A 54933-nucleotide genomic window follows, 5' to 3' on the forward strand; every position below is an offset into this window, starting at 1 on the left:
AAGGAGGCCGCGGCGAACATCCATCTCGGCATCGACTGGCTGGCCTCGGTCTCCTTCGGGCATGTCAGCTCGGTCGGCAGGCGCGTCATCGTGCTCGGCGGCGGCAACACGGCGATGGATTGCTGCCGTTCCGCCCGCCGCCTCGGCGGGGAGGAGGTCAAGGTCGTCGTCCGTTCCGGCTTCGAGGAAATGAAGGCGTCCCCCTGGGAGAAGGAGGACGCGATGAACGAAGGCATCCCGATCCTCAACTTCCTCGTGCCGAAGCAGGTGCTGCACGACAATGGCCGCCTCACCGGCATGGTGTTCGAGAAGGTCGCCGCGCAATACGACGACAAGGGCCGCCGCTCGCTGCTGCCGACCGGCGAGCCGGATGTCACCATCGACTGCGACACCGTGCTGGTCGCCATCGGGCAGGAGAACGCCTTCCCCTGGATCGAGCGCGACGCCGGCGTCGAATTCGACCGCTGGGGCCTGCCGAAGCTCGACGAAGCGAGCCTGCAATCCACCCATCCGCAGGTCTTCTTCGGCGGCGATGCCGCCTTCGGCCCGAAGAACATCATCTGGGCCGTGGCGCATGGGCACCAGGCGGCGGTCTCGATCGACCTGCTCTGCAAGGGCGAGGACGTCACGCGGCGTCCGCCGCCCGAGACGCACCTCGCCAGCCAGAAGATGGGCATCCACGAATGGGCCTATGACAACGAGGTCTCGCTCGACCTGCGCTTCAAGGTGCCGCATCTGCCGGCGGACAAGGCGCTGCGCGACATCGCCGCGGAGGTCGAGCTCGGCTTCGACCGGGAGATGGCCTATCACGAGACGCAGCGCTGCCTGAACTGCGACGTGCAGACGGTGTTCACGGCCAAGCTCTGCATCGAGTGCGACGCCTGCGTGGACATCTGCCCGACCGACTGCATCACCTTCACCGAGAACGGCGAGGAGGAGGAGCTGCGCACGCGGCTCAAGGCGCCGGCGGTGAACACCTACCAGGATCTCTACGTCCAGGATGGCCTCAAGACGGGCCGTGTCATGGTCAAGGACGAGGACGTCTGCCTGCACTGCGGCATGTGCGCCGAGCGCTGCCCGACCGGTGCCTGGGACATGCAGAAGTTCCTGCTCGAGACCGCGAAGCCGAAGGCGCACGCATGCCACAGCCGATAACCGCGACGAACGACTTCGTCGTCAAGTTCGCCAACGTCAACGGGTCCGGTTCCGCTTCCGCCAACGGGCTCTTCGCGAAATCGATCATGCGCATGGGCGTGCCCATCGCATCGCGCAACATCTTCCCGTCCAACATCCAGGGCCTGCCGACCTGGTTCGAGGTCCGCGTCAGCGAAGCCGGCCACATGGGCCGGCGCGGCGGCGTGGACATGATGGTCGCGATGAACCCGCAGACCTGGGACCGCGACGTCGCGGAGATCGAACCCGGCGGCTACCTCTTCTATGACTCGACGCGGCCGATGCCGAAGTCGAGGTTCCGCGACGACATCACCGTCATCGGCGTGCCGCTGACGGAGATCACCAACGCCGCCTATTCCGATCCGCGGCAGCGGCAGCTCTTCAAGAACATCGTCTATCTCGGCGCCCTCTCCGCCCTGCTCGACATGGAGGTGGAGGCGGTGCAGCAATCCATCGCCGCGCAGTTCAAGGGCAAGGAGAAGCTGATCCCGGCGAACTTCGCCGCGCTGGAGATGGGCCGCGACTGGGCGCAGCAGAACCTCGCCTGCCCGATCGGGCTGAGGCTGAAGCGCGCCGATGCCGTCGGCGACCGCATCTTCGTGGACGGCAACCAGGCCGCCGCGCTCGGCGCCGTCTATGGCGGTGCGACGGTCTGCGCCTGGTATCCGATCACTCCCTCGACCTCGCTCGCCGAGGCCTTCGAGAAGCATTGCGGCCGCCTGCGCAAGGACCCCGAGACGGGTGCGAAGCGCTACGCCATCGTGCAGGCGGAGGACGAGCTCGCCTCCATCGGCATGGTGGTCGGCGCGGCGTGGAACGGCGCGCGCGCCTTCACCGCGACCTCGGGCCCCGGCGTTTCGCTGATGCAGGAATTCCTCGGCCTCGCCTATTTCGCCGAGATCCCCGCGGTGCTCTTCGACGTGCAGCGCGCCGGACCCTCCACCGGCATGCCGACGCGCACGCAGCAGTCGGACGTACTCTCCGCCGCCTATGCGAGCCACGGCGACACCAAGCATGTGCTCCTCTTTCCCGAGGATCCGAACGAGTGCTTCGCCTTCGGCGCCGATGCCTTCGACCTCGCGGACCGGCTGCAGACACCGATCTTCGTCATGCTCGATCTCGACATCGGCATGAATGACTGGCTCTGCGCGCCCTTCGCCTGGGATCCCGATCGCAGGATGGATCGCGGCAAGGTGCTGACCGCGGCCGACCTCGAGATGGTGGCGGGCTTCGGACGATACCGCGACGTGGACGGGGACGGCATTCCCTACCGCACCTGGCCGGGCACGCACCCGGAGAAGGGCGCCTTCTTCACGCGCGGCACATCGCGCGACCGGGAAGCGCGGTACACCGAGGACGGCGGCCCCTATGTGGACAACATGCAGCGCCTGCTGAAGAAGCTGCGCACGGCGCGATCCCTGGTACCGCGGCCGATCGCGACACCGGCGAAGGAAAAGGCGCGCGACGGCGTGATCTTCTACGGCTCCACCTCCGCCGCGATGCGGGAGGCGCTGGCGGCGCTCGATGCGCAGGGCATCCATCTCGATGCCATGCGCATCCGGGCGTTCCCCTTCCATGACGACGTCGCCGAGTTCATCGCCGCGCATGACCGCGTCTTCGTGGTGGAGCAGAATCGCGACGCCCAGTTGCGCACCCTCCTCATCAACGAGGAGGAGATCGACCCCGCGCGGCTGGTGCCGGTGCTGCACTACGACGGCACGCCGATCACGGCGCGCTTCATCCGGGCCGCCATCGCCGACCGCGCATCGACGGCCAATGTCCTGCCCTTCCGCAAGGCCACGCCATGAGCTACCTGCCGAAGCCGAAGCTCCACCACCCGAAGCTGCCGACCAACGCGATCGGCCTGACGCGGCGCGACTACGAAGGCGCGATCAGCACGCTTTGCGCCGGCTGCGGGCATGATTCGATCAGCGCGGCGATCATCCAGGCCTGCTTCAACCTGTCGCTGCCGCCGCACCGCATCGCCAAGCTCTCCGGCATCGGCTGTTCGTCCAAGACGCCGACCTACTTCCTCGGCGCGGCGCACGGCTTCAACTCGGTGCATGGACGCATGCCCTCGGTGCTGACCGGCGCCTATCTCGCCAACCGGGAGCTCATCTATCTCGGCGTCTCCGGCGACGGCGACAGCGCCTCGATCGGCTTCGGCCAGTTCGCGCACAGCATCCGCCGCGGCGTGAACATGACCTACATCGTCGAGAACAACGGCGTGTACGGGCTGACCAAGGGGCAGTTCTCCGCCACCTCCGACCTCGGCTCGGTGGCGAAGAAGGGGGCGGTGAACACCGACCAGCCGATCGACCTCGCCGCCATCGCGGTGCAGCTCGGCGCCACCTTCGTCGCGCGTTCCTTCTCCGGCGACAAGGAACAGCTCGTGCCGCTGATCGAGGCCGCGCTGCTGCACGAGGGCGCCGCCTTCCTCGACGTCATCAGCCCCTGCGTCGCCTTCAACAACCACCCGGGCAGCACGAAGTCCTACGACTACGTGCGCGAGCACAATGACGCGCTGAACCGGCTCGACGTCATGCTGCCGCGGCAGGAGATCACCGCCTCCTACGCGCCGGGCGAGGTGACCGAGGTGACGCAGCACGACGGTTCCGTGCTCCGCCTGCGCAAGCTGCACGCGGACCACGACCCGACGGACCGCGCCTCCGCCATGCACCAGATCATGGAGCGCAAGGCGGCCGGCGAGATCCTGACCGGCCTGATCTATGTCGATCCGAACCCCACCGCACTGCATGAGCACCTCGGCACCATCCCCGCGCCGCTGAACGCGCTGGGCGATGCGGAGCTCTGCCCGGGCGTCGAGGCGTTGGACCGCATCAACGCCTCGCTGCGCTGAGCGGCGCGTCATGGCCTGGCGGTCCACGCTGTTCCGGGACCGGCAGGAGGCCGGCGAACGGCTGGTGCCCCTGCTGCGGGACCTCGGGCTGGACCGGCCCATCGTCTATGGCCTGCTGCGCGGCGGTGCGGCGGTCGCCGCCCCCATCGCCGCGGCGCTCGGTGCGCCCTTGCAGCCCTTCCTGGTGCGCAAGCTGGGCGTGCCCTGGCAGCCCGAGCTCGCCTTCGGCGCCCTCGCCGAAGGCGCGGCGGAACCGGTGCTGAACCAGGATGTCGTCACCCTCTGCGGCCTGACGCCCGCCCAGATGTCCCGCATCCAGGCGGAGCAGGCGCAGGAGCTCGCGCGCCGCCAGGCGGTCTATCTGCATGGCCGCGAACGGCTCGATCCGCGCGGCCGCGCCGCCATCCTGGTGGATGACGGGCTCGCCACCGGCGCCTCCGCCCGCGCCGCCCTGCGCGCGCTGCGCGGGCGGGGCGCGGCGCCGCTCATCCTCGCCATCCCGGTCGCGCCGCGCGAGAGCATCGATTCGCTCTCCGCCGAAGCCGACCGCATCGTCTGCGCCGAGGTCTCCTCCATCCCCTTCGGCATCGGTGGCTGCTACGGCGACTTCCACCAGCTCGAGGACGAGGAGGTGCTCGCCCTGCTCGCCGCCGCGGAAGGACCGCCCCAGCCATGACGACCATTCCGGCGCGCGGCTTGCCGCGCCAGGCGATCCTCGCCGAACTCGAGGAGCGCAAGCGCGGCGACCGCTCCTGGCGGCAAGGGAAGCTCGCCGTCTACTTCTACTGGCTCGACGAGGAGCTGGAGCGCGTCCAGCAGGAAGCCTATCTCGCCTTCTGGACGGAGAACAACCTCGGCCAGCGCGCCTTTCCCAGCCTGAAGTCGCTGGAGGAGGAGGTGATCGCCATGGCGCTCTCGCTGTTGGGCGGCGGCGCGGCATCGGGCGGCACCTTCACCTCGGGCGGGTCGGAGAGCATCTTCCTCGCCCTGATGGCGGCACGGAACCGGGCGCGATCGCGGCGTCGCGTCACCCGGCCGAACATCGTCCTGCCTGACAGCGCGCACCTCACCTTCGACCGCGCGGCCGAGGCGCTCGGCATCGAGGCACGCCGCGTGCCCGTCGGCCCCGCCCTGCGCGCCGGCGTTGCCGCGATGGCCGCGCGCATGGATGCCGACACCGTGGCGCTGGTCGGCTCGGCGCCGAACTACCCCTTCGGCACCTTCGACCCGATACCGGAGCTCGCGGCGCTCGCCGCCGCGCGCGGCGTGTGGATGCATGTCGATGCCTGCGTCGGCGGATTCCTCGCACCCTATGTCCGGCGTCTCGGGCACGACATCCCGCCGTTCGAACTCTCCGTGCCGGGCGTGACCTCGCTCTCGGCCGACATCCACAAGCACGGCATGGCGCCGAAGGGTGCTTCCCTGCTGCTGGTTGCGGATGCCGCCGACCGCGAATGGCACAAGTTCGAAAGCCGTGCCTGGCAGCGCGGACCCTACGCCGCCTACACGACGCAGGGCACCCGGCCCGGCGGCGCGGTGGCCGCCGCCTGGGCGGCGATGAGCCACCTCGGGGAGGAAGGCTATCTCCGCTGCGCCCGCCTCATCATGGAGGCGAAGACGATCATGACCGCCGGCATCTCAGCGATCCCGGGGCTCGAGATCCTGGCGCCGAGCGATCTCGGCATCTTCGTCTGGCGCTCGGTCGATCCGGCGCTCGACATCGGCAAGGTCGCCGCGGCGATGGATGCCGAAGGCTGGCTGGTCGGCCGCCAGCAGGAGCCCGATGGCATCCACCTGCACCTCAACCCGATCCATCGCCGCTTCGCCGAGGACTACGTCGCCGCCGTCTCCCGCGCCGTCGGCGCCGCACGGGCGGGGGAGGGCGCGCGCATGGGCGCGAACGAGCGGACCTACTGATGCCAACGGCGGCTATTCGCGACCGCTGATATCCGCCTTTTCGTGCCCTCGGAAGCCGGGCGCAAACCTCCGGTTTGCTCGGCTTCGCCGGACCACCGGCGGGCCGCATTCCGGATGCCCAGTCACGTTGCAAGGCAACGTGACTGGGTGCCCGTCGCGGCCTCGGCACGAGTGAAGAACTCGTGCCGCTCGTATGATACCGGCCAGCCATTCGGCTGACCCGGCATCAGCGACTTGGCCTCGCGCTCGGCCGCCCACCAGCCCCGCGCGCCATGCCGCTACAGGAACTTGTGGACGATATCGGTCGAGGATCTCTCGCCGATCGCGTCGAAATGCGCGGCGAGGAACTGCTCCGCCCGCTGCACGCCCAATTCACGCAGATGATGCAGGAAGCCGCGGCTGGCATTCATCTTGGACGATGCGTTCAGCGACGCCAGCTCCTCCTCCGCGTCGATCGTGTGGATGAAGCAGCGCAGATGACGGTCCTTCGGCAGCTCGCCCTTGTCGATCAGGTCGGTCACGAAGCGGATCATGCGCATCTCGCGCATCAGGGAGGAGTTGAAGGCGAGCGTGTTCATCCGGTCGACGATGTCGCGGATGTCGCGCGGCACCTCGGGGATGTTGATCGGGTTGAGCTGCACGATGAGGATATCCGGCGCCCCGCCCATGTAGATCACCGGAAAGATCGGCGGATTGCCGCAATAGCCGCCGTCCCAGTAGTGCTGGCCCTCCACCTCGACCGCCTGGAACAGCAGCGGCACGCAGGCCGAGGCCATCACCGCGTTGGCGCTCATCTCGCTGCGCTCGAACACCCGCAGCCGCCCGGTCAGCACGTTGGTCGCGCAGACGAAGAGGGCCGGGCCCGGCGCGCTGCGCAGCCGGGCGAAATCCACCACCTTCTCGATCAGCTCGTGCAGCCCGTTGCGGTTCCCGGGGTTCAGCTCATAGGGCGAGAACTGCCGCATCAGCACGTCGGCCATCCGCCAGGCCGGCGAGAAATCCATGTTGCCGGGACTGAACATCAGGTCGATCGGCGTCGGCTGCACCGGCGACAGGGTGAACATGTCGGCGACACCCTCCCAGAAGGCGTCGAGCATGCGGCGCGCTTCCGCCGGGCCGCCGGCGATCAGCCCGTCGGCGACGATCGCCGCGTTCATCGCACCGGCGCTGGTGCCGACCAGCGCCTCGACCTCCAGCCGGTCGTCCGCGAGCAGCCGGTCGAGCACGCCCCAGGTGAAGGCACCGTGCGACCCGCCGCCCTGCAGCGCGAGCTTGATCCTCTTGCGGTTCCCCTGCGTCATGCGGGTCCTACTTGCTGTCGAGCCGCGTCACCGGCGACCAGTCGTCCGGCCGGCCGCCGGGATAGCGGGCGAGCCGCGCGGCATAGGCCGCGACCAGCGGATCCTTCGCCGGGTCGCCGGCCTCGCGCAGAGCCGCGGCGGCGGCGTCGAACTGCCCGGCCCGCCAGCGGCGGATCGCCTCGCCCCAGGCCGGCAGCCGCGCCACCAGCGCGGGGTCGGCGAGCAGCGGCGCATCCTTCGGATCGGCGGCGACCGACAGACCGACCAGCTCATGCACCTCGACCGGGTCCTGCGTGCCCTTGGCCAGCACCAGGTCCACCGGGCGGAAGACGAAGCCGCTGCCGGCGCCGAGCCGCGTCTGCTCCGAGACGAGGATCTGCGTGCCGTACATCTTGTTCATGCCCTCGAGCCGCGAGGCGAGGTTCACCATCGACCCGATCGCCGTATAGGCCATGCGGTCGGAGGAGCCGACATTGCCCACCACCGCCTCCCCGGTGTGCAGCCCGAAGCGGGTGTGCAGCCGCGGCCAGCCGCGGGCCGCGAATTCCTCCTCCAGCCGCTGCGTCAGCAGCCGGGCGCGCAGCGCGGCCCGGCAGCCGTGCAGGGCATGCGCGAGGTCGCGCTTCGGCGCGTTCCAGATCGCCATCACCGCGTCGCCGATATACTTGTCGATGGTCGCGTGCTGCTCGAGCAGGTCGTCGGTGAGCTCCTGGAAATAGCTGGAGGTGACCCGCATCAGTTCTTCCGGGTCCATCCGCTCCGCGATGCTGGTGAAGCCCTGCACGTCGCTGAACATCACCGTCAGCCGCCGCCGCTCGCCGCCGAGCTCGGCCTCGGCGCCCTCGGCCATCAGCTTGCGCACCAGGTCGCGCGGGACATAGACGCTGAACAGGCGCAGCGCAGCCTTCATGCCGCCCATCGCCTCCGCCAGCCGCTCCACCTCCGTGATGCGCGACTGGAGTTGCAGCGGCTGCGCGAGGTCGAGCCGGCGGATCGCCTCCGCCTCCCGCGCCAGCATGCCGAGCGGATGCGCCACCCGCCAGGAGACGACACCGAGGCCAACCAGCCCCATCGCCAGCGCGCCGAGCGCGAGCAGCGTGCCGTTGCGGATGCCGCGGTCGATCCCCGCGGTGAAGTCGGACAGCGGCGCGAGCACGCCGGCGAGCACGCGCGGAGCAACGAAATCCTCGACCGCGGCGAGGTGGACCATGTGGTCGACGCCACCGATCGGCAGCATGTGCATCCCGCCCGGCGCGAGCCGTGCCTCGGCATAGGCGCTCCAGAGCGCGCGCATCGCCGGATCGCCGCTCGCCGCCAGCGTGGTCCAGCTGGTCCGCCCGCCCTGCGATGCCGGCTGCACCGCGTGCTGCGGGTCCTGGTGGCCGAGCAGGATGCCGTCCTCGGTGAACAGCACCGTGATCGCGTTCGGGCTGACCTTGTGGGCGGCAAGGAAGCCGCCGAGATCCGCCAGCGCCAGGTCGAGCCCGACCGCCCCGCCGCCGGCGAGGCCATGGCTGACCGTCAGGCCGGGCCGGCCGAGCAGCGGCAGGTCATAGAGCGTGGAGACATGCACGCCTGGCTCGCGCGCCTGCAGCACCCAGCTCAGCCCTCGCGCATCCCCCGCGCCGCGCGGCGCCAATGCGCGGCCGCGCGGTCCGCCCTGGGCGTCGAGGAAGGTCCAGCTCTCCGGCGTCGCCGCCTCCGCCGGCACCCGCCGCATGGCGAAGACCGCGCCGGTGGGGCGCGGTGCCGGCGCGGCGCCCTCGGGCAGCGCGGCGAGCCGCAGCACCTGATGCAGCGCACCGTCGGGCAGCACCACGCTGACCGCGAGCACCGGGGTCTCCGCGATCAATGCCCCGAGCGCAGGTTCGAGCGCCGCGCCGGCCTCGGCCGGCATGCGCGCGAGCACGGCGGCATGGCCGAGCAGCGGGTGGATCAGGCCGCGCGTGCTGGCCGCCGTGGCGGCCGCGGCGGCGGCGAGGTGGCGCTCGGCGGTCTCCTGCGCGGCGCGGGATCCGGCGTCGCGGAAGCCGACCACCACCATGGCGACCGCGGCGACGAAGACAAGGCTGAAGGCGGTGAGGATGGTGACGGTGAAGTTGAGGTGCGGCCGCAGCCTCATGGTGCCGCCCCGGCCCAGGCCAGCAATGCCTCGGCATCCGCCGGGTCCATGGTGTCGAGCGCGGCCGCACCCGCCTCCGGCGTCGCGGGTGCGAGGCCGAGGCGTGCCGCGGCCTCGCGATAGGTGGCGATCTGCGCCGCCCGCGCCGCACCGAGGCCGAGCGCCTGCGCCGGCGGGGAGGGCGGCGGCATCAGCCGGAGCAGCGCGAGGCGCGCGACGTGCCCCGCCACGGTCTCCGCCGCCGGCTGCCCGGCCGCTTCGAGTTCGAGCGCCAGCAGCCGGCTCAACCGCAGGCCGAGGTTGGGCAGGCTGCTGCCGAACAGGTCCGCCTCCCGCGCCAGGCGGCAGAGCAGGTCGGGTGCCTCCTCCTCCGCCCAGGGCCAGGTCGTCGCCAGGATGATGCGGCGCAGCTCCGCGATGGCCTCGGGCGGCACGCCGTGCTGCGCCGCGATGGCGGCGGCCACCTCGGCGGAGCGGCGCTCCAGCGCGCCGCGCTCCGTGTAGACGCGCCCGTCATGCAGCAGGTCATGCGCGGCCATGGCGGCGACGGCGAGTTCGGCTTCCTCCGTGTCGATCAGGCCGAGCCGTCGCGCGGCCCCGGCGAGCCACCCCATGGCGATCGCCGCCTCCGCCTGATGGTGGCGGTCGTGATAGGCGGGCTCGGTCCCTGGTGCGAAGGCGGCGCCGTGGCGTTCCACCGCATCGGCGATGGCGAAGGCGGCCCGGGTCAGGGGGGACGGCGCGGGCGGCCTGCCCGTGGCTTCCGCGAGCGCCTCGGCAACGGCCGCACGCATCCGCGGCGGGCCGGCGCGGCGCGCGATCAGGACCTGCTCCGCGGCCGTGAGCGCCGCCAGGGGCGCGGGCTCGCGGAAGGCGCGGTCCAATACGTCGTTGCTCGTCTCGGCCGGTGCGGCCATGACCCCCGCCGGAGGTGGACGGGCCCATCCTAGCCCGCCGGGGGACGTTCCTGGAAAGCCCCCGCATGGGGGCCACCGCGATCAGGCGACCGCCGCCTGCGGGCCGAGGCCCAGCGTCTCCCGCATGCGGCCCAGCATCTCGCGCGCCTTGTCGCCGAGTTCCTCCTCCGGACCCGCCACGTGCTCGACGGTGGCGAGCGCCTTGCGCCGGTCGGCGGCGGCGGCGAGCAGGGTGGGCAGGGCGGCGAGCGCTTCCTCCCGCGCCATGGTGACGATGACGGTCTGCTCGCGGATGATCGCCTGGCGTGCCGAGGGGCTCATGCCGACGAAGGGCGCCTCGGTGGTGAGCAGCGCATTCGACCGCGCGAGGCGCGAGCGCCGCACGCCGCCGCGCGCATCGGCCAGCAGGATCATCATCCGGATCACCGCCTCGGCATAGCCGCCCTCGGCCACCTTGCTGCGGGCATCGGCGAGCTGCGCCGGCTCGACCGAGACCGAGCGGCGCGCCGCCTCGGCCTCCGCCGCCTCGTCGTCGCCGGTGACGCCGATGGCGGCGAGGCCGCCGTAGATGGCGTGGAAGGCGGTCTCGATCCAGGCGTCGCGCCTGTCGCGCCAGCCGTCGATGCTGCGCTCGACGCTGTCGGCCCAGGCCTTCTCGATCGCGAGGAAGGGGTTGTCCGCCGCCGCCGGGGCGCGGTTGTCCCGCGCCATGGCGGCCATCGCCCGCACCGGCATCATGAAGGGGTTGAGGTCGCTGAACATGTAGCGCCGCATGCGCATCGGGCTGAGCTGCCGGCGCATCTCGGCCCCGTTCTCGGTGGCGAGCTGCCGCACGATGGGCGAGACCAGGACGTCATAGAGGCTCTGGTTCATCTCCGAGATCTTGGCGACCGCGGGAAAGGCCTCGTTGCCCGCCTCGCCCGACAGGGCGCGGATGTCGGCGATCTTCCGCTCGACGAGCTCGACCTGCCATTCCTCGTTGCTGCCGCTGCCGGCATGGCCGGTGATCTGCATCTCGTAGAGGCCCGGCGCGACCGCCTCGATCATCTCGAGCGTTGTCGCGATCTCGGTGTGTTCCTTCTTGGCGATCTTGCCGGAGACGAAGATGCCGAGATGGCCGATCTCGGAATGCAGCAGGTAGACGATGGTCTGGCCGAGCGACTTGATCTCCTGCTCGTCGCGATAGACGTCGGCGATCCAGCGCAGCGCCTGGCCGACCGGCGTGATGTTGTCGCCGGAGGAGGCGAAGACGATGACCGGCGCCTTCACCTCCCGCATGTTGAAGGTCTCGCCGCCGCCGGAGGCGATCTGGCCGGAGGAGAAGCGATTGCCGATGAAGAGGTTGTCGACGATCCAGCGGATCTCGTCACGAGTCATCAGGAAGTAGCCGCCCCACCAGCGCTCGAATTCGAGGAAGCGGTCGGCTTCGGTGTCGACCTGCGCGTAGAGGTCGAAATACTTGCGGAACCAGGTGTTGCCGGGCGAAAGGCTCTCGAAGTTCGCGACCAGCGAGGCGCCGTCGAACTTGCCGTTGCCGAGATCCGCCATCATCGAGGAAGGCCAGCCGCCGCCGGCCAGCCCGCCGAGGTAGCGCATCGGGTTGCGCCCCTTCTCACCGGCCCAGTAGGAAAGGGGGGCGCCGTTCAGCACCAGCGCGCCGACGGATTCCGGGGCGGCGGCGCCGAGCATCATGGTCGCCCAGCCGCCCTGGCAATTGCCGATGACGACCGGCTTCGGCGCCTTGGGGTGGTCCTGCGCGATGCGGGCGAGGAAGACCGATTCGGCCGCCGTCACGTCGAGGATCGTCTGCCCCTTCTCCGGTTCGCGGTAGAAGATGACGAAGTAGACAGGATGGCCGCGGCGCAGCGCGACGCCCACCTGGCTGTCGCTCTTGAAGCCGCCAATGCCGGCGCCGTGGCCGGCGCGCGGATCGATGATGACGAAGGGGCGCAGCGCCGGGTCGGTGGCCGGGTAGCCCTCGGGCGGCTTGATGCGTACCAGCGCGTAGTTGACCGGGCGGGCCAGCTTGCGGCCATCCACCACCGTTTCGTAGTCGAAGACCAGCACCGGCGGGCAGCCTGCCTTCTCATGCTCGACGAAGTTGTTCCCCGCCTGGCGCATCACGTCCCAGAACAGCAGCCAGCGCTGCGCCGCGTCGGTCGCATAGGCCTGGGCGTCCTGCGCCAGCGTCGCCGGCGTGCGGGCGAAGCGCGCGGCGAGATCCTTCAGCGCCGGCGCGGCCGTGCCCGGCGCCGGCGGCAGCAGGGCCGCGCCATGCCGGCCGACCACCTCGGCCAGCGTGCGCACCTGGTCCAGCACGCGTGTCGTCGTCTCGGTGGCCTTGTCCAGCAGTTCGCGCGTGGGCAGGCTCGGTGTGGCGTCCATGGGGAACTCCGTTCTACGGCCGTCTCTGCCCGCCCGAGGGGGGCTGGTTCAAGCGTTTTCGCTGCGCTGCAGCAAAGCGAGCACGTGCCGGGCGATCATGCCTTCCTCGTCGGTCGGCCGCACCAGGACACGGGTCGCCGCGCCGGGCGACGAGATCTCGGGCGCATTGGCGGCGTTGCGCTCGGCATCCACGGCGATGCCGAGGAAGCCGAGGCCGTCGCAGATCCGCGCCCGCAGGTTGCGAGCGTTCTCCCCGATTCCGGCGGTGAAGACCAGGGCGTCGATGCCGCCGAGCGCCGCGGCGAGCGCGCCGATCTCCCGACGCACCCGCCAGACGTAGTAGGACAGCGCCTGCGCGGCGCGGGGATCCTCGCTCTTTTCGAGGTCCCGCACGTCCTGGCTGATGCCGGACATGCCCTTGAGGCCGGCATTGCCGTAGAGCAGCCCGGTGAGGTCGGCCGCATCCATGCCTTCCGTCAGCATCAGGTGCAGCAGCACGCCGGGATCGATCTGCCCGCAGCGCGTGCCCATCGGCACGCCGTCGAGCGCGGTGAAGCCCATGGTGCTGTCCACGCTGCGCCCGTTGCGGATGGCGCAGAGCGAGGAGCCGTTGCCGAGATGGGCCACCACGACGCGCCCGGCGGCGAGCGCCGGCTCCTCCTCGGCGAGGAGATGCGAGATGTATTCGTAGGACAGGCCGTGGAAGCCGTAGCGCCGGATGCCGCGGGCGTAGAAATCGGGCGGCAGGGCGAAGGTATCGGCCTCCCAGGCATGGGCGCGATGGAAGGCGGTGTCGAAGCAGGCGATCTGAGGCACGCCGGGGAAGCGGCGCGTCGCCGCCTCGATGCCCGCGATGTTGTGCGGCTGGTGCAGCGGCGCGAGCGACATCAGCGCGCGCAGCCGCTCCATCGCCCCATCGTCCACCAGCATCGGGTCGGCGAGATCGGGCCCGCCATGCACCACGCGATGGCCGACCGCGATGATGCGGCGTCCCTCGATGGACGGCCCGATGCCCTCCATGATGCGCACCAGCGCCGTGACATGGTCGGCGACATCCGGGCCGGGCCAGCGGTGGTCGGCGAGCACATGGCGCCGCGCATCGCGCGCGATCAGGTGCGGGGAGGCGCCGATGCCTTCCATCTGCCCGTCGAGGCGGGTCTCGGCATGGTCGCCGACGACCTCGAACAGCTCGAACTTGATCGAGGAGGAGCCGGCGTTGAGGACGAGGACCGCGTCGCTCATCACGCGCCGAGCTCCGGCACCAGGCAATGCCCGGTCCGCCGCCAATGCCCGTAGAGCACCGCGAGCGCCGCGGACATCAGCCGCGCATGCTCGTCGTCGGCGCGGCTGGTCAGCATCACCGGCACCTTGGCGCCGACCACCAGCCCGCCGGTATCGGCCTGGGAGAGGAAGACGAGCTGCTTCGCCAGCATGTTGCCGGCCTCGAGATTGGGCGCCACCAGCACGTCGGCGCGGCCGGCGACGGTGGAATGGATGCCCTTGGTGCGCGCCGCCTCCAGGTCCACCGCATTGTCCATGGCGAGCGGCCCGTCCACCAGCCCGCCCTTGATCTGGCCGCGATCGGCCATCTTGGCGAGCACCGCGGCGTCGATCGTCGAGGGAATGGCCGGGTTGATCGTCTCGACCGCCGAAAGGATGCCCACCCGCGGTTCCTTCATCCCGATCGCGTTGGCGAGGTCGATCGCGTTCTGCACGATGTCGGCCTTGGTCATGAGGTCGGGCAGGATGTTGATCGCCGCGTCGGTGATCAGCATCAGCCCCTCGTGGCCGGGGATGTCGAGCACGAAGACGTGGCTGATCCGCCGGCCCGCGCGCAGGCCCCCATCGGCCTTGGTGACGTGGCGCAGCACCTCGTCGGAATGGATGTTGCCCTTCATCACCGCCTCGGCGCGGCCTTCATGCACCAGGCAGACGGCGCGGGCGGGGGCGTCGTGGGCGCTCGCCACCGCCTCGATGCACACGCCCGACAGGTCCCAGCCGAGCTTCTCCGCCTCGGCGCGGATCACCGCCTCGGGCCCGACCAGGATGGGCTCGATCAGGCCCTCCTTGGTCGCCTCCCAGGCGCCGCCGAGGGAGTTCTCGTCGGTCGGCGCGGCGATCGCGGTCGGCATCGGCGGGATGCCGCGGCAGGCCTGCAGCAGGCGGGAGAACTTGCCGCGCCGCAGCAGGGTGAGCTCGGGGATGACGACGCCGTCGGTCACCAGCCTCACCGCGGGTGGGTTGACCTCCGCCGTGCCGTCGGCGACGAGCGTTCCGTCCTCCTTCACCAGCCGGCAGTCCATCACGAGCAGGTTGCCGGGCCGCTTCTCGCGCACCGTTACGGTCGCGACCACGGCCTCGCCGGCCTGCACGCGGGCATGGAAGTGCAGCTCCTGCGACTGATACACGGTGCCCGGCCCGGGCAGCTTGTTGCCGAGCACGGCGGAGAAGAGCGAGCCGCACCACATGGCGGGCGCGACCGGCGCCTGGCCGGTTTCCTGTTCCGATTCGCCGGGCAGGTGCACCGGGTTCAGGTTGCCCGAGGCATGGGCGAAGACCACCAGGTCGTTCGGCGTGCAGACGCGGGTCGCGCTCGCGCTCTCGCCGACCTTGATGTCATCCCAGGAACGTCCGACCAGGGCAGGGGCGGTGAGGCTCACAGCGTCATCTCCGGAACGTCGTTGTCGAACATGAGGGGGGCGGCGGTGGCGGCGAGGATCTCCTCCAGCGCCACGCCCGGCGCGCGTTCGCGCAGGACCAGCCCCTCGGGCGTCGGCTCGATCACGGCGAGGTCGGTGACCACCAGGCTCACCGGCCGGGCGGAGGTCGGCGGCAGGGTCAACTCGGGGACGATCTTCGCTTCGCCCTTCGCCGCGTGCTGCATCGCCACCACCACCCGCTTCGCGCCGCTGACGAGGTCCATCGCCCCGCCCATGCCGGCGACCATCTTCCCCGGCACCATCCAGTTCGCGAGTCGTCCCTTGGCATCCACCTGCAGCCCGCCGAGCACCGTCATCGCCAGGTGCCCGCCGCGGATCAGCGCGAAGGAGGTCGCGCTGTCGAAGGCGAAGGCGCCAGGCAGGGCGGAGATGAAGCCGCCGCCGGCGTCGGTCAGGTTCGGGTCTTCCATGCCTTCCGGCGGACGGGCGCCGAAGCCGATGATGCCGTTCTCGCTCTGGAAGGCGACGAGCATCCCTTCGGGTACGTAGCGCGCGACCATGGTCGGCAGCCCGATGCCGAGGTTCACCAGAGTGCGGTCGCGCAGCTCCTGCGCGACGCGGCGGGCGATGATCTCCTTGGCGTCCATCTCAGTGCGGCCTTTCGACGAGGTGGGTCACCAGGATGCCCGGCGTGCGGACATGATCGGGCGGGATGACGCCGATCGGCACCACCTCGTCCGGCTCGGCGATCACGATCTTCGCCGCCATCGCCATGACCGGGTTGAAGTTCTGCGCCGTCAGCCGGTAGGTCAGGTTGGCGTAGTAGTCGGCCTCGTAGCAGTGCAGCAGCGCGACATCGGCGCGCAGCGGCTTCTCCAGCAGGTAGTCGCGGCCATCGACCGTGATGCGCTGCTTGCCGTCCTCGACCACCGTGCCGAGGCCGGTTGGCGTCAGCACACCGCCGAGGCCGGCCCCGCCGGCGCGGATGCGCTCGGCCAGCGTGCCCTGCGGCACCAGCTCGACCTCCATCTCGCCGGCGATCATCTTCTTCTGCGTCACCGGGTTCAGCCCGATATGGCTGACGATGCAGCGCGCGACGCAGCCGGCATCGATCAGCACGCCGATGCCGTGGCCTGGCCGCGCCGTGTCATTGGCGATGACCGTCAGGCCCCTCGCCCCGCGCGCCGCCAGCGCGGCGATCACGCGATGGGGCGAACCCACCCCCATGAAGCCGCCGATCATCACCGAAGCGCCGTCCGGGACCAGCGCCGCCGCCTCGTCCGCCGTGAGAGCCTTGCGCATCGTGCTCACGCCACGTTGTGCAGGCCGGCGTCGACGTAGATCGTGTCGCCGGTCATGCCAGACGAAGAGCCACCGACCAGGAAGGCGACCACGCGCCCGACCTCCGCGATGTCCACCAGCCGGTGCGCGGGCGCGCGCTCCATCGCCATCTGCACCAGCTCGTCGAACTGCGCGATGCCGCTCGCCGCGCGCGTCTTGAGCGGACCGGGGGAGACGGCGAAGACCCGGATGCCCTTGTCGCCGAGCTCGTTCGCCGCGTAGCGCACGCAGGCCTCGAGCGCCGCCTTCACCGGCCCCATGACGTTGTAGTTCCCGACCACCTTGTCGGCGCCGTAGTAGGACATGGTCGCCAGCACGCCGCCCTGCGTCATCAGCGGCTCGGCGAGCTTCGCCATGCGCAGGAACGACCAGCAGGAGACGTGCATCGCCTGGGCGAAGCCCTCGGCCGAGCAGTCCACCACGCGCCCGTGCAGGTCCTCGCGCGGGGCGAAGGCGATGGAGTGGATGACGAAGTCGAGCCGTCCCCATTCCCTGGCGATGCGCTCGAACAGCGCCTCGAGCTGCCCGGGCTGCTGCACGTCGAGCGGGGCGATGATCTCCGCCTGCAACTGCTCGGCCAGCGGGCGGACGTATTTCTCCGCCTTCTCGTTCAGGTAGGTGACGGCGAGGTCGGCGCCGAAGGCGCGCAGCTTCACCGCGCAGCCATAGGCGATCGAATCGGCGTTGGCGATGCCGACCACCAGGCCGCGCTTGCCCTTCAGCATGTCGCCGACGCGGCTGTTCGGGTCCCAGACGGTGGGCAGCGGGTCACGCGGACGTTGTTCCGAGGACACGGCGAAGCTCCCTGCTTGCTGCTTGCGTTGGTCCGCTCATGACGCGTCCGGGAGGACGCGGCATTGAAGTAGGACAAATCCGCACCGTTCCGCGACCACATTTTTGTTGCAACGCAGCAGAATGCGCCGCCTGGACCGCCCGGCACGGCGATGCTTCGCTTCCGGCCCAGGAGGAACGCCGCATGAAAGGTGTCGTCTTTACCGGGGACCGGAAGCTCGAGCTGATGAATTTCCCGGACCCCACGCCCGGCCCGGGGGAGGTGGTGCTGGAGATCCGCGCCTCCGGCATGTGCGGCAGCGACCTGAAATTCTATCGCGCGCCGGGCGGTCCGGGGCGGACCGCGTCGCTCGGCCTCGGCGCCACCTCCGGCCCGCTGATCGCCGGGCATGAGCCCTGCGGCGTGGTGGTCGCGATCGGCGAGGGTGTTGCTCCGAACCAGGCCTGGATCGGCATGCGCGCCATGCAGCACCACTACCGCGGCTGCGGGGTCTGCCCGCAATGCAGTACCGGCTGGATGCAGCTTTGCGTCGAGGGCGTGAAGGAAGTCTACGGCGCGACCGGCCACGGCGCCCATGCGCGCTACATGAAATGCCCGGCGCGCACGCTGGTGCCGCTGCCCGACGAGCTTTCCTTCGAGACCGGCGCCGCCATCTCCTGCGGCACCGGCACGGCCTGGGGTGCCTTGCAGCGGCTCGGGCTGACGGGGGACCAGACCATCGCGGTGTTCGGCCAGGGGCCGGTGGGGCTGTCCGCCACGCTGATCGCGGCGAAGATGGGCGCGCGGGTGATCGCGCTCGACACCTCGCCGGAACGCCTGGCGCGGGCGAAGGAATTCGGCGCCGACCTGCTGATCAATCCGGCGGAGACCAACGACGTGCTCGGCGCGATCAGGGAGGCGACGCATGGCCTCGGCGCGCATGCCTCGATCGACGCTTCCTCCAACCCGCTCGCGCGGCGCCAGGCGGTGCAGTGCGTGCGCACCTGGGGCAAGGCCTGCTTCGTGGGGGAGGGGGGCGAGGTCACCCTCGACGTCAGCCCCGACCTGCTGCGTCGCCAGGTGACGCTGATCGGGTCCTGGACCTTCTCGACCGTCGGGCAGTTCGAATGCGCGCGCTACGTGGCGGAACGCCAGGTGCCGGTGGACCGGCTGTTCACCCATCGCTGGACGCTCGACCAGGCGGAGGAGGCCTATCGCCTGTTCGACCGGCAGACCAGCGGCAAGGGCGTCATCCTGCCCGCCGCCTGACCCCCCCCCCGTTGCGCCCCGGCGCGGCGCGGCGGATGGTGCGGCGCCTGCGATTCAGAGGATACGCGATGTACATCGAACACCGGCAGTACACCTTCCATCCCGGCAAGCAGCCGCAATGGCTCGACGCTTTCGCCAACCACGGGTTCCCCTCCTCGGTCCGTACCCTGGGCGCGCCGTCGCTCGGCACCTTCACGGCCGAGGTCGGCCCCATCAACCGCTTCGTCTTCATGCGCGGCTGGGACGACATCGACACCCGCGACGCCGGCCTCGCGGCGCGCGAGGCGGATCCGCAATGGGCGGAATTCAAGAAGCACTCCGCCGGCTGCCTGATGAGCCAGGAGGTCAAGTTCCTCAAGCCGACCGGCTTCTCGCCCATCACCAGCGCGAAGGACTTCGTCTTCAAGCGCGAGATCGGCGGCAGCGGGATGATCGTCGATCACCGCACCTACGATTTCCACCCGGGCAAGATGCCGGCCTGGATCAAGGCCTATGAGGAGATCGGCCTGCCCGTGCAGAAGCGGCTGCTCGGGCAGCTCCTGATGTTCGCGGTCACCGAGATCGGGCCGATCAACCAGGTCGTGTTCATGTGGCTCTACGAGGGCTTCGGCGACCGCGACCGCCGCCGCACGGCGATGGCGAACGATCCGCAATGGCAGGAATTCGGCAAGCTCGTGGGCGGGCTCGGCGCGCTGAAGCAGCAGACCGTCATGGCGTTGAAGCCGACCTCCTTCTCGGTCGTGAAGTGATCGCGGGGGGGCGCGTCCCTCCCGCACCACGGTTGCATCCGGAGGGACGCTGCCCCTCCAGGCCACCCTGCCAAAGGCCGAAAGGCCTTTGGAAACCGGTCGTTCCGGCGGGGGCCGGGGTGGCCCGGCCACCCCGGCCCGAGAGGGGCTTGGGGAGAGGCGGCGCCTCTCCCCAACCGCGGCGCCTCTCCCCAAACGAAAGCGCGCCCCGGACCTGGTGAGGGCAGCGGGTTCACCCCCGCTTAAGCCCCGGCCGGCGAGGATGACATCCTTCGCCACCCGGTAGGACCATGCAGGAAATCGTTCGCCCCCCGGCCCCCAGTGCCGCGGACCGCTTCCTGACCTTCGCCTTCGCCGCGGCTGAGCTGCTGGTCGAAATCGATACCGACGGCCGCATCACCTTCGCCGAGGGCGCCTTCCCGGCGCGCTTCGGTCGATCTGGGCGAAGCTTCGTCGGCGAGCGGGTGCAGGCGCTGGTGGCACGTGACCTGCGCGCGGGCATGGGCACCGCGCTCGAACTCCTCAGCGCGACCGGGCGGATCCGCCCGACGGCCATCCGCCTCTCCGACAAGGCGCGTTCCCCCTTCAGCGTCGCCGGCCTCGCCGCGCCGGGGCGGGCTGGGCGCTTCTGCCTGACCTTCTCGCCGCTGCCCAACGACCTGCCGGGCGGGCCGCTGCCGGGCGGTCCCGGCCTCGCCCGCGCGGCCGAGGAACTGATCCGCACCGGCGAGGCGCCCGGCGCCCTGGGCCTGATCGAACTGACCGGCGATGGCGGGGCGATGGCACCGCGCGCCGACCTCGCCGCCCGCATCCAGGGCGTGCTGGCCTCGCATGGCGGGGCGGGGGCGGTCGCGGCGGATTTCGGCACCGGCCGCTTCGGCGTGCTGCCGGGGGAAGGGGTGCCGCATCTCGCGGATCTCGCCGGTCATGTCGCGCTGCTGCTCGCCCAGCACGGGCTGCCAGGCAGGATCGGCACGCGCGCCGTCTCCCTGGCGTCCGATGGCCTCAACCCGATCGAGGCGACGCGGGCGCTGCGCTTCGCGCTGTCGGCCTTCGCCCGCGGCGGCGATGCGGCGCTCGAGAAGGCGGGCTTCGCCGGTGGGCTCGCGGGGTTCGTCACCTCGGCCGCCGAGCGCGCCACCGCGCTCCGGCGTACCATCGCCGAGCGGCGCTTCCGCCTGGCCTTCCAGCCCATCGTCCTGCTCGCCGACCGTCGGGCCCACCACTACGAGGCGCTGCTGCGCCCGATCCCCACCCCGGGCACGCCCTATGGGGATGCCTCGGAATTCATCGCCCTGGCCGAGACGGTCGGCCTGTCGGAGGCGCTGGACTGGGCCGTGGTGGAAACCGCCTGCGAAGCCGCCCGCGCGGCCGCCGGCGCGCGCATCGCCTGCAACCTTTCCGGCCTCTCGCTGCAATCCCCCGCCTTCCGCGACCGGCTCTGCGCCAAGCTGGAGGCGGCGCCCGATCTCGCCTGCCGCCTGCTGCTCGAGATCACCGAAACCGCCGAGATCGAGGATGAAGCCGAAGCCCGCCGGACCGTGGAGGCCCTGCGCGCCCGCGGGCTGCCGATCTGCATCGACGATTTCGGCGCCGGCGCCGCCGCCTTCCGCTACCTTCGCGCCTTCCGGGTGGATTTCGTCAAGGTCGATGGCGTTTATGTGACTCATGCGCCGGAAAGCGAGCGCGACCGCGGCTTCATCTCCGCCATGGTGGACCTGGCGCGCACCGTCGGCGCCCAGGTGGTGGCCGAGCGCATCGAGACCGAGGCGCAGGCCGCGGTGATGCGCGACCTCGGCGTCTCCTTCGGCCAGGGCTACCTGTTCGGGCGGCCGGGGGCGCTGCCGGGCGGCTAACCAGCCGCTTGCCCTTCGGCGCCGGCCGGCGCAGGAAGCCAGCATGACGGCGCCCGCCCCGCCACGACTCGCCGTGGTCATCCCCTGCTACAACGAAGCCGCGAACGTCGCGCCCATGGTGGCGAAGCTGGACGCGGCCCTTGCCGGCATCCCCTGGGAAGCGATCTTCGTCGACGACGACAGCCCGGATGGCACGGCGGCGAGGGCCAAGGCCATCGCGGCGACCGACCCGCGCATCCGCTGCATCCGCCGCATCGGCCGACGCGGCCTCGCTTCCGCCTGCGTCGAGGGCATCCTCTCGACCGCGGCACCCCATGTCGCGGTGATCGACGGCGACCTGCAGCATGACGAGACGATCCTGCCCCGCATGCTCGCCGCGCTCGAAAGCGGCGAGGCCGAGGTCGCCATCGGCAGCCGCAATGTGGAAGGCGGGGCGATGGGGGAGGGGCTGTCGCCCATCCGCCGCCTTGTCTCGGATGGCGGCGCGGCGCTCGCCAACGCCGCCCTGCCGGTCAAGGTCGCCGACCCGATGAGCGGCTTCTTCGCCCTGCCGCGGCCGCTCTTCGAGGAACTTGCCCCGAAGCTCACGGCGACCGGCTTCAAGATCCTGCTCGACATCCTGCTTTCGGCCGGGCGGCCGCTGCGCATCGCCGAGATCCCCTATACCTTTCGCGCGCGGGAAGCGGGCGAGAGCAAGCTCGATGCCGGCGTGCTGCTGGAATTCGGCGGCCTGCTGGCGGACAAGGCGCTCGGCGGCATCGTGCCGCTGCGCTTCATGGCCTTCTCCCTGGTCGGCGGCATCGGCGTGCTGGTGCATCTCGTCGCGCTCGGCCTGCTGCACGGCATCGGGCCGCTGGATTTCGGGCCGGCGCAATGGGCGGCGACTCTGGTCGCGATGACGGCGAACTTCCTGCTCAACAACCGCATCACCTACCGCGACCGGCGCCTGCGCGGGCCGCGGCTGCTGCGCGGGCTGGTGCTGTTCTACGTCGTCTGCGGCATCGGCGCGGCGGCCAATGTCGGCATCGCCGGGCTGCTGGTGCGCGACGGGCTGCTCGGCTGGGGGCTCGCCGGCGGGGCGGGGGCGCTGCTCACGGTGGTGTGGAACTACGCCGTTTCCTCCACCCTGGTCTGGCGCCCGCGCTGATGCCCTGGCTCGCGGCCCTCGCCGCGCTGACGGCATTGCGTCTGGTCGTCGCCGCCGTCACGCCGCTGGCGCCGGACGAGGCGTATTACTGGGTGTGGTCGCGCGACCTGCAGGCCGGCTACCTCGACCATCCGCCGATGGTGGCGCTGTTCATCCGTGCCGGCACGATGCTGGCGGGCGAGACGGCCTTCGGCGTCCGGCTGCTGGGGCCATTGTCGCTCGCGCTCGGCTCCATCCTGCTGGCGCGGGCGGCGGAGGACCTGCTGCCCGGCCGCCGCTCCGGCCCCTGGGCGCCGGCGCTGCTCAACGCGACGCTGCTCGCCGGCGTCGGCGCCGTGACCATGACGCCCGACACGCCGTTGCTCTTCTTCTGGACTGCCGCGCTGTGGGCGGCGGCGCGGCTGCACCGCAGCGGGGATGGCCGCTGGTGGCTCGCGGTCGGCTTGTTCGCCGGGCTCGCGCTGGCGAGCAAATACACCGCCGTATTGTTCGGCGCGGGGCTGCTGATCTGGATGGTGCTGGACCCGGCGGCGCGGCGCTGGCTCGCGCGCTGGCAACTCTGGGCGGGCGGGGCGGTGGCGATGCTCGTCTTCGCGCCGGTCATCGCCTGGAACGCGGCGCATGGCTGGGCCTCCTTCGCCAAGCAGGGCGGCCGGGCCGGGTCGGGGGATGTGGCGCAGGCGCTGCGCTACCTGGGCGAGCTGCTCGGCGGCCAGGCGGGGCTGGCGACGCCGCTGGTCTTCCTGCTGTGCGTCGCCGGCGCGGGCGCGGCGGCGATCGCCTGGTGGCGCCGGCGGGATGGTGGCGCGCTGCTGCTCGCCGCCCTGGTGCTGCCCGGTGCGGCGCTGTTCCTGTGGCAGGCGACGGGCAGCCGGGTGCAGGGCAACTGGCCGGCGGTGCTCTATCCGGCGGCCGCCATCGCCGCGGCAGGGCTGTTGCAGGCGCCGGCCTGGCTGCGCCTGCGTATCCCGGCGCTGGTGCTGGGCGGGGCGATGACGGCGGCGGTCTATCTCCAGGCGATCGCCGCGCCGCTGTCCCTGCCGCGGCGCAGCGACCCGACGCTGGCCCGCCTCGGCGGCTGGGACGCCTTCGTGGCCGAGGTTGCCGCCGCCGCCGACCGCACCGGAGCCGGCTTCATCGCGGCGGAGGAATACGGGCTGGCCAGCCTGCTCGCCTTCCGGTTGCCGCCGGGCCGGCTGGTGGTGGCGATGGATCCGCGCTGGCGGCTCTTCACGCTATCGTCACCGCCGCAGGGCGTAACCGGATTGCTGGTCCGCAGCGAAAGGCGAGGCGAGGGACCGCCCCTCTGGCCCGGCGCCGAGGCGCTGCCGGGGCCGCAGGGGCGCCTTGTCCGCAGCCGGCGCGGCATCGAGGCGGAGGCCTATCGTCTGCATCGCGTCACCGCCGCGCCGGGACAGCCACCCGCCGTCGTGCTGCCACGGCCGGGCACCTGACGCCGCGGCTTGAACTCCGGGGCGGAAGGCCGATTCTTGTTTCGCACCGGAGGACCACGCATGCCGATCCGCATCCCGCGCGGCTGGGAGATTTCCGAAGCCGAGGCGACGCCCGAGCACCTTGTCTTCGGACGGCGCAAGGCGATGGGGCTGGGGGCGGGGCTGCTCGCCGCGCCGGGGCTTGCCGCCGCGCAGGGTGCGCCCGCGCTGCCGCCGGCGATGCGCAACACCCGCTACGCGCCCGGCCGCGACATCTCGGCCGAGCGCGAGGCGACCACCTTCAACAACTACTACGAGTTCGGCAGCCACAAGAGCATCAGCCGCGAGGCCCAGCGCCTGCCCCAGCGCCCCTGGACGGTGAAGGTCGAGGGCATGGTCGAGACCCCGCGCGAATTCGGCATCGACGACCTGCTGCGGAACATGCCGATCGAGGAGCGCGTCTATCGCCTGCGCTGCGTCGAGGCCTGGTCGATGGTGGTGCCCTGGACGGGATTCCCGCTCTCGGCGCTGCTGGCGGTGGTGAAACCGCTCGCCTCCGCCCGCTTCGTGGTGTTCGAGACCGCGGCGGTGCCGGGCGTCATGCCGGGGCTGCGGCAATCCTGGTACCCCTGGCCCTACATCGAGGGCTGCACCATCGCCGAAGCGGGCAACGAATTGTCGTTCATGGTGGTGGGCGCCTACGGCAAGCCGCTGCCGCCGCAGAACGGCGGGCCCATCCGCTTCCACCAGCCTTGGAAGTACGGCTTCAAGGCGGGCAAGAGCATCGTCCGCATCACGCTGACGGACCGCCGTCCGGTCTCCTTCTGGGAACGCATCCAGCCGCAGGAATACGGCTTCTGGGCCAATGTGAATCCCGAAGTGTCGCACCCGCGCTGGAGCCAGGCGAGCGAGCGCGTCATCGGCACGAACGAGCGCATCCCGACACGCCTCTTCAACGGCTACGGCGAATTCGTCGCGGACCTCTATACTGGCCTGCAGAACGAACGACTCTGGGCCTGACATGATCCTCCGCACCATTGCCCTGCTGTTCTTCAGCCTCGCCGCCGTCATGGGCTTCGCCCTCGGCTGGGGCTACGAGCTCGGTGCGGCGCTGTTCAGGGTGAATCCCGGCGCGCTCAATGCGCTGCAGGCGGGGATCCAGCGCTACCTCTTCCCGGAGGTCTGGGACGGCGCCTTCGTGCCGATCCTTGCCATGCCGGCCTGGGGCTTGCCGGTCCTGCTCGGCCTGGTCTTCCTGGCGATCAGCCTGGCGCGGGCGGGCCGGGGCTGACGCCGCACCCGTCCCGGAGGTCCAGGGGAACCGGTCCCCTGGCGGGGGTCCCGGGGGCGGGGCCCCCGGGCGGAGCGCGAGGCGGAGCCTCGCAATCTCAGTCCGGCGAGCCCCAGCGATTCACGCTCATCGCCTCGGCGCGGTGTCCCGCCTCGTCGAAGCGCACCACCTTCAGCCGCGCCGAGAAGGGGTTGCCGATGTCCATCCACACCCCGGCCGTGCTGAACGGGCCGATCGAGAGCGTGAAGTTCGACACCGTGCTCGCCCCCGCCGTGCCGCCCTTGCCGCGGAAGGCGGCGAGGCCGAACTCGTCGAGGAAGGTGTCGCCTTCCTTCCCGTCACCGAGGTTGCAGCCGTAGAACAGCACCCGCGCCTGCTTGCGCAGCAGGTCGTTCGGCAGCAGCCGCAGCATGCCGAAATCCATCCCGTCCACATGCCCATGGTCGGCGAGGCTGAGCTTGCCCGGCACGCCATGCGTGTCGAAGACGAGGAAGCGCACCTGCGCGTAGGAGGCGAGCGCCGTGCGCAACGTGTCGAGGCATGACACGGGATGGATGGCACAGTCGCCGCCGGCGTCGTCCCTGAAGGCGCGCGCGCCGGATTCGAACTGCGGATCGTGGAGGTAGAGAGTATCGACGGACTGCTTCATGGCTGCTCCGACCTGTGCGTGAGGGCAGCGGCCTTGCCCCTCGGGCCTCTTGCCGGGATCATCCTGCATCAAGTGCCGCCGGCGCGCGGTGAACCGTTTCGGAGGACCAGGAATGACGCCACGCATCGCCATCGTGGGTGCCGGCGCCGTCGGCGGGTATGCGGGGGCCTACATGGTGCAGGCCGGCCATGACGTGACCTTCGTCGATCCCTGGCCCGAGCATGTCGAGGCGATGCGCGCGCGCGGCCTGACCATTTCCCACCTCAAGGACGTGCCCGAGTTCACCGTGCCGGTGAACGCGATCCACATCACCGAGCTGCAGTCCTTCGCGAAGCAGCGCCCGATCGACATCGCCTTCGTCTGCATGAAGTCCTACGACACCGCCTGGGCGACGACGATGATCGCGCAGTACCTCTCGCCCGGCGGCTACGTCGTCTCCCTGCAGAACTGCATCAACGAGGAAGCGATCGCCGGCATCGTCGGCTGGGGCCGCGTGCTCGGCGCGATCGCCTCGCTGATCACCGTCGAGCTGACAGGCCCGGCGCAGGTGAAGCGCGCCGCCGGCAAGTCGGGCGCGTCGCACACGGTCTATCGCGTCGGCGAGCCGCACGGCCGCATCTCGCCGCGCGCGGAATTCGTCACTTCCCTGCTGGCGCTGTCGGACAGCGCGCTGACCACGCCGAATCTCTGGGGCGAGCGCTGGTCGAAGCTGGTGGCGAACGTGATGGGGAACGGCATCGCCGCCGCCACCGGCCTGGTGGCGAAGGAAGCGACCGCCGACGATGCCATCCGCGCCTTCGCCGCACGCCTCGGCTCCGAGGCGATCCGCGTCGGCCAGGCGCTCGGCTACGACCTCGAGGAGATCCTGCACCTCGACCCCGAGATCATCGCCCGCGCCGGCGAGGGCGACGAGGCGGCGCGCCGCGCCTACGACGCGCAGCGCCTGGCCGACACGCAGAAGCCCGGCGGCGGCGCGCATCGCGCCTCGATGGGACAGGACATGGTCAAGGGACGGCGGACCGAGATCGAGTTCCTCAACGGCTTCGTCGTCGCGCGGGGCGCCGAGCTCGGCATCGCTGCGCCGGCGAACGCGGCGCTGACCGGGATCGTGAAGCGCGTCGAGCGCGGCGAGGCACAGCCTTCCCCGGAGCTGATCCGCGGCCTGCGCCTGAACTGATCTTGCCGTCCGCCGCGCTTGGCGCGACCCTGCCGGCAACAACGGCAGGGGAAGGAAACGCGCCATGCGCAACCCGATGGAACTCACCGGGCGGACGGTCATCGTCACCGGCACGGGGCAGGGGATCGGCCGCGCCATCTCGGAACTCGTGCTCGATCTCGGCGGCAACCTCGTCATGGTCGAGCGCAATCCGGAGACCTTCGCGGCGGTCTCCGCCGCGCTCGCCGGCGACCGCACCCTGCCGATCCAGGGCGACGTGACGGACGAGGCGGTCTGCGCCTCCATCGTCGACCAGGCCGCCGCGCGCTTCGGCGCCGTGCACGGCCTGGTGAACAATGCCGGCATCACGCGCCCGGCGATGATCGAGAAGATGACGCTGCCGCAGTGGCAGGCGGTGATCGACGTGAACCTGACCGCCTGCCACCTGATGCAGCAGGCCGTCGGCCGCCACATGATCGCCCGCGCCAAGGCCGGCGAGGCGCGGCCCGGCGCGATCGTCAACATCTCTTCTACCGCCGGCAAGCGCGGCTCGATCGGGCAGGTGAACTACTCGGCGGCGAAGTCGGGGCTCTACGGCATCACCATGACCGCGGCGCTGGAATGGGCGCGCTACGGCATCCGGGTGAACAGCGTCGGCTTCGGCACGGTCGAGACGCCGATGACGGAGACGATCCGCTCCGACCGCTTCCGCGAACGCACCCTCGCGCGCATCCCGCTCGGGCGCATCGCCGCGCCGGCGGAGGTCGCGCCGCTGATCTGCTTCCTGCTCTCGGAGGGCGCGTCCTTCATCACCGGGCAGAACTGGCTGGAGGATGGCGGGTCGCATATGCAGCCGTGAGGGCGGCGGGGCGTGTCCGGCGATGAGGGAACCGGAGAGAGGCGTCGCCCCTCTCCGGACCTCACACCAACGGCCGCTATTCGCGACCGCTGGTATCAGGCCGCCGAACCGCGCTCCAGCATCCGCAGCACCGCCTCCGCCGCCGCCACGGAGGGTAGCCCCTCCGGCGCGCGCAGCTTCGCGAGCGATTCCGCGAAGCCGGCGCGCTGTGCCGCGGCCACATCGGGTTCCAGCATCGGCCGCAGCAGCGTCTCGGCCAGCGCCTCGGGCGTGCAGGCTTCCTGGATGCGTTCCGGCACCACCTCGCGCTCGGCGAGCAGGTTCACAAGCGAGGCGTGCGGCACCTTGACCAGGCGTCGCACGATCGCCGCCGTCACCGGGTTCACGCGATAGGCGACGACGTGCGGGATGCCGGCCACCGCCATCTCCAGCGACGACGTGCCCGACTTGATCAGCCCCGCGCCGCCGGACGCGGCGACCGCCGCGAAGGCGTCGTGCTTGGCGTCGTTGCCCTCGACCAGGATGGGCGGCACCGGCCAGTCGGCGGCGGCGTGGCGCACCGCCTCGGCGACGATCGGCGCCACCGGCACCACCGGCCGCAGCCCCGGCAGGCGCTGCTCGGCGAGGCGAAGCGCCGCGCCGAAGACGGGCAGCAGGCGGGAGACCTCCATGCGCCGGCTGCCCGGCATGACGATGACGGGGCGGTCCGCCTCCGGCAGCGCGTGCGCCGCGCGGAAGCGCGCCGCGTCGCCGGCATCCGCGCCGCTTTCCAGCACCGGATGGCCGACGAAGGTCACCGGGATGCCGGCGGACTCGAAGAACACCGGCTCGAAGGGCAGCAGGCAGAGGATGCGGTCCACCTTCTGCCGCAGCTTCACCACGCGCCCCGGCCGCCAGGCCCAGACCTGCGGCGCGACGTAGTGCACCACGGGGATGCCGAGCGGCCTCACCCGCTCGGCGACCCGCAGGGTGAAGCCCGGGCTGTCGATCGTCACCAGCACGGCGGGGCGCTTCGCCGCGACATCGGCCACCGCATCGGCCAGCAGGCGCTTCAGCCGGAAGATGCGCGGCAGCACTTCGAGCAGCCCCATCAGCGCCAGCTCGCCATAGGGGAACAGGCTCGGCACGCCCTGTTCCGCCATGCGCGGCCCGCCGATGCCGGCGAAGCGAAGGTCCGGCCGCCGCGCGCGCAGCGCGGCGATCAGCCGCGCGCCCAGCACGTCGCCGGAAGCCTCCCCGGCCACGACATAGACCAGGGTCATGCGAAGACCGCCTCCGCCGGGCGCTCGAAGGGTGCCGCCGGCCAGTCGTGGTGATTGCGCACCTGCCCGTCCCTCCGCACCGCCGCGATGCGCGCGGGATCGAGGGTGCAGAACACCCACTGCTCGGCATCGAGCGCGCCGCGCGCCAGCACCCCGTCCTCGGGGAAGCCGCGATCGACCGGGCCGAACACGGCGGCAAATCCACGGTTGACGTCGAGCGCCGCCGACCACGGCGCCTCCCCGACGGTCGGCGTGATGGCGACGTAGCACTGGTTCTCCATCGCCCGCGCCGCCGCGCCGATGCGCACGCGGTTGAAGCCGTGCATGGTGTCAGTGCAGGACGGCGCCAGCACCAGCCAGGCGCCTTCCTGCACCTGCACGCGCACATGCTTCGGGAATTCGACATCGTAGCAGACCGAGACGCCGATCCGCCCCCAGGGCGTGTCGAAGACGCCAGGATCGGCACCCTGGGTCACGCCCCAGCGTTCCGTCTCGAAGCGCGTCATGGCGCGCTTCTCCTGGAAGGCGAGCAGCCCCTCCGGCGTGATCAGCGGCGCGCGGTTGACCACGCGGCCGTCCGCACGGCGCATCGGCAGCGTGCCCGGCAGCAGCCAGACCTTCATCCGCCGTGCCGCCGCGCGCATCGCCTCCAGGATCTCCGGCGCCGCCGCGATCATGGCGGCGAGCTCCGCCGCCTCATCCGTGGCGTCGCCGCCGGCGAGCGCGGCGCCGAGCTCGACGCAGGCATATTCCGGCAGCACCAGCAGGTCGGCCTGGGCGCGGCCTTCCTCCAGCCGTGCCTCCAGCGCGCGCCCGAAGGCGGCGACCGATGCCGGGCGCCCGACGCCGTATTGCAGCAGGCCGAGACGCAGCGGCTTGGCCTCGGGCGTGCTCACAGCGGGTCCTTCACCCAGAAGCCGAGGGCGTGCGGCGTCTCGCGGTCGTCGCCGACTTCCCGCCAGTCGAACACCACGGAGATGTCGGCGCGGCGCGTGTAGCCGCGCTTCTGCCAGAAGGCGTCGAGCGGGACGTGGTCCTTCGGCCTGCGCGGGTCGTTGTCGTTGCGCGTCACCGCGCAGAAGGCCGCCGCCGCCAGGCCGAGCGCGCGCGCATGCGCCTCGCGCAGCGCGAAGAAGCGCACGCCGGCTCCCCGGCCGCGATACTCGGGCAGCAGCACGCTTTCGCCGAAATAGCAGAAGCGCGTGGGGTCGAGGCCGCGTCCGCGGAAGGCGGCCTGCACTCGCGCCGTCGCTTCCGCCATCGGCTGGCAGGTGGCGCAGCCGACCGCGCGGTTCCCGTCGATCGCCGCGATCACCGCGGCGCCCGGGCTGTCGGCATAGGCGGCGAGGTAGCGTTCCTCGTAGCCGGCCTCGCCTTCGTAGAGGTAGGGCCAGTCGCGAAAGACGGCGATGCGCAGCCCGGCGAGGCGCGGCAGCCAGGCACGCAGCGCGTCGCCGCGCAGGGTCTCGAAGCGGAGCTGTGTCTCTGACATCACCGAGTGCATAGGGGCGCGCCCGCCGGCGGGGAAGGGGGGGCGGCGCCGATCTCAGCGGTCGCGCACCACCCGGATGCCGGCGAAGACGAAGCGGTCGACCGCGGTGCCGCGCGCGCGGTTGCCGGCCCGCACGTACCAGGGCAGGTGGCTCCAGGACCCCCCGCGCATGGCCCGTGCCTCGCAATCCCCGGTCAGCCGTGCCGCCCCGTCCGGCCGCTGGCCCTCGAGGCTCGGGTTCAGGCAGTCGGCGGTCCACTGCCAGACATTGCCCAGCATGTCATGCAGGCCGAAGGCGTTCGGCCGGAAGCTGCCGACCGGCGCGGTGTAGACGTGCCCGTCGGAGCAGCGGAAGGTGAATTGCGGCCGGCGATCGAGTTCCAGCGCCGCGGCCAGCGTCAGGTCGGCGACGTTGGCGTAGTCGCAGGCCTGGGTCTGGGGCTCGCCCCAGTAGCGCGCCGTCGTGGTGCCGGCGCGGGCGGCGTATTCCCATTCCGCCTCGCTCGGCAGGCGATAGGACCTGCCGGTGCGGCGGGAAAGCCAGGCGGCATAGGCCGTCGCATCCTCCCAGTTCACGCAGACCACGGGGTGGTCGTCGCCCTGCTGGAAGCCCGGTTCGCGCCAGGTCAGCCCTTCGCGTCCGGCGTATTCGTAGCTGGTGCCGCGATTGACGAAGGTCCAGCAGCTGCGGCCCGGCTCCAGCCCGGTCTCGTTCACGAAGACGGCGAACTGCGCGCGCGTGACGCTGCGCGTCGCCATCGCAAGACCCGGCGCGATGGTGATGCGATGCTGCGGCGAGGATCGGCCGCGCAGGTTCTCCGGCACGCCCTCGCGTTCCTCCTCGCCGGGAGGCACGCCCATGACGAAGGTGCCGCCGGGCAAGGTCACCATCTCGGGGCAGTCCGCACAGTCGCGGAAGGGCCCGGACCCATCCGCCTTGACCTGCGCCCGCGCCGCGCCGGCAGCGAGGACGGAGAGGACGAGGCCGAGGACGATCGTGGCTGCGCGCATCGAAAGCTCCGATTGGAACGCCAGCCTAACGCACCCGGGAAGCGGCGCGGTAGCGCCGAGCGGCCTCAGATGCCTCCGATCGTCGCCTTTTCCTGCGCGGCGGAGAGGAAGGCGGCGAGCCCTTGCTCCACCACCTCGCGCGGCAGGTTGCGCAGCACGAAGGTGATCCTCGACCTGCGGTCGTGGTCCTGGGGCCAGGCTGCCAGTCTGACGGGTGGATGGAAGACGTGCTGCACGCCATGCACGACGACGGGGCGTTCCTCGCCCGCGATGTTCAGCAGGCCCTTCACGCGCAGCACGCTCTCGCCGCGCGTCAGCGCCAGCATCTCGAGCCAGGTCGCGACTCCCTCCCACGCCAGCGGCGCGTCGAAGGTGAGGCCGAAGGCGTGGATGCCGGCATCGTGCCGGTTGGGATCGTGGTGGTGATGGTGGTCGTGATGATGATGGTGGCCGTGCGCCTCGGCGGCGAGCCAGGCGGCCACCTCGGGGATGCGCTCGTCCGTGGCGAAGCCGCCGGCGCCGAGCAGCGCCGCCGGCGCGATCTCCCCGCCCACGGCGCGCAGCAGCGGCGCCATCGGGTTCAGCGCGCGCAACCGCGCCTCCAGCGCCGCGACGGCCTCCGGCGCGGCGAGGTCGGTCTTGCTGACCACCACGCGATCGGCCATCGCGGCCTGCTTCACCGCCTCGACCTGCGTGTCGAGCGTCGCCGCCCCGGCCATCGCATCGACCAGGGTGACGACGCCATCGAGCGCATAGGCCGACAACACCACCGGATCCGACATCAGCGTCTGCAGGATCGGCGCCGGATCGGCGAGGCCGGTGGTCTCCACCACCACGCGCCGGATCGCCCGCCCGCCTTCCGCGCGCACCGCGAGGTCGCGCAGCGCACGCACCAGGTCGCCGCGCACGGTGCAGCACAGGCAGCCGGCATTGAGCAGCACGGTGTCCTCGTCCAGCCGCTCGACCAGAAGGTGGTCAAGGCCGATCTCACCGAACTCGTTGATGAGCACCGCGGTGTTGGCCATCTCCGGTGCCTTGAGCAGCCGGTTGAGCAGCGTCGTCTTCCCCGCGCCGAGGAATCCCGTCAGCACCGTGACCGGGATCTTCGCGCCCCTCATGCGCCGTACAGCGCCTTGGGGTCGACCAGCGGATCGGCGAGGGTGGCGACCGCCCCGTCGCGGATTGCGCGGAAGAAGCAGGACCGTCGCCCGGTGTGGCAGGCGACGCCGGTCTGATCGACCAGCGCGAGCAGCGTGTCGCCGTCGCAGTCGAGCCTGAGGTCCACCAGCACCTGCTGCTGGCCCGATGTCTCCCCCTTCCGCCACAGCGCGTTGCGCGAGCGCGAGAAGTAGCAGACCCGCCCGGTGGCGAGCGTCTCCGCCACCGCTTCGGCGTTCATCCAGGCCATCATCAGCACTTCCCCGGTGTCGTGCTGCTGGGCGATGCAGGGTACGAGGCCGGCCGTATCGAAACGGATTTCGGCGAGGAAGCTGGCGGCGGCGTCGGGGGCGGTGCTGGACATGGGTCGATGATATAGTGTTTCACCCGACTGGCGAGGAGTGGTCATGGCGGAAGCGGCGACACGGGAAAAGGCGTTGCAGGAAGCGGAGCTGGCCTGCGCCCGCCGCGGCGCGCAGCTCACGCCGCTGCGCCGGCAGGTACTTGAACTGGTGCTCGGTGCCGAGGCCCCGATCGGCGCCTATGCGCTGCTCGACCGGCTGAAGTCGAGCCGCCCCGGTGCGGCGCCGCCCACCGTCTATCGCGCGCTCGATTTCCTGCTCGAGCACGGGCTCGTTCACAAGGTCGAGCGCCTGAACGCCTATATCGGCTGCAGCGACGCCGGGCACGGGCATGCGCACGACCATGGCCACCCGCACCAGTTCCTGATCTGCCGCCGCTGCGGCGCGACGATGGAGATCGCCGACCACGCCGTCGCCCACGCCATCGCCGAGGCGGCGGCGCGCGCCGGATTCGTCGCGGTCGAGGCGACGGTCGAGATCGAGGGCATCTGCGCGCGCTGCGCCGCAACGTGACTTGGCCGCGCGTCCCGCTGCTGCGGCGCGCGTCCCCTCTGCTTGCGCTGGATCATTGTGCCTGTTTCGCTTGATCGCTACCGGTCGTTCTCTAACCTCGCAACGTCCGACGGCCATCACGGCCCCGGCAAGGAGGAAGAAGGGCACCATGCATTCCCTCACTGTCACACGAGCGCTCCGGCGGGCCGGTTTCGCCGCCGCCCTTGCCGGCGCCTTCGCTGCCGTTCCCGCGCTCGCTCAGAGCCAGGCCGTCGGCGGGCCGGGTGGCGCGCCCGGCCACTTCACCACGGCGGACCTCGCGCGGCTCTGCGGCCCCGCGGCAGACAACGCCAATGCCCTCGCCATGCGCCCGGCCTGCTACGCGGCGATCGTCTCCGTCGGCCAGGCCCATTCGATCTTCACCCGCGGCCGCCAGGGTGCCAGCCCGGTCTTCTGCCTGCCGGAGCAGGCGCCGACGCTCGACCGCGTCTCGGGCGACTTCGTCTCCTGGGCGGCGGCCAACCAGCAATATGCCGGCGCGCAGGCGGCCGAGGGCCTGCTGCGCTTCGCCGCCGCCACCTACCCCTGCCCGCCCGCCGCGCGCGCTCGCCGGCGCTGAGACGAAGGAGAACGACATGACCATGACAAAGACCCTTCGCCTCAGTGCCGTGCTGGTGGCCGGCCTCGGCCTCGCGGCCTGCGAAGGCATGACGCACACGCAGCGTTCCACGGCCACCGGCGCGGGCATCGGCGCGCTCGGCGGCGCGGCGCTCGGCTCGCTGTCGGGCAATGCCGGCTGGGGCGCGCTGATCGGCGCCGGCGTCGGCGCGGCCGGCGGCTACGCGGTCGGGCGCTCGACCCAGTGAAGATGGCCCGGCCCGGGCGGCAGCGCCCGGGCCGGACCCGCGCGGTCAGCGCGGCAGGGTCGCGAGGCCCCGGTCGAGATCGGCGATCAGGTCGCCGACATCCTCGAGCCCGATATGGATGCGCACCGCGAAGCCGCCCAGGTCCGGGCTGGTCGCCGTGCGGGTGATGAAGCCGGTGGTCGGCAGCGCCAGGCTCTCGAAGCCGCCCCAGGACGCGCCGATGCCGAACAGCGCCAGGCTGTCGACGAAGCGGAAGATCTCCGCCTCCGTGTAGCGCGGCTGGAACACCACCCCGAACAGCGAGCAGGACCCTGTGAAGTCGCGCTTGAACAGCGCATGCTGCGGGTGCGAGGGCAGGCCCGGATGCAGCACGCGCAGCACCTCGGGCCGCTGTTCGAACCAGCGCGCGACCGCGAGGCCGCTCTGTTCCTGGTGCTTGAGGCGCACCGGCATGGTGCGGGCGCCGCGCAGCGCCAGCCAGCAATCGTCGGGGGCGGCGAAATGGCCCATCTGCGACGCCGCGTTGCGGACGGTCAGGTAGTCCTCCTCGGTATTCGTCGTGATCGAGCCGAGCAGCACGTCCGAATGCCCGCCGACATACTTGGTCAGCGCCTGGATCGAGACATCGACGCCATGCTTGAACGGCATGAAGTTGTGGATGCCCCAGGTGTTGTCCATCAGCACCTTGGCCCCGTGCGCATGCGCGGCGCGCGCGAGGGCCGGCACGTCCTGCAGCTCGAAGGTGTGGCTGCCGGGGCTCTCCGTATAGACGACCTTGGTGTTCGGGCGGATCAGCGCGGCGATGCCGGCCTCGTCGATGGTCGGGTCGTAGAAGGTCGTCTCGATGCCGTAGTTCGCCATCAGCCCCGTGGCGATGTTGCGCCCCGGGCCATAGACGCTGTCCGGCATCAGGCAATGCTCGCCGGCCTTGAGGTAGGCCATCAGCGGCACCGTGACCGCCGCCAGGCCGGTGCCGACGAGGACGCAGCGCGTGCCGCCCTCGATCTCGCAGATCACGTCTTCCAGCGCGTAGTGCGTCGGCCCGCCGGCGGTGCCGTAGGTCATCACCCGGTTGAAGCGGTCCTTCGCGAAGCTCCGCCGGCTTTCGCAATCCGGCACCAGCACGGTCGAGCCGCGATGGACCGCGGGGTTGACGAAGCCATGCGTGCGCGTGCCGGCGCGGCCCGCATGCGACATCCGGGTGGCGAAGCCCTGGCCGTCATGCGGGGAGGGCGTCTTGTGAGCGTCGTCGGGCATGGTCAGGCGGTCTTTTCCTTGATGGTTTCCGGGCGGGACGCCCATTCGGTCCAGGAGCCGTCATAGACGGCGGGTTCGGGCAGGCCGGCATGCACCATGCCGAAGGCCAGCACGCAGGCGGTGACGCCGGACCCGCAGGAGGTCACGACCGGCCTGCCGCCGGTCGCCCCCGCCGACGCGAAGATGGCGCGCAGCGTCGCCGGATCCTTCACCCGGCCGTCCGGGCCGGCGATCTCGCTCGACGGCACGTTCGCCGCCCCTGGCATGTGGCCGGAGGGCAGGCCGGCGCGCGGTTCCGGCGCCGTGCCGTCGAAGCGCCCCTTGGCGCGGGCGTCGATGATCAGCGCCGAGCCGTCGGCCACGATGCGCTTGATGTCGCCGATGCCCTTGAGGCGGTCGGCGCGGAAATCCGGCACGAAGGCGGCCGGGGCCGGGGCAGGGGCCTCGCCGGTTTCGACCGGCCGGCCTTCCTTCACCCAGGCGGGCAGCCCGCCATCCAGTACGGCGACGTTGTCGTGGCCGAACAGCCGCATCATCCACCAGCCGCGCGGCGAGGAGCGCAGCCCGTGCTGGTCGTAGAACACCACCCGCGTCGCATTGGAGACGCCGAGCGCGCCGACCAGCCTGGCGAAGCGCGCCGCGGTCGGGACCATGTGCGGCAGGTCGGTCTCGGCATCGGCGATGGCGTCGATGTCGAACATCCGCGCGCCGGGGATGCGCGCGGCGCGGAAGGCGTCGTGCTTGTTGCCCGGCTCGCCCGGCAGGAAGGTCGAGCAGTCGAACACCACGAGGTCGGGCTTGCCCAGTTCACCGGCCAGCCAGTCGGTCGAAACCAGCATCTCCATCGGCGTCACTCCCCTGCCAGCACGATGGTCACGCGCCGGTTCTGCTTGCCCTTGTTCTCGATCTTCGCGACCTCGACGCGGCCGATCTCGTCCGTGCGCTTCACATGCGTGCCGCCGCAGGGCTGCAGGTCGACCGGCGCGTCCTCCGCGCCGATGCGCACCAGGCGGATGCGCCCGTTGCCGCGCGGCGGCTGGACCGACAGCGTGCGCACCAGGCCGGGATTGGCGTCGAGTTCTTCCTCGCTGATCCAGCGCTCGCTGACCGGATGATTGGCGGCGACCAGCGCGTTCAGCCGTTCGGTGAGGCTTTCCTTGGTCGGCGGCTCCGGCAGGTCGAAATCGAGCCGCGACTTGTCGGCGCCGATCTGCCCGCCGGTCACGCCGGCGCCGGGGATCAGGCTGCACAGCAGGTGCAGCGAGGTGTGCATGCGCATCAGCCGGTGCCGCCGCGCCCAGTCGAGCACCGCCGTCACCTCCTCGCCCTCGGGCGGCAGCGCGGCGCCCGCGGCGGGGACATGCAGCACGGTGTCCTCGGGCCCCTTCAGCGCGTCGGCGACCGCCATCTCCCCGCCGGCCCAGCGCAGCAGCCCGACATCGCCCGGCTGTCCGCCGGCGCGGGCATAGAAATTCGTGCGGTCGAGCACCACGCCCTCCGGCGTGGCGGCGACGACACGGGCCGTCACCTCCTGCGCATAGGCGTCGTCGCGGAATACGAGTTCGGTCGGCATTCAGGTCGTCCAGTCCGGCAGCAGGGAGGCCCGCCGCCGCGCGAACCAGGACAGGCTGAGCGCGGCGGTGGCATTGTCGATGCGGTTGTCGTCGAGCATGGCGATGGCATCCGCCGCGTCCAGCACCGTGACGCGGATGTCCTCGTGCTCGTGATCGAGGCCGTGGTTCCCGGCATGCCCCGGTTCCGGCAGGCGGGTGCGGCCGAGGAAGAGGGTGATCACCTCGTCGCAGCCGCCCTGGGTCAGGATGTAGCGGCCCATCGGGGCGAAGCGGTCGGCGACCAGACCGGTCTCCTCCGCCAGTTCACGCCGGGCGGCGGCCTCGGGCTCCTCGCCATCCTCGAGCAACCCGGCGGGGCATTCGGCCATCACCGGGTCGAGCCCGGCGGCGAGCGCCGGCAGGCGGAACTGCTCGATCAGCGCGACGCGGTCCGTCCAGGGGTCCCAGGGCAGCACCGCCACCGCGCTGCCGCGGCGCCACAGCTCCCAGGTCTGCACGCCGCCCTCGGCGCCATCGAAGCGGCGGCGGCGGAAGCGGATGCGCTGGAGGGGAAAGCGGCCGTCCCACACCACCTCGTCCGAGAGTACCGTCAGGCCAGGATGGGCGGGGATCGGTTTCGCCTTGGGCGGTCTGGCGTTCATGAGCGCCGGACCCTACCCTCGGCCGCCGGAACCGTCCATGACCCCAGATTCCTCCGCGCCGCCCGACCCCGCCGCCCGGGCACGCACCCGCCGGCGCGGCATCATCCTCCTGCTTCTGGCCACCGCCGCCTTCACGATGGCGGCGGCCTGCGTCAAGGCAATCGGCCCCGCCATCCCGGTCGCGGAGGTCATCCTGTTCCGCAACCTCTTCGCCATCCCGGCCCTGCTGCCGCTGGTGCTGGCCGCGGGCGGGATGCAGGCGCTGCGCACGCGCAATCCCATGAGCCACGCCGCGCGCACCCTGTTCGGCATGATGGGGATGGTCGGCGCTTTCTACGGCTACGTGCACCTGCCGCTGGCGACGGTGACGGCGCTTGGCTTCACCATGCCGCTGTTCCTCACCGTGCTCTCGGTGCCGCTGCTCGGCGAAAGCGTCGGCTGGCGCCGCGGCGCCGCCGTGGTGGTAGGCTTCCTTGGTGTGCTGATGATGGTCCGCCCCGGATCGGAGAGCATGCAAGGCGAGGGGCTCGCGGTGCTGCTCTGCCTGCTTGGCGCCGTCGGCTGGGCGCTGGCGATGATCACCATCCGCCGCATGGGGGAGGCCGGGGAGAGCAACGCCGCCATCGTCTTCTGGTTCGCCACCGGCGCGGCGGTGCTGGCCGGCATCGCCGCCGTGCCCGCCTGGGTCTGGCCGAGCGGGTGGCAATGGCCGCTGCTGATCGGCATCGGCCTGATCTCCGCCCTGGCCCAGGTGCTGATGACGGACGCCTACCGCAACGGGGAGACGACACTGCTCGCGCCCTTCGAATATGCCGCGATCATCTGGACCACGACGCTCGGCGCGCTGGTCTGGGCGGAACTGCCGGATGGGTGGGACTTCGCCGGGATCGCGGTGCTGGTGGGAGCGGGGCTGTACATCTGGCACCGGGAAGTGACGCTCGGCGTCAAGCGCTGAAGGCGGGGCCGGAAGGCCGGCCATTCCCTTCCGGCTCGACCGCGCCGCCGCCGCGTGGCACTTCGGCGGGCATGCGGCCCAGCCTGCATCCTCGTCTCCTGAACGGCCGTTCCGGCGATCCGGCCCTCTTTGTCGAGGCGCTGCACCTGCCCGATTCCGTGCTGCTCGACTGCGGCGACGTGACCGCCTTGGCGCCGCGCCACCTGCTGCGCCTCGGCGCGCTCGGCGTCTCCCATGCCCACATGGACCATTGGGCGGGCTTCGACCGGCTGCTGCGCCTTCTTGTCGGCCGTGGCAGGACATTGCCGGTGGTCGGCCCCGCCGGGTTCGCCGACCGGTTGTTCCACCGCCTGCAGGCCTACACTTGGAACCTCGCCGACCGCATTCCCGCCGATCTCGCCTTCGAGGTCACGGAGGTGACGCGCGGCGGGATCTGGCCGCGCACGCGCCTGCGCCTGCACGGCGGCTTCCGACCGGAGCCGCTGCCAGCCCTGCCGGCGGCGGCCGACGGCACCGTGCTGCGGGTCGGCGGGCTGCGCCTGCGGGCGGTGGTGCTCGATCATTTCGTGCCCTGCCTCGGCTTCGCCCTGGAGGAGCCGGTGCATGTCAATGTCTGGCGAACCCGGCTCGAGCAGCGCGGCCTGCCCAAGGGGGCCTGGCTCGCCGGGCTGAAGGCCGCGATCGCCGAGGGGCGTCCCGACGACCTGCCGATCCCTGTCCATGCGCGCGCCTCCGGCGCCGCCGACGCGCCGGTCCTGCCGCTCGGCGAGCTGCGCGACATCGTCGCGGTCACGCCGGGCCAGCGCCTCGTCTACCTGACCGACATGCTCGACACGCCGGCGAACCGCGCCGCCGCGATCGCCCTCGCCCGCGGGGCCGACATCCTCTTCATCGAGGCGACCTTCGCCGCGGAGGACGCGGACGTTGCCGCGGCGCGCGGCCATCTGACCGCGCGAGCGGCCGGAGAGATCGCCGCCGCCGCCGGCGCGCGCCGCATCGAGCCCTTCCACTTCTCGCCGCGCTATGTCGGCCAGGAGGTCCGCCTTCTCGCCGAGGTCGCCGCCGCCGCGGGGCGCCCCGTCGGATAGCGGCGCCGGCGCCGCATCCTATTCACGCTCCCCGTTCGAGAGATGGAGCAGCACGAGCAGCGTGAAGGTCAGGAAGATCGCCGCATTGGCCTGGCCGTTCCACTCCCGTGACTGCCACATCGAGAACCATTCCCCGGCAACCACCAGGAAGCCGAGCCCGTAGAGCAGCGCGCCAGCCGTCAGCCCCAGGATGGCCGGGCCGCGCGCCGCGTTCCAGGCTGCGGCCGTCCCGCTGCGTGCGCCCCAGAGCCTCGCCACCCCGATCCAGAGCAGCAGCGCCGTCCCCGCCTGCCAGGCGATGATCGCCAGATAGGCGGCATGGTGCATCGCCGGCGAGGTCACCGCCCGCCACATCACGCCCGGCGAGCGGAAGGTGGTGTCCATCGACATCACATGCTGCACGAAGGCGAAGTTGCTGCCGTAGTCCGTGACGTTGCCGAAGGCGATGAGGCTGAAGAAGGCGGCGAGCGAGGCTGTCAGCGCGATGCGCGAAAGCCTCGGCGCCGTCATGCCCGGTCCGTCTGCAGCGCCTTGCGGAACCACACCCGCGCATGGCCTGCCGGCATGCCGTCCAGCCGCCCGAACTCGACATAGCCGTTGCGTTGCCAGAAGCCCGGCGCCTGGAAGGAGAAGGTGTCGGTATAGGCGTTGGTGCAGCCGCGCTCGCGCGCGATCGCCTCGGCGCGCCTCAGCAGCTCCGCGCCGTAGCCCTTGCCCCGCAGGTCCTGGCTCAGCCACAGCCAGTCGATGAACAGCCAGCCCCAGAAGGTCAGGCCGAGCAGCCCGCCATAGGTTTGGCCGTCGGAATCCTGGACCAGCAGCGTCACCGGCTCGCGGTCGTAGGGGCCGCCCATGGCCTGGTTGAACTCATGCAGGCCGCGCTGGATCGCGCCCACCGCCTCGAATTCCGGTGCGGCGTCCTCGACGATCTCGAAGCCGGTCGTGTCCGTAGCGTTCATCCGCCGAAGCGTCCCCATGCGGCGACGGCCACCGTCAGCAGGCCGAGCGCGAGATTGATCGTGACGCCCAGGCGGACCCGGTCCATCGCCGCGGCGGCGCCGGCGCGGTTCCCGGCGGCCAGTGCCGCGCGCATCGCCCGGAAGGGGCCGAGCGCCACGACGGCGAAGATTCCCGCCATCACGAGTCCCGTCAAATGCATGAGGTGGACATGCCAGACGCTCGCGCCGAAGCCCCAGTACCACCCGTAGACCATGGCCCAGCCGGTGAGGATGATGATCGGCACCACATGCCACAGCATGCGGAAGAACCGACGGAAGACGCCGAGCATCAGCGCCAGGCGCTGCGGCGCCTCCAGCGCCTCGTGCGCCGCGGGACGCAGGGCGAGCAGGGCGAAGGCCATGCCGCCCACCCAGATCACCGCGCCGAGGACATGCAGCACGTAGAGCAGGGTTGCCATCTCAGTCGTCCTTGAGGCCGCGCAGGGCGGCGGCGAGTGCGCGCGCCTCGGCCGCCGCGACGCCCTTCGGCGCCGCCTCCACGGCCCCGAGCCCGGCCATGAAGGCCTGGGCGAAGGCGGTCCGGTTGCCCAGCGCCGCGCCCACCAGCGGCAGGCCGCGGTCGTGGATCGCCGCCGTCACCTGGTCGAGCAGCCGGCCGGAGGCCGGTGCGCGGTTGAGCACCAGCATCACCCGCCGCCCTTCCTTCTTCGCGAGATCGAGCGTCGCGTCCATCGACCACAGGTCGGCGGCGGAGGGTTGCAGCGGTACCAGCACGAGATCCGCGCCGCGGACGGCGGTGCGGGCATCGCTGTCGTCATGCGGCGCGGTGTCGAGCAGCACGACATCGGTTTCGCGCCGCAGCCGGTCGAGGATGGAGGGCACCCGCCAGCCGGAGGGTGCCTCGAAATGCAGGGGCCGGGCCTTGCTGCTGCGGCCGCGCAACTCGTCCCAGCGGGCGAGGCTGCGCTGCGGGTCCATGTCGAGCAGCCCGACGCGTTCCCCGCCTTCGGCGAAGGCGGCGGCGAGGTTGGCGGCGATGGTGGACTTTCCCGCGCCGCCCTTGCGCTGCGCGACGGCGATGACGAAGGCCATGCGCGACTCCGACTGTTCGGGACAGAATAGCAGAGGTCGCGGAAAGCACGGTCCAGGGGACGTCCCCCGCGCCCGGCGCCCCCTCCCAAGTCAGTCCCCGAAGGACAAAGAAGGGAGGGGGAGCGGGGGAGGTTCTCCTCCCCCGCCCTTCAATCCAGGAACGGATTCCCGCCGCGCGGCCCGCGCCGCCGCGGCCCGTAGTGCTGCGCCAGGTAGTCCACGATGGTCTGCCGGAACTCCCCTTCCAGCGGGTTCATCCCGTGCTTCTCGCTCATCCAGTCCATCAGCTCGTCCCAGCGGTCGCGCGTGAAGGCGCTGCGCCGGATCAGCGCGGTGTTGTGGCAGGCGGTGCAGTAGCCGAAGACCTCGGAGCGGCCCTCGCCTTCGGCGAGTACCTCCTCCTCCTCCGCCTGGCCGGCGATCGCCGCCGCGGCCTCGGCCTGGCGGCGGGCGAGGTCGGCATCCTGCGCCAGCGCGATCGAGCCGGCGAGCAGGATGCCGGCGCTGAGCAAGCGCGCGATCCGCATCAGCCGACCAGGATCGCGACGCGGCTGATCGGGTTCGCGCCGTAGCCCTGCGGGTTCCAGTTGGCGGCGGCGTGCGGCTGCATGCGGCCCCGGCTGTCGGTGGCGCGGTACCAGATCTCGAAGTAGCCGTCGGAGGGCAGGGCGATCCGCCCGGTCCAGCGCTGCCAGGCGTGGTGGTTGGGTGGCGGGTTCACCGTCATGGCGTGCCAGCTCTGGCCGAAATCCACCGAGACGTGCACGGCGCTGACCGTCAGGTCGCCGGCCCAGGCCTGACCGCGGATGTCGAGGCCGCGGGTGCCGGCGGGCAGGCGGGCGCCGTGCGCGTGGCTCGTCAGCACCGAGCGCACGGGCATGCTCTCCATGTCGACGAAATCGGCGCCGGTGTTGCGGCTGCCCGGCACGATCGGCCGCACGGGCTCGCGGTAGGAGGTGCCGCCCATGCCGCGGCCGCGATGCGGCTCGGCCTTCAGCTCGATCCGCGTGAACCATTTCTGGCTCAGCGAGCCGGGCCAGCCGGGCACGATCATGCGCACGGGCGCGCCGTGCATCTGCGGGATCGGCTGGCCGTTCATGCGGATGGCGATGATTGTGTCCTCCTCCATCGCCTTCTCGATGCGCATGCCGCGGCTGATCGCCGGGCCCTGTGCCGAGAGGTGGCTGTCGGCGCCGTGGTGGCCGGTGAACTTCGCGCTGTCCTTCAGGCCGGCCGCGCGCAGCACGTCGCGCAGGCGCACGCCGGTCCATTCCGCGCAGGAGATGGCGCCGTTGCCCCATTGGTTGCCGGCCGCCTGGGGCGTGAAGCCGGAACGCCCGTTGCCGCCGCATTCCATTTGCAGCCGGCGCGTCACCAGCTCGAAGCGGCCCTCGAGTTCGCCGAGGCTGAGTTCGAGCGGCGTATTGACCTCCCCGTCCACGCGGATCTTCCACGCGCGCGGGTCGGCCGCGGGTTCAGGCACGGAGCCGTTGTTGCGGATGAAGAACTTGTCCGCCGGTGTCACGTCGTCATCGAGCAGGCTTTCCGGCGTCTCGGCATTCAGCGGCCGCGCACCTTGCATGATGAGACGCGCCTTGCCCTCCATCTGCAGGAACTGCGGTGCGTCCGAGCCCTGCGCCAGGGCCGCCGGCAGCAGGCCGGACGGCATGCTGCGCGCGAAGGGGATGGAGCCGCCGAGCGTCGCGCCCATGGCGGCGAGGGCTGCACCCTTCAGCGTGCCGCGCCGTCCCCAGACGAGCGCATCGGCACGCTCGGGGTCGTCGCGGTAGAGTTCCTGGACCGACCGTTCCACGGTGCGGCGATTGGACATTCGGGCCTCCCTTTTACTTGCTTATTTGTGCATGGAGATATCGGTAGAATGACCATCGGCGCAAGACCGTTTGAGTTGCTGACGCCCGAGGAGATGTCCCGCGCCGACGCACTGGCGATCGCCTCTGGCGTGCCGGGCGATCGCCTGATGGAAGCGGCGGGCCGCGCCGTGGCGCGGGCCGCGATGCGCCGTTTCCGCCCCTGCCGGACGCTGGTGCTGGCCGGCCCCGGCAACAATGGCGGTGACGGCTATGTCGCGGCGCGCTTGCTCGAACAGGCCGGCTGGCCGGTGGCGGTCGCCGCCCTCGCGCCGCCGCGGGAGGGCACCGACGCGGCCCGGGCCGCCGCCCGCTGGCGCGGTCCTATGGCGCCCTTCGCGCCGGGCGAAGCGGCGCGGGCCCGGCTGGTGGTCGATGCGGTGTTCGGTGCCGGCCTGGCGCGCCCGGTCGATGGGCTGGCGGCGGAAGCCCTCGCGGCCGCGCGGGGGCCGGTGCTGGCGGTCGACGTCCCTTCCGGGCTGGACGGCGCGACCGGGCAGGTGAGGGGCTTCGCCCCGCGCGCGGCGCTGACGGTGACGTTCTTCCGCCTCAAGCCGGGGCATCTGCTGATGCCGGGGCGGGAATTCTGCGGCGAGACGCTGCTGGCCGAGATCGGCCTGCCCGCCGCCGTGCTGGCCCAGGTCGCGCCGCGCGCCTGGCGCAACGGGCCCGGCCTGTGGCGCCTGCCGGAGCACGGGGCGGCGGCGCACAAGTACCTGCGCGGCCACGTGACCATCCTCGCCGGCGCCGGCATGACGGGGGCGGCGCGGCTCGCCGCCGAGGGGGCACGGCGGGCCGGGGCGGGGCTGGTCACGCTGGCGGCGCCTGACCGTGCCAGCGCGGATGTGCTGCGCGGCGGCGCGCCCGGGGTGATCGTCACCGAGGCGCCGCCCTCGGAGCTGCTGGAGGATGCCCGGCGGACCGCCTGGGTGGTGGGGCCGGGCCTGCCGGCCGAGGAGGCGACGCTTGCCGCGCTGCGCGCGATCGTCGCGGCCGGGCGGCGGGTGGTGGCCGATGCCGGGGCGCTCGCCGCCGCCGGCGGATCGCCCATGGCGCTGGCGGGCTGCGCCGTGCTCACGCCGCATGAAGGCGAGTTCGCCCGCGTCTTCGGCCCCGTCGCAGGGGATCGGCCGGGGGCCGTGCGGCGCGCGGCGGCGCTGACCGGCGCGGTGGTATTGCTCAAGGGGCCCGATACCGTGATCGCCGCGCCGGACGGGCAGGTTGCGATCAACGATCACGCGCCGCCCTGGCTCGCGACCGGCGGCACGGGGGATGTATTGGCCGGCGTGATCGCCGCGCTGCTGGCCGCCGGCATGCCGCCCTTCGAGGCCGCGGCCGCCGGCGCCTGGCTGCACGGCGAGGCCGCCCTGCGCTGCGGTCCCGGCCTGCTGGCCGAGGATCTCGCCCCCCGGCTGCCGGAGGCCATACGCGCCGCCGGGCAGGCGCGGCAACCCCAGGGAGCATCCGCGTGACTGCTTCGCTCACAAGGTCGTGTTCGAGGGTGGGGTGACCCACTTCCGATAGGCCTCCGGGCCATATTCAGGCCCTTGTCGGCCGGCTCTTCTCGGGGCGCCACCGATGCGTGCACCAGATCTAGACGCGCACGCAACCGCGCACCACCAGATGATGGGGCACCCAAAAAATGGACCGAATGTCTCTAGAGTATTGAAAAGTCGGTTTCTTTACGCGAAGCTAACGCACCGGATCATTCTGGGGGACATCATGAGCAGCCACCTCATCGCCGCCCTTCACCAGGAGGAACGCGCCATCATCGCCGAGCTTCGCGCCTCGCGGCCGTTCATGCGGCTCGAAGGCATCCGGCGGTTGCTCGAGATGTACGACGCGCAACCTTCCGTCTCGGTTGGGCTTGAGATGGCGCCGCCGCCGGCGGCGGACCGCGCCACCGCCTCCGTCGTGCAGATCGCGCCGCCGATGGCGGCGGCCCCGCAGGCCATCCCGATGCCGGGCCCGGTGGCAGCCATGGCCGAGGCGGCCGTCGCCGAGGCCGCCCGTACCGCTCCGCCGATGGCCGTCGCCGCCCCTGAGGAACCGGCCAGCGTCGTCTCCAGCGTGCGCGCCGCGCTGCTCGGCATCGGCAAGCCCTGACGCGCGCCGTGGCCGCGCCTGGCTGGCGCGGCGGGCAGGGTGAAGGCGGCGGAATCTCACCCGGGAAATTGGTGTTCCGTCACATTGCCTTGATTTGAAAGCATGACTTGTGTTCGCGGGTGGGCGGTGAAACGGCGGTTGCGCGCCGGCCGCCTTGCCGTCGTCCTCGCGCCACTTCACACGAAGCGGCAGCGGGCGCACCCGAGGCTGGCGTTTCACGATCTGTGTCACTAGGTTACAGGACGTCGGAACGGGAGCCACGAATGTCCGAGGTCGCCATCCAGGCAGGACTGCTCGACAGGGCACTCCGCCGCGTTTCCCTGCTCTGGCGCGACATGGCCTCGGTTGTCGGCCGCAGCGATCAGGACCCGGGCATCACCGAGCGCCTGAGCGCATGCCTCGACGCCAGGGGTGGCGAGGTTTCCGCGCGCAACCGCGCCGCCGGGCTCGCCGAAACCTACCGGACGCTCGATCACGCCGGCCGCACCGACTTTCTGCGTGCACTCGCCGCCTTCGATTCGGACCCGGCCGCGGTCGCCCGCGCCATGGAGAAGGTCGCCGCCGCCGCGGATGCGGCCGAGCGCGCCGTCGCCACCGCCCGGCTGCGCCGCGCCCTGGAGCCGCCGCGTATCCGCCTGCTGACCGCCTTCGCCGCCATCCCGGATGGGGTGAAGTTCCTGGTCGACCTGCGTGCGGACCTGCTCGCGCGGCTGAACGGGGACAAGCTGCTGCAGGCGCTGGAGACCGACCTCAAGGGCCTGCTCGCCTCCTGGTTCGATGTCGGCTTCCTGGACCTGCGCCGGATCGACTGGCGTTCCCCCGCCGCGCTGCTCGAGAAGCTGGTGGAATACGAGGCGGTCCACCGCATCCGCACCTGGCGCGACCTCAAGAACCGGCTGGATTCCGACCGCCGCTGCTACGCCTTCTTCCATCCCCGCATGCCCGAGGAGCCGCTGATCTTCGTCGAGGTCGCGCTGGTCCAGGGCATGTCGGACAGCGTGCAGCGCCTGCTGGACGAGAAGGCGCCGGTGCTCGACCCGCACAAGGCGGACACCGCGGTCTTCTATTCGATCAACAACTGCCAGCGCGGGCTGGACGGCATCTCCTTCGGCAATTTCCTGATCAAGCGGGTGGTCGGGCTGCTTTCCGATGAATTCCGCAATCTCAAGGTGTTCTGCACACTCTCTCCCATCCCGGGTTTCCGTCGTTGGCTCGATGGGGCACTGGCGGCGGGCGAGCTCCCGCTGACGGAGGAGGAACGCAAGGCGCTGCTCGCGGCCTCGCCGCCTTCCCTCGCGCTGCTGGCGCCCGAGGGCAGCCCCGCCGCAGAGCCGGAAACACCGCGGGAGGATGCGGTCGTGGCGTTGCAGCGCCTGCTGGCGCGGCGTGGCTGGTCGCGCGACGAGACCGCCGGCAAGGTGCTGGAGCCGGTGCTGACACGGCTCTGCGCCCGCTACCTGCTGCGCGAGGATGCGCCGGGCCGCCCCGGCCGCGCCCGCGACCCGGTGGCGCATTTCCACCTGTCCAACGGCGCGCGGATCGAACGGCTGAACTGGCGCGCGGATGTTTCGGAGAACGGCCAGCGCCAGGCGCTCGGGATGATGGTGAACTACCTCTACGACCCGGAGCGCATCGAGGACCATCACGAAGGCTATGTCGGCGAGGGCCGCCGCGCGGTCTCGGCGGCGATGCGGCGGCTTGCGAAGGGGTAGGGCGCGCCCGCCGCCGCTACACGAACCCCTGCATCATCGTCCGCACCCGCGGGTAGATCTCCTGCTGCCAGCGCCGTCCGGCGAAGACGCCGTAATGCCCGACGCCGGTCTGCAGATGGTGGCTGCGCATCGAGGTCGGCACGCCGCTGCACAGGTCGAGCGCCGCCATGGTCTGGCCGATGGCGCAGATGTCGTCCTTCTCGCCTTCCACCGTCATCAGCCCCATGCGCCGGATCGCCGCCGGCCGCACCGGCCGGCCGCGCCAGGTCAGGCGGCCTTCCGGCAGGTCGTGCTCCTGGAACACGCGCGAGATGGTTTCGAGATAGAAGTCCGCCGGCAGGTCCATCACCGCGAAATACTCCTCGTAGAAGCGCTGGTGCGCCTCGACCGCCTCCAGGTTGCCCTCGGCGATGTTGCGGTAATGCGTCTCATGCGCCGTGATGTGCCGCCCGATGTTCATCGTCATGAAGGCGGTGAGCTGGGTGATGCCGGCATAGACCCGCCGCCCGGCGCCGCGGCTGCCGAAGGGCACGGTCGAGATCATGTGCCGCTCGAACCACGGCAGCGTCTTCGACTTGGCCAGGCGGTTCACCCGCGTCGGGTTCAGCCGCGTGTCGATCGGCCCGGCCATCAGCACCATGCTGCGCGGGCGGCAGGGATCGCGGTCCTCGTGCATCAGCGCCGCTGCGGCGAGCGCGGGCACCGAGGGCTGGCAGACCGCCAGCAGGTGCACGCCGTCCCCCATGGCGCGCAGGAAGGTCATCACGTGCTCCACGAAGCCGTCGAGGCCGAAGCCGCCGGCCGAGAGCGGCACGTCGCGGGCGTTGTGCCAGTCCGTCACGTGCAGGTCGAAATCGGGCAGCAGCGTCTCCGCGGTGTCGCGCAGCAGGGTGGCGAAATGCCCCGACATCGGGGCGACCAGCAGCAGCGGCGGCTGGCGTCCCGGCATGTCCTTGGCGAAGCGCAGCAGCGTGCCGAAGGGGGTGGAGTGCACCGCCTCCTCTCGCACCGCGACCTCCCGGTTGCCGACCCGCGTGGTGCGGAAGCCGAAATCGGGCCGGCGGTGGGTGGTGGTGAGGCCGGACATCAGTTCCCAGGCGGCGATGGCGCGGCGCAGCGCGGGCGCGCCATCGCCGCCGGCGCCCCGGAACATGCCGGCGAGGATCGCGGCCTGGCGCCGCAGGGGCGTCATCGCAAGGCGCTGGGTCTCATAGATCGTGTAGATCATCCGCCCCCGCCGGCGCGCATCTCGCAGGCTTCCGCCCGACCTGCCGCCGATGCTAATGCTGCACCGCAACGTCGCGGAACGGCAACACTCCGCGCATGGAGAGCGGCATGGCGGAAGCGACCCTCCTGATCACGAGCCGCAACTACTCCTCCTGGTCGCTGCGCGGGTTCCTGCTCTGCCGCCTGTCCGGCCTGCCCTTCGCGACCGAGACGATCTCCCCCGACGACCCGGTGGCGCGGGAGGAGCTGCTGCTGCGCTCCTCCTCGATCCGCTACCCGTGCCTGGTGCATGACGGGGTGCGCGTCTGGGACGTGCTGGCGATCGCCGAATACCTCAACGAGATCCTGCCCGCGGCCGGCATGCTGCCGGAGCAACGCCACGCCCGCGCGCTCTGCCGCGCCATCTCGGGGGAGATGCATTCGGGCTTCGCGGCGCTGCGCTCCTCGCTGCCGATGAACCTCAAGGTACGTCGCGCGGGCTTCCCGATCTGGTCCGCCCCGCGCGCCGACATCGCGGCGATCGAGGCGATCTGGCGGGACTGCCTCGACCGCCATGGCGGGCCCTGGCTGTTCGGCGCGCGGCCGTCGATCGCCGACGCGATGTATGCGCCGGTGGCGACCCGCTTCCGCACCTACGACGTCCGGCTGGCCGAGGCGCCGGAGGCCTACGCCCGCCACGTGCTGGCCTGGCCGGACCTGGTGGAATGGGCCGAGGCCGCGCGCCGCGAGCCGGAGGAGGAGATCGCGGAGCTCGAGATCGACTTCTGAGCGCGCCATGGGGCACGGCCGGGGCGGGCGCCACCCGCGCCGGCCGTCCATCCCGCCTCAGCCCGGCACCGTCCCGGGCGGCCAGGGCGCCGGCTGCGGCACCGCGCAGGGGCCTTCCGCGTCCTGGGTGCCGAAATCCGCCGGGCCCACCACCTCCAGGTACTCCATGTCGGGCGAGTAGTCGTAGAGGAAGTGGACGATCCCGGGCCGCTGGTGGATGCAGTCGCCGGCTTCGACCAGCGTCTCCTTGTCCTCGTACATGAACTTCGCCCAGCCCTTGAGCATGAGCACGATGTGAAACTCCGCCTGGTGCGTGTGCCAGCCGGTGCCGTGTTCCGGCGCCTCGTTGGCGCGGACCAGGTGCGCGATCACCCGCCCGCCCGTCGCCGCCGCGATGCCGAGGTCGCGATAGGCGAAGAAGGACCGGAGCCCGTCGAGCCGCCACGGCGTGTCGCCGGGCTTGTTGTGGGAGAAGAGATTCACGATCGGTGAGTCGAGCATGGCGCAAACCTCCAGCATGCGTCCGGCCTTTCGGGGTCGGGCGCGGGTGAGCCGGTTGCTGGCCTTCCTCGTCGCTCTCTTGGAGGAATCTCGCCCCGTTGGCGGGCCCGAGGCAAGGAAATTGCTGCACCGCAAGGAAATACCCTGGCGGGCGCCGGCGCGGCGCGGACGATGGCCGAAAACCTTCGCCTCGCCGGCCGGGGCCACCGTCCCGTAACCCTGCGCACGGCGCGCCGAACGCCGTCGCGGCAGTCTCGCCGGTGACGAGAGCCCCCGCGAGGACGCCATGTCGACCGCCCTGATCCTGTTCTTCGGCGCGCCGCTGCTGCTGCTGGCCCTGGCCACGCGCCGGCCGGCCGCGGTGGCGCGCCTTGCCCGGGGCAGGGATCGCGCCGCCCGCCCGCCGCGTCGGGGCTGAGAAGCCGTTCGGGAGTGCCGTCGCCGGCGTGCAGCCCTGCCGGGCCGCCCCGCGGCCTTCTCCGGGCGGGGCCGAAGCCCCATAGTCTCGGATGCTGCGAAGCGGGGAGTCCGGTCCATGACGGTGCAGGACAAGGCAAGGCGGCTCGACACGCCGGACGCGGCGCGCCGGCTGGAGCTGCTGCACGCGCTGGAGCGCAAGCTGCTCTGGCTGTCGGCCTGGATGATCCATCACGCCAACCACATCCGGCCCAACCGGGACGGGCTGAAGGTGGGCGGGCACCAGGCCTCCTGCGCCTCGGCGGTCTCGATCCTGGCGGCGCTCTATTTCGGCATCCTGCGGCCGGCCGACCGGGTGGCGGTGAAACCGCATGCGGGGCCGGTGTTCCACGCCATCAACTACCTGCTCGGCCGCCAGCAGCGGGAGAAGCTCGAAACGCTGCGCCGCTTCGGCGGCATCCAGCCCTATCCGTCCCGGACCAAGGACGGGCCCGAGGTGGATTTCTCGACCGGCTCGGTCGGGCTCGGCGTCGCGCTCGCCTCCTTCGGCTCGCTGGTGCAGGACTATGTCCGGCTGCACAATCTCGCTCCCGAGGGCCTGCCCGCCGGCCGCCACATCGCCGTGGTGGGCGATGCCGAGCTCGATGAGGGCAACATCTACGAAGCCCTGCTCGAAGGCTGGAAGCACGACATCCGCAATGTCTGGTGGGTGGTGGACTACAACCGCCAGTCGCTCGATTCCGTGGTGCCGGACCGGCTGTTCGGCCGCATCGAGGGGCTGTTCCGCGACATGGGGTGGAACGTCGTCACCCTGAAATACGGGCGCAGGCTGGAAGCCGCCTTCGCCCGGCCGGGCGGCGAGGCGCTGCGCCGCTGGATCGACGACTGCCCGAACTCCCTCTACGCCGCGCTGACCTTCCAGGGGGGTGCTGCCTGGCGGCAGGCGCTGCTGGCCGATCTCGGCCGCGCCGAGGGCATCCGCGCCATCATCGACCCGCTGACCGACGACGAGCTGGCCGCGCTGATGACCAATCTCGGCGGGCACGACATCGAGACGCTGATCGAGGCCTTCCGCGCCCAGGATGCCGAGGGCGACCAGCCCACCTGCTTCATCGCCTACACCATCAAGGGCATGGGCCTGCCCTTTGCCGGCCACAAGGACAACCACGCCGGCCTGATGACGAAGGAGCAGATGGAAGGCTTCCGGGCGGCGATGAATATCCGCCCGGGGCATGAATGGGATCCCTTCGAGGGCCTCGGCATCGCCGAGGAGGAGCTGCGCGGCTTCCTCGCCGCCACGCCCTTCGCGCAGAAGCTGACGCCGGGCGGGCGGAGCCTGGTCTCGCCCGTCATCCACGTGCCCGCGGCCTTCGCCGCGCCGCGCGTGGGGGAGGGGCGCAAGCTCTCCACCCAGGCCGCCTTCGGCGACATCCTCGCCGAGATCGGGCGCGGGCAGGGCGAGTTCGCCGATCTCGCGAAGCGCATCGTCACCACCAGCCCGGACGTGACGGTCAGCACCAATCTCGGCCCCTGGGTGAACCGCCGCGGCATCTTCGACCGTCACAAGAAGAACGATGTCTTCCGTGACGCGAAGCTCGCCTCCGCCCAGCGCTGGGGCATGTCGCCGGAGGGCCAGCACGTCGAGCTCGGCATCGCCGAGCAGAACCTGTTCCTGCTGCTGGCGGGCCTCGGCCTGGCGGATCGCCTGTACGGCGCGCGGCTGCTGCCGATCGGCACGGTCTACGACCCCTTCGTCAACCGCGGCCTCGATGCGCTGATCTACGCCTGCTACCAGGATGCGCGGTTCCTCCTGGTGTCCACGCCCTCCGGCCTGACGCTGGCGCCGGAAGGCGGGCAGCACCAGTCGGTCAACACGCCGCTGATCGGCATGGCGGCGGATCGGCTGGCGAGCTTCGAGCCGGCCCATGCGGACGAACTCGCGATCCTCCTGCGCCACGCCTTCGACCACATGCAGAAGCCCGATGGCTCCGCCGTGTGGCTGCGCCTGTCCACGCGGGGGCTGGAGCAGCCGCAGCGCGTGCTTGACCCGGCCGCGGTGATCGCGGGGGCGCATTGGGCGATGCCGCCGGCACCGGGGGCACGCATCGCCATCGCCTATCAGGGCGCGATCGCACCCGAGGCGCTGGCCGCCTTCGAGGAGCTGCGCAGCGAGGAGCCCGGAGCCGGGCTGCTGGCAATCACCAGCCCCGACCGGCTGCATGCCGATTGGCTGGCGGCGCGGCGCGGCGTGCGCCGCGGGGCGCGCGGCGTCTCGCATGTCGAGACCCTGCTGGCGCCCCTGGCGCCCGATGCCGCGCTGGTGACGGTGCTGGACGGCCACCCGGCGGCGCATGCCTGGATGGGCGCGGTGCGCGGGCAGCGCGTGGTGCCGCTCGGCGTGGACCGCTTCGGCCAAGCGGGGGACATCCCCGACCTCTACCGGGACTACGGGCTGGACGCGGACGCGATCCTGGATGCCTGCGCGGAGGCGCTGCTCTAGAGCAGATCCCGATCGGGTGGAATCAGCTGGTCGGGTAAAGATGCTCGCGAAAACAAAGGGCTGGAGCGGTTGCCGTGAGCCAAGGCGAACGGAAACCGCTCCAGCGCCGGCAGCGCGTCCCCCGCTCCTGTGGCCCGCATGCCACCCAGGGCCGAATTGGCGCGTGGGTGCTTTTCCCACGTCGTGGCGGCGCTATATGGATCAGGTCGCTACGCCACCCAGGATCGTCCAATTCCTCCTGCACCCCCGGACCGCGCCCAGCCATTGCCGCCGGACCGCCTCCTGGCGGCGCTGGCACGGCTGCTGCGCCCGCTGGTGCAGTTGCAGATCCGCAGCGGCGTCACCTTCCCGGTCTTCGCCGACCTTCTGCGTGCCCTCTATGTCGAGGTCGCGCGGGACGACCTGCTGACCGACCCGCGCAGCCGCACCGACAGCCGGATCAGCCTGATGACCGGCATCCACCGCAAGGAACTCCGCCGGCAGCGCAGCCCGGGGGCGGAGCAGGAGCCGCCGGTGGTGACGCTGAACAGCCAGCTCCTCGCGCTCTGGCTCGGCTCGCCCGACTACACCGATGCCGCCGGCAGGCCCCTGGCGCTGCCGCGCAGCGGGCCCGCGCCCTCCTTCGACAGCCTGGTCGCCGCCGTGACGCGTGACCTTCGCCCGCGCGCCGTGCTCGACGACTGGATCGCCCAGGGCATGGTGACATCGGACGCCGAGGGCCGGGTGGTACTCAAGGCCGAGGCCTACCTCCCGCGCGAGGGCAGCGAGGCGCAGCTCTTCTACTTCGCGCGCAACCTGCACGACCATGTCGCGGCGGCGGCGGCCAATGTGGCGGCCGCCGGCCCGCCGCCCTTCCTCGACCGGAGCGTGCACTACGACCGGCTCGGTCCCGAGGCCGCCGCCGCGCTCGAGGCCCTGGCGCGGGAGGCCGCGCAGCGGCTGCTGGTCGAGGTCAACCGCCAGGCGCTGGCGATCGCCGAGGAGGACGAGAAGGCGGCCGCCGTCGACCCCGCCCGACCGACGCGCCGGGTCAATCTCGGCGTCTATCTCTACGCCGAGGACGATGCGCCCGATGCGCCGAAGGCCTAGCGGCGCGGCCCTCGCCGGCCTGCTGTTGCTGGCCGGCTGCACATTCGCCGAATCTCCGGCATCGCCGTCCGGAACGACGCCGCCCGGGCTGTGCCGCCTTGGCCCGGATGAAGGCCCGCCACTCGCCGATCGCGGCATCGGCGGCACCGGCGCGCCGAGCGCGATCGCCGACCGCGGTATCGGCGGGACCGGCGCACCGATGCCGGCCGCGGCGCGCGTGCAGGTCGCGGAGCGCGGGATCGGCGGCACGGGCATCATCGCCATCATCACCGGCTTCGCCAGCATCTGCCTCGGCGGCATGGAGGTGGCGCTGGATGACGCCGTCCCTGTCACGCTGAACGGCCAGGCTGTCGCCGCCTCCTCCCTGCGTGCCGGCCACCTCGCGATCGTCGAGGCCGTGGGCGGCGAAGCGGGGCTCATGGCCCGCAGCGTGCAGGTCCGCCAGGAGGTCTCCGGCCCGGTGGAGTCGGTCAGCACCAGCGGCCGGCTCCGCGTGGCCGGGCAGGCCGTCCAGATCTCCTCCGGGACTTTCGGTGCGCGCAACCCGCAGGTCGGCCAATGGGTCGCGGTGAGCGGCCTGCGCGGCCCCGATGGGGCGGTGCAGGCAACGCGCATCGACCTCCGCGCCGCCGGCGAGGTGCTGGTGCGGGGCCGCGCGACGCAGGCGGGCGGCAGGCTG

Annotated in this window: 55 protein-coding genes (2 of these 55 only partly in view); 27 read left to right on the forward strand and 28 right to left on the reverse strand. The window is 71.6% G+C overall.

What is annotated here, in order from left to right:
- The 5 genes in view from GXW74_RS00275 to GXW74_RS00295 are tightly spaced (at most 10 nt apart) and all read left to right on the forward strand, a layout consistent with a single transcriptional unit that may run on beyond the window.
- A protein-coding gene (locus tag GXW74_RS00275) for an FAD-dependent oxidoreductase (protein WP_338148099.1) crosses the window boundary here: on the forward strand, window positions 1-1155 show its 3' portion. The gene continues 681 nt to the left of window position 1, outside the view; only the last 1155 of its 1836 coding nucleotides appear in the window; its start codon lies off the left edge, out of view; its stop codon occupies window positions 1153-1155.
- Window positions 1140-2981, forward strand: coding sequence for a 2-oxoacid:acceptor oxidoreductase subunit alpha (locus GXW74_RS00280; protein ID WP_211844270.1), 1842 nt, complete (start codon window positions 1140-1142; stop codon window positions 2979-2981). Before GXW74_RS00275 ends, GXW74_RS00280 begins: the two co-directional genes overlap by 16 nt.
- Complete coding sequence (locus tag GXW74_RS00285; protein ID WP_211844271.1) at window positions 2978-4033, forward strand: 2-oxoacid:ferredoxin oxidoreductase subunit beta; 1056 nt, start codon at window positions 2978-2980, stop codon at window positions 4031-4033. The genes GXW74_RS00280 and GXW74_RS00285 overlap by 4 nt, the downstream gene beginning before the upstream one ends.
- Window positions 4034-4043: 10 nt before the next feature.
- Complete coding sequence (locus GXW74_RS00290) at window positions 4044-4709, forward strand: phosphoribosyltransferase (RefSeq protein WP_211844272.1); 666 nt, start codon at window positions 4044-4046, stop codon at window positions 4707-4709.
- The gene (locus GXW74_RS00295) at window positions 4706-5950 is read left to right on the forward strand and encodes a pyridoxal phosphate-dependent decarboxylase family protein (RefSeq protein WP_211844273.1); all 1245 of its coding nucleotides are present in this window, start codon (window positions 4706-4708) and stop codon (window positions 5948-5950) included. Before GXW74_RS00290 ends, GXW74_RS00295 begins: the two co-directional genes overlap by 4 nt.
- A 278-nt stretch (window positions 5951-6228) precedes the next feature.
- Here GXW74_RS00295 and GXW74_RS00300 read toward each other — a convergent pair whose 3' ends face one another.
- From GXW74_RS00300 to fabI, 9 genes are all read right to left on the reverse strand, one after another.
- Window positions 6229-7251, reverse strand: coding sequence for a patatin-like phospholipase family protein (locus tag GXW74_RS00300; RefSeq protein WP_211844274.1), 1023 nt, complete (start codon window positions 7249-7251; stop codon window positions 6229-6231).
- Between the two features lie 7 nt (window positions 7252-7258).
- Entirely contained in the window at window positions 7259-9373 is a 2115-nt protein-coding gene (locus GXW74_RS28285; protein ID WP_211844275.1) for an adenylate/guanylate cyclase domain-containing protein, read from the reverse strand.
- Window positions 9370-10290 carry a hypothetical protein gene (locus GXW74_RS00310; protein WP_211844276.1) on the reverse strand — a complete coding sequence of 307 codons (921 nt, stop codon included), beginning with the start codon at window positions 10288-10290 and terminating at the stop codon, window positions 9370-9372. Before GXW74_RS00310 ends, GXW74_RS28285 begins: the two co-directional genes overlap by 4 nt.
- Window positions 10291-10371: 81 nt before the next feature.
- Window positions 10372-12675, reverse strand: coding sequence for a DUF3141 domain-containing protein (locus tag GXW74_RS00315; protein ID WP_211844277.1), 2304 nt, complete (start codon window positions 12673-12675; stop codon window positions 10372-10374).
- A 48-nt stretch (window positions 12676-12723) separates the two neighbouring features.
- Window positions 12724-13917 carry an acetate/propionate family kinase gene (locus tag GXW74_RS00320; protein WP_211844278.1) on the reverse strand — a complete coding sequence of 398 codons (1194 nt, stop codon included), beginning with the start codon at window positions 13915-13917 and terminating at the stop codon, window positions 12724-12726.
- Window positions 13917-15335: a bifunctional enoyl-CoA hydratase/phosphate acetyltransferase gene (locus GXW74_RS00325; RefSeq protein WP_211844279.1), complete on the reverse strand. Its 1419-nt coding sequence runs from the start codon at window positions 15333-15335 to the stop codon at window positions 13917-13919. The genes GXW74_RS00320 and GXW74_RS00325 overlap by 1 nt, the downstream gene beginning before the upstream one ends.
- Window positions 15332-15982, reverse strand: a complete 651-nt coding sequence (locus GXW74_RS00330) for a 3-oxoacid CoA-transferase subunit B (protein ID WP_211844280.1) — start codon at window positions 15980-15982, stop codon at window positions 15332-15334. The genes GXW74_RS00325 and GXW74_RS00330 overlap by 4 nt, the downstream gene beginning before the upstream one ends.
- Window position 15983: 1 nt before the next feature.
- A complete protein-coding gene (locus GXW74_RS00335; RefSeq protein WP_211844281.1) occupies window positions 15984-16637 on the reverse strand; it encodes a 3-oxoacid CoA-transferase subunit A in 654 nt (217 codons plus the stop codon).
- A 5-nt stretch (window positions 16638-16642) separates the two neighbouring features.
- Window positions 16643-17470 carry an enoyl-ACP reductase FabI gene (gene fabI, locus GXW74_RS00340; protein WP_456306940.1) on the reverse strand — a complete coding sequence of 276 codons (828 nt, stop codon included), beginning with the start codon at window positions 17468-17470 and terminating at the stop codon, window positions 16643-16645.
- Window positions 17471-17652: 182 nt separating this feature from the next.
- Here fabI and GXW74_RS00345 point away from each other — a divergent pair, with 182 nt between their 5' ends.
- From GXW74_RS00345 to GXW74_RS00375, 7 genes are all read left to right on the forward strand, one after another.
- Entirely contained in the window at window positions 17653-18717 is a 1065-nt protein-coding gene (locus tag GXW74_RS00345; RefSeq protein ID WP_211844282.1) for a zinc-dependent alcohol dehydrogenase family protein, read from the forward strand.
- Between the two features lie 68 nt (window positions 18718-18785).
- Window positions 18786-19466 (forward strand): NIPSNAP family protein, encoded by a 681-nt coding sequence (locus GXW74_RS00350; protein WP_211844283.1) that lies wholly within the window; start codon window positions 18786-18788, stop codon window positions 19464-19466.
- 290 nt (window positions 19467-19756) lie between these two features.
- The gene (locus GXW74_RS00355) at window positions 19757-21322 is read left to right on the forward strand and encodes an EAL domain-containing protein (RefSeq protein WP_211844284.1); all 1566 of its coding nucleotides are present in this window, start codon (window positions 19757-19759) and stop codon (window positions 21320-21322) included.
- Window positions 21323-21365: 43 nt separating this feature from the next.
- Entirely contained in the window at window positions 21366-22469 is a 1104-nt protein-coding gene (locus GXW74_RS00360) for a glycosyltransferase (RefSeq protein WP_211844285.1), read from the forward strand.
- Window positions 22469-23923, forward strand: coding sequence for a glycosyltransferase family 39 protein (locus GXW74_RS00365; RefSeq protein WP_211844286.1), 1455 nt, complete (start codon window positions 22469-22471; stop codon window positions 23921-23923). The genes GXW74_RS00360 and GXW74_RS00365 overlap by 1 nt, the downstream gene beginning before the upstream one ends.
- A gap of 60 nt (window positions 23924-23983) precedes the next feature.
- Window positions 23984-24922, forward strand: coding sequence for a protein-methionine-sulfoxide reductase catalytic subunit MsrP (msrP, locus tag GXW74_RS00370; RefSeq protein ID WP_211844287.1), 939 nt, complete (start codon window positions 23984-23986; stop codon window positions 24920-24922).
- A 1-nt stretch (window position 24923) separates the two neighbouring features.
- Window positions 24924-25193, forward strand: coding sequence for a hypothetical protein (locus tag GXW74_RS00375; protein ID WP_211844288.1), 270 nt, complete (start codon window positions 24924-24926; stop codon window positions 25191-25193).
- A gap of 97 nt (window positions 25194-25290) precedes the next feature.
- On the opposite strand, the gene GXW74_RS00380 is transcribed toward GXW74_RS00375, so the two are convergent.
- On the reverse strand, window positions 25291-25842 hold the full coding sequence (locus tag GXW74_RS00380; RefSeq protein WP_211844289.1) for a DUF4347 domain-containing protein: 552 nt from the start codon (window positions 25840-25842) through the stop codon (window positions 25291-25293).
- Between the two features lie 112 nt (window positions 25843-25954).
- On the opposite strand from GXW74_RS00380, the gene GXW74_RS00385 reads away from it, so the two are divergent.
- Both GXW74_RS00385 and GXW74_RS00390 read left to right on the forward strand, forming a co-directional pair.
- The gene (locus GXW74_RS00385) at window positions 25955-27019 is read left to right on the forward strand and encodes a ketopantoate reductase family protein (RefSeq protein ID WP_211844290.1); all 1065 of its coding nucleotides are present in this window, start codon (window positions 25955-25957) and stop codon (window positions 27017-27019) included.
- 64 nt (window positions 27020-27083) lie between these two features.
- Complete coding sequence (locus tag GXW74_RS00390; protein WP_211844291.1) at window positions 27084-27857, forward strand: SDR family NAD(P)-dependent oxidoreductase; 774 nt, start codon at window positions 27084-27086, stop codon at window positions 27855-27857.
- 95 nt (window positions 27858-27952) lie between these two features.
- Here the strand turns inward: GXW74_RS00390 and lpxB are convergent, their stop codons facing one another.
- The 6 genes from lpxB to hisI form a co-directional block, all read right to left on the reverse strand.
- The gene (gene lpxB / locus GXW74_RS00395; protein ID WP_211844292.1) at window positions 27953-29119 is read right to left on the reverse strand and encodes a lipid-A-disaccharide synthase; all 1167 of its coding nucleotides are present in this window, start codon (window positions 29117-29119) and stop codon (window positions 27953-27955) included.
- Window positions 29116-30015: a carbon-nitrogen hydrolase family protein gene (locus GXW74_RS00400; RefSeq protein WP_338148100.1), complete on the reverse strand. Its 900-nt coding sequence runs from the start codon at window positions 30013-30015 to the stop codon at window positions 29116-29118. Before GXW74_RS00400 ends, lpxB begins: the two co-directional genes overlap by 4 nt.
- Entirely contained in the window at window positions 30012-30611 is a 600-nt protein-coding gene (locus GXW74_RS00405) for a GNAT family N-acetyltransferase (protein WP_211844293.1), read from the reverse strand. Before GXW74_RS00405 ends, GXW74_RS00400 begins: the two co-directional genes overlap by 4 nt.
- A 54-nt stretch (window positions 30612-30665) precedes the next feature.
- The gene (locus GXW74_RS00410; RefSeq protein ID WP_211844294.1) at window positions 30666-31622 is read right to left on the reverse strand and encodes a formylglycine-generating enzyme family protein; all 957 of its coding nucleotides are present in this window, start codon (window positions 31620-31622) and stop codon (window positions 30666-30668) included.
- Window positions 31623-31687: 65 nt separating this feature from the next.
- On the reverse strand, window positions 31688-32740 hold the full coding sequence (locus tag GXW74_RS00415; RefSeq protein WP_211844295.1) for a CobW family GTP-binding protein: 1053 nt from the start codon (window positions 32738-32740) through the stop codon (window positions 31688-31690).
- Window positions 32737-33144, reverse strand: a complete 408-nt coding sequence (gene hisI / locus GXW74_RS00420) for a phosphoribosyl-AMP cyclohydrolase (protein WP_246522702.1) — start codon at window positions 33142-33144, stop codon at window positions 32737-32739. Before hisI ends, GXW74_RS00415 begins: the two co-directional genes overlap by 4 nt.
- Before the next feature lie 43 nt (window positions 33145-33187).
- Here hisI and GXW74_RS00425 point away from each other — a divergent pair, with 43 nt between their 5' ends.
- The 3 genes from GXW74_RS00425 to GXW74_RS00435 all read left to right on the forward strand — a co-directional run bounded on the left by GXW74_RS00425 (window position 33188) and on the right by GXW74_RS00435 (window position 34500).
- Window positions 33188-33655 carry a Fur family transcriptional regulator gene (locus tag GXW74_RS00425; RefSeq protein WP_211844297.1) on the forward strand — a complete coding sequence of 156 codons (468 nt, stop codon included), beginning with the start codon at window positions 33188-33190 and terminating at the stop codon, window positions 33653-33655.
- Window positions 33656-33803: 148 nt separating this feature from the next.
- The gene (locus GXW74_RS00430; protein WP_211844298.1) at window positions 33804-34253 is read left to right on the forward strand and encodes a Rap1a/Tai family immunity protein; all 450 of its coding nucleotides are present in this window, start codon (window positions 33804-33806) and stop codon (window positions 34251-34253) included.
- A gap of 16 nt (window positions 34254-34269) precedes the next feature.
- Window positions 34270-34500 carry a YMGG-like glycine zipper-containing protein gene (locus GXW74_RS00435; protein WP_246522703.1) on the forward strand — a complete coding sequence of 77 codons (231 nt, stop codon included), beginning with the start codon at window positions 34270-34272 and terminating at the stop codon, window positions 34498-34500.
- Window positions 34501-34545: 45 nt separating this feature from the next.
- On the opposite strand, the gene metC is transcribed toward GXW74_RS00435, so the two are convergent.
- Genes metC through GXW74_RS00455 form a run of 4 tightly spaced genes read right to left on the reverse strand, consistent with a single transcriptional unit; the run spans window position 34546 to window position 37972 of the window.
- On the reverse strand, window positions 34546-35757 hold the full coding sequence (metC, locus tag GXW74_RS00440) for a cystathionine beta-lyase (protein WP_211844299.1): 1212 nt from the start codon (window positions 35755-35757) through the stop codon (window positions 34546-34548).
- Between the two features lie 2 nt (window positions 35758-35759).
- On the reverse strand, window positions 35760-36602 hold the full coding sequence (locus GXW74_RS00445; RefSeq protein ID WP_211844300.1) for a sulfurtransferase: 843 nt from the start codon (window positions 36600-36602) through the stop codon (window positions 35760-35762).
- Between the two features lie 5 nt (window positions 36603-36607).
- A complete protein-coding gene (locus GXW74_RS00450) occupies window positions 36608-37330 on the reverse strand; it encodes an alanyl-tRNA editing protein (protein WP_211844301.1) in 723 nt (240 codons plus the stop codon).
- Window positions 37331-37972, reverse strand: coding sequence for an NUDIX domain-containing protein (locus tag GXW74_RS00455; RefSeq protein WP_211844302.1), 642 nt, complete (start codon window positions 37970-37972; stop codon window positions 37331-37333).
- A 37-nt stretch (window positions 37973-38009) separates the two neighbouring features.
- On the opposite strand from GXW74_RS00455, the gene GXW74_RS00460 reads away from it, so the two are divergent.
- Both GXW74_RS00460 and GXW74_RS00465 read left to right on the forward strand, forming a co-directional pair.
- Window positions 38010-38927, forward strand: a complete 918-nt coding sequence (locus tag GXW74_RS00460; RefSeq protein WP_211844303.1) for a DMT family transporter — start codon at window positions 38010-38012, stop codon at window positions 38925-38927.
- A gap of 71 nt (window positions 38928-38998) precedes the next feature.
- Complete coding sequence (locus GXW74_RS00465) at window positions 38999-40015, forward strand: MBL fold metallo-hydrolase (protein WP_211844304.1); 1017 nt, start codon at window positions 38999-39001, stop codon at window positions 40013-40015.
- 18 nt (window positions 40016-40033) lie between these two features.
- Here GXW74_RS00465 and GXW74_RS00470 read toward each other — a convergent pair whose 3' ends face one another.
- The 6 genes from GXW74_RS00470 to GXW74_RS00495 form a co-directional block, all read right to left on the reverse strand.
- Window positions 40034-40525, reverse strand: a complete 492-nt coding sequence (locus GXW74_RS00470; protein ID WP_211844305.1) for a DUF2165 family protein — start codon at window positions 40523-40525, stop codon at window positions 40034-40036.
- On the reverse strand, window positions 40522-40974 hold the full coding sequence (locus GXW74_RS00475; protein ID WP_211844306.1) for a GNAT family N-acetyltransferase: 453 nt from the start codon (window positions 40972-40974) through the stop codon (window positions 40522-40524). Before GXW74_RS00475 ends, GXW74_RS00470 begins: the two co-directional genes overlap by 4 nt.
- Window positions 40971-41432: a CopD family protein gene (locus tag GXW74_RS00480; protein ID WP_211844307.1), complete on the reverse strand. Its 462-nt coding sequence runs from the start codon at window positions 41430-41432 to the stop codon at window positions 40971-40973. Before GXW74_RS00480 ends, GXW74_RS00475 begins: the two co-directional genes overlap by 4 nt.
- Window position 41433: 1 nt before the next feature.
- Entirely contained in the window at window positions 41434-42066 is a 633-nt protein-coding gene (gene parA / locus GXW74_RS00485) for a ParA family partition ATPase (RefSeq protein ID WP_211844308.1), read from the reverse strand.
- Between the two features lie 149 nt (window positions 42067-42215).
- Window positions 42216-42593, reverse strand: a complete 378-nt coding sequence (locus GXW74_RS00490) for a hypothetical protein (RefSeq protein WP_211844309.1) — start codon at window positions 42591-42593, stop codon at window positions 42216-42218.
- Window positions 42593-43897, reverse strand: coding sequence for a sulfite oxidase (locus tag GXW74_RS00495; RefSeq protein ID WP_211844310.1), 1305 nt, complete (start codon window positions 43895-43897; stop codon window positions 42593-42595). Before GXW74_RS00495 ends, GXW74_RS00490 begins: the two co-directional genes overlap by 1 nt.
- 48 nt (window positions 43898-43945) lie before the next feature.
- On the opposite strand from GXW74_RS00495, the gene GXW74_RS00500 reads away from it, so the two are divergent.
- The 3 genes from GXW74_RS00500 to GXW74_RS00510 all read left to right on the forward strand — a co-directional run bounded on the left by GXW74_RS00500 (window position 43946) and on the right by GXW74_RS00510 (window position 47752).
- Window positions 43946-45406, forward strand: a complete 1461-nt coding sequence (locus GXW74_RS00500; RefSeq protein ID WP_211844311.1) for an NAD(P)H-hydrate dehydratase — start codon at window positions 43946-43948, stop codon at window positions 45404-45406.
- Window positions 45407-45656: 250 nt separating this feature from the next.
- Window positions 45657-46040 carry a hypothetical protein gene (locus GXW74_RS00505; RefSeq protein ID WP_211844312.1) on the forward strand — a complete coding sequence of 128 codons (384 nt, stop codon included), beginning with the start codon at window positions 45657-45659 and terminating at the stop codon, window positions 46038-46040.
- A 263-nt stretch (window positions 46041-46303) separates the two neighbouring features.
- The gene (locus GXW74_RS00510; RefSeq protein WP_211844313.1) at window positions 46304-47752 is read left to right on the forward strand and encodes a malonyl-CoA decarboxylase; all 1449 of its coding nucleotides are present in this window, start codon (window positions 46304-46306) and stop codon (window positions 47750-47752) included.
- A 16-nt stretch (window positions 47753-47768) separates the two neighbouring features.
- On the opposite strand, the gene GXW74_RS00515 is transcribed toward GXW74_RS00510, so the two are convergent.
- Window positions 47769-48980 carry a polyhydroxyalkanoate depolymerase gene (locus GXW74_RS00515; protein WP_211844314.1) on the reverse strand — a complete coding sequence of 404 codons (1212 nt, stop codon included), beginning with the start codon at window positions 48978-48980 and terminating at the stop codon, window positions 47769-47771.
- Between the two features lie 107 nt (window positions 48981-49087).
- Between GXW74_RS00515 and GXW74_RS00520 the strand changes: the two genes are divergently transcribed.
- Window positions 49088-49747, forward strand: a complete 660-nt coding sequence (locus GXW74_RS00520) for a glutathione S-transferase (RefSeq protein ID WP_211844315.1) — start codon at window positions 49088-49090, stop codon at window positions 49745-49747.
- A 57-nt stretch (window positions 49748-49804) separates the two neighbouring features.
- Here GXW74_RS00520 and GXW74_RS00525 read toward each other — a convergent pair whose 3' ends face one another.
- Window positions 49805-50248 (reverse strand): cupin domain-containing protein, encoded by a 444-nt coding sequence (locus GXW74_RS00525; protein WP_211844316.1) that lies wholly within the window; start codon window positions 50246-50248, stop codon window positions 49805-49807.
- Between the two features lie 286 nt (window positions 50249-50534).
- On the opposite strand from GXW74_RS00525, the gene GXW74_RS28290 reads away from it, so the two are divergent.
- The 4 genes from GXW74_RS28290 to GXW74_RS00540 all read left to right on the forward strand — a co-directional run.
- A complete protein-coding gene (locus GXW74_RS28290) occupies window positions 50535-50666 on the forward strand; it encodes a hypothetical protein (RefSeq protein WP_272877207.1) in 132 nt (43 codons plus the stop codon).
- 117 nt (window positions 50667-50783) lie between these two features.
- Complete coding sequence (locus tag GXW74_RS00530; RefSeq protein WP_211844317.1) at window positions 50784-53165, forward strand: 1-deoxy-D-xylulose-5-phosphate synthase N-terminal domain-containing protein; 2382 nt, start codon at window positions 50784-50786, stop codon at window positions 53163-53165.
- Between the two features lie 264 nt (window positions 53166-53429).
- Window positions 53430-54254 (forward strand): DUF6502 family protein, encoded by an 825-nt coding sequence (locus GXW74_RS00535; protein ID WP_211844318.1) that lies wholly within the window; start codon window positions 53430-53432, stop codon window positions 54252-54254.
- On the forward strand, window positions 54238-54933 hold the 5' portion of the coding sequence (locus tag GXW74_RS00540) for a DUF5666 domain-containing protein (protein WP_211844319.1). 579 nt of this gene lie beyond the right edge of the window; 696 of the gene's 1275 nt are visible here — the first part of the coding sequence; it begins with the start codon at window positions 54238-54240; its stop codon lies beyond the right edge, outside the window. Before GXW74_RS00535 ends, GXW74_RS00540 begins: the two co-directional genes overlap by 17 nt.

Source organism: Neoroseomonas eburnea (genome assembly GCF_018129005.1).
Lineage (GTDB): Bacteria > Pseudomonadota > Alphaproteobacteria > Acetobacterales > Acetobacteraceae > Neoroseomonas > Neoroseomonas eburnea.

Excerpts from the sequence above, each read along its gene's own strand:
- GXW74_RS00280 (WP_211844270.1), top strand. The coding sequence starts at position 1,140 with ATGCCACAGCCGATAACCGCGACGAACGACTTCGTCGTCAAGTTCGCC.
- GXW74_RS00285 (WP_211844271.1), top strand. The coding sequence starts at position 2,978 with ATGAGCTACCTGCCGAAGCCGAAGCTCCACCACCCGAAGCTGCCGACC.
- GXW74_RS00290 (WP_211844272.1), top strand. The coding sequence starts at position 4,044 with ATGGCCTGGCGGTCCACGCTGTTCCGGGACCGGCAGGAGGCCGGCGAA.
- GXW74_RS00295 (WP_211844273.1), top strand. The coding sequence starts at position 4,706 with ATGACGACCATTCCGGCGCGCGGCTTGCCGCGCCAGGCGATCCTCGCC.
- GXW74_RS00300 (WP_211844274.1), bottom strand. The coding sequence starts at position 7,251 with ATGACGCAGGGGAACCGCAAGAGGATCAAGCTCGCGCTGCAGGGCGGC.
- GXW74_RS28285 (WP_211844275.1), bottom strand. The coding sequence starts at position 9,373 with ATGAGGCTGCGGCCGCACCTCAACTTCACCGTCACCATCCTCACCGCC.
- GXW74_RS00310 (WP_211844276.1), bottom strand. The coding sequence starts at position 10,290 with ATGGCCGCACCGGCCGAGACGAGCAACGACGTATTGGACCGCGCCTTC.
- GXW74_RS00315 (WP_211844277.1), bottom strand. The coding sequence starts at position 12,675 with ATGGACGCCACACCGAGCCTGCCCACGCGCGAACTGCTGGACAAGGCC.
- GXW74_RS00320 (WP_211844278.1), bottom strand. The coding sequence starts at position 13,917 with ATGAGCGACGCGGTCCTCGTCCTCAACGCCGGCTCCTCCTCGATCAAG.
- GXW74_RS00330 (WP_211844280.1), bottom strand. The coding sequence starts at position 15,982 with ATGGACGCCAAGGAGATCATCGCCCGCCGCGTCGCGCAGGAGCTGCGC.
- GXW74_RS00335 (WP_211844281.1), bottom strand. The coding sequence starts at position 16,637 with ATGCGCAAGGCTCTCACGGCGGACGAGGCGGCGGCGCTGGTCCCGGAC.
- GXW74_RS00345 (WP_211844282.1), top strand. The coding sequence starts at position 17,653 with ATGAAAGGTGTCGTCTTTACCGGGGACCGGAAGCTCGAGCTGATGAAT.
- GXW74_RS00350 (WP_211844283.1), top strand. The coding sequence starts at position 18,786 with ATGTACATCGAACACCGGCAGTACACCTTCCATCCCGGCAAGCAGCCG.
- GXW74_RS00355 (WP_211844284.1), top strand. The coding sequence starts at position 19,757 with ATGCAGGAAATCGTTCGCCCCCCGGCCCCCAGTGCCGCGGACCGCTTC.
- GXW74_RS00360 (WP_211844285.1), top strand. The coding sequence starts at position 21,366 with ATGACGGCGCCCGCCCCGCCACGACTCGCCGTGGTCATCCCCTGCTAC.
- GXW74_RS00365 (WP_211844286.1), top strand. The coding sequence starts at position 22,469 with ATGCCCTGGCTCGCGGCCCTCGCCGCGCTGACGGCATTGCGTCTGGTC.
- msrP (WP_211844287.1), top strand. The coding sequence starts at position 23,984 with ATGCCGATCCGCATCCCGCGCGGCTGGGAGATTTCCGAAGCCGAGGCG.
- GXW74_RS00375 (WP_211844288.1), top strand. The coding sequence starts at position 24,924 with ATGATCCTCCGCACCATTGCCCTGCTGTTCTTCAGCCTCGCCGCCGTC.
- GXW74_RS00380 (WP_211844289.1), bottom strand. The coding sequence starts at position 25,842 with ATGAAGCAGTCCGTCGATACTCTCTACCTCCACGATCCGCAGTTCGAA.
- GXW74_RS00385 (WP_211844290.1), top strand. The coding sequence starts at position 25,955 with ATGACGCCACGCATCGCCATCGTGGGTGCCGGCGCCGTCGGCGGGTAT.
- GXW74_RS00390 (WP_211844291.1), top strand. The coding sequence starts at position 27,084 with ATGCGCAACCCGATGGAACTCACCGGGCGGACGGTCATCGTCACCGGC.
- lpxB (WP_211844292.1), bottom strand. The coding sequence starts at position 29,119 with ATGACCCTGGTCTATGTCGTGGCCGGGGAGGCTTCCGGCGACGTGCTG.
- GXW74_RS00405 (WP_211844293.1), bottom strand. The coding sequence starts at position 30,611 with ATGTCAGAGACACAGCTCCGCTTCGAGACCCTGCGCGGCGACGCGCTG.
- GXW74_RS00410 (WP_211844294.1), bottom strand. The coding sequence starts at position 31,622 with ATGCGCGCAGCCACGATCGTCCTCGGCCTCGTCCTCTCCGTCCTCGCT.
- GXW74_RS00415 (WP_211844295.1), bottom strand. The coding sequence starts at position 32,740 with ATGAGGGGCGCGAAGATCCCGGTCACGGTGCTGACGGGATTCCTCGGC.
- hisI (WP_246522702.1), bottom strand. The coding sequence starts at position 33,144 with ATGTCCAGCACCGCCCCCGACGCCGCCGCCAGCTTCCTCGCCGAAATC.
- GXW74_RS00425 (WP_211844297.1), top strand. The coding sequence starts at position 33,188 with ATGGCGGAAGCGGCGACACGGGAAAAGGCGTTGCAGGAAGCGGAGCTG.
- GXW74_RS00430 (WP_211844298.1), top strand. The coding sequence starts at position 33,804 with ATGCATTCCCTCACTGTCACACGAGCGCTCCGGCGGGCCGGTTTCGCC.
- GXW74_RS00435 (WP_246522703.1), top strand. The coding sequence starts at position 34,270 with ATGACCATGACAAAGACCCTTCGCCTCAGTGCCGTGCTGGTGGCCGGC.
- metC (WP_211844299.1), bottom strand. The coding sequence starts at position 35,757 with ATGCCCGACGACGCTCACAAGACGCCCTCCCCGCATGACGGCCAGGGC.
- GXW74_RS00445 (WP_211844300.1), bottom strand. The coding sequence starts at position 36,602 with ATGGAGATGCTGGTTTCGACCGACTGGCTGGCCGGTGAACTGGGCAAG.
- GXW74_RS00450 (WP_211844301.1), bottom strand. The coding sequence starts at position 37,330 with ATGCCGACCGAACTCGTATTCCGCGACGACGCCTATGCGCAGGAGGTG.
- GXW74_RS00455 (WP_211844302.1), bottom strand. The coding sequence starts at position 37,972 with ATGAACGCCAGACCGCCCAAGGCGAAACCGATCCCCGCCCATCCTGGC.
- GXW74_RS00460 (WP_211844303.1), top strand. The coding sequence starts at position 38,010 with ATGACCCCAGATTCCTCCGCGCCGCCCGACCCCGCCGCCCGGGCACGC.
- GXW74_RS00465 (WP_211844304.1), top strand. The coding sequence starts at position 38,999 with ATGCGGCCCAGCCTGCATCCTCGTCTCCTGAACGGCCGTTCCGGCGAT.
- GXW74_RS00470 (WP_211844305.1), bottom strand. The coding sequence starts at position 40,525 with ATGACGGCGCCGAGGCTTTCGCGCATCGCGCTGACAGCCTCGCTCGCC.
- GXW74_RS00475 (WP_211844306.1), bottom strand. The coding sequence starts at position 40,974 with ATGAACGCTACGGACACGACCGGCTTCGAGATCGTCGAGGACGCCGCA.
- GXW74_RS00480 (WP_211844307.1), bottom strand. The coding sequence starts at position 41,432 with ATGGCAACCCTGCTCTACGTGCTGCATGTCCTCGGCGCGGTGATCTGG.
- parA (WP_211844308.1), bottom strand. The coding sequence starts at position 42,066 with ATGGCCTTCGTCATCGCCGTCGCGCAGCGCAAGGGCGGCGCGGGAAAG.
- GXW74_RS00490 (WP_211844309.1), bottom strand. The coding sequence starts at position 42,593 with ATGCGGATCGCGCGCTTGCTCAGCGCCGGCATCCTGCTCGCCGGCTCG.
- GXW74_RS00495 (WP_211844310.1), bottom strand. The coding sequence starts at position 43,897 with ATGTCCAATCGCCGCACCGTGGAACGGTCGGTCCAGGAACTCTACCGC.
- GXW74_RS00500 (WP_211844311.1), top strand. The coding sequence starts at position 43,946 with ATGACCATCGGCGCAAGACCGTTTGAGTTGCTGACGCCCGAGGAGATG.
- GXW74_RS00505 (WP_211844312.1), top strand. The coding sequence starts at position 45,657 with ATGAGCAGCCACCTCATCGCCGCCCTTCACCAGGAGGAACGCGCCATC.
- GXW74_RS00510 (WP_211844313.1), top strand. The coding sequence starts at position 46,304 with ATGTCCGAGGTCGCCATCCAGGCAGGACTGCTCGACAGGGCACTCCGC.
- GXW74_RS00515 (WP_211844314.1), bottom strand. The coding sequence starts at position 48,980 with ATGATCTACACGATCTATGAGACCCAGCGCCTTGCGATGACGCCCCTG.
- GXW74_RS00520 (WP_211844315.1), top strand. The coding sequence starts at position 49,088 with ATGGCGGAAGCGACCCTCCTGATCACGAGCCGCAACTACTCCTCCTGG.
- GXW74_RS00525 (WP_211844316.1), bottom strand. The coding sequence starts at position 50,248 with ATGCTCGACTCACCGATCGTGAATCTCTTCTCCCACAACAAGCCCGGC.
- GXW74_RS28290 (WP_272877207.1), top strand. The coding sequence starts at position 50,535 with ATGTCGACCGCCCTGATCCTGTTCTTCGGCGCGCCGCTGCTGCTGCTG.
- GXW74_RS00530 (WP_211844317.1), top strand. The coding sequence starts at position 50,784 with ATGACGGTGCAGGACAAGGCAAGGCGGCTCGACACGCCGGACGCGGCG.